The organism is Streptomyces poriferorum, from assembly GCF_019399235.1.
GTDB lineage: Bacteria > Actinomycetota > Actinomycetes > Streptomycetales > Streptomycetaceae > Streptomyces > Streptomyces poriferorum.
In genome coordinates this window covers 1-56,939 of record NZ_JAELVH010000004.1, presented here as the reverse complement: position 1 = coordinate 56,939, position 56,939 = coordinate 1, and the positions used below count along the sequence as shown (strand labels likewise).

The window sequence follows — 56,939 nt, the reverse complement described above, 5'->3', positions numbered from 1 at the left end:
GGGCGCCTGCCGGGACCGGGCCGCCGCCGCTTCCGTCAGTGGGTCTCCACCGTGACCGAGAAGGAGAACCGGTCGCCCCGGTAGCGGATCTGCGCCACATCGACCACCCGGCCGCTCTCGTCGTACGCCACGCCCGTGTAGTACAGGATCGGGCTGAGCAGCGGGACCCGGAGCAGTCCGGCGGTGGCCGGGTCGGCGAGCCGGGCCTCGACCGTGTCGGTGATCCGGGCGATCGGGACGCCGGCACGGTCGCGCAGCACCTTGGTCATCGGCCAGCGTTCGAGGTCGGCGGGGTCGATTCCGGCCGCCGCCTCCGGATGGACCCAGTTCTGCGCCCAGTTGGTCGGCTCGCCGGTGTCCTCCTCGCACCGCAGGCGCCGGTAGCCGATGACTTCGGGGCAGCCGGGGAAGTACTCCGCGACATCGCCCGGCACCGGGGACGGGCCGTGTTCGAGCAGGGTGGTGCGCTCGCCCGACTGCTGGGCGACGATCGCGTCGATCGAACCCATCAGCCGCACCGGCGACACCCTGCGTGCGCGGGGCTCGATGAAGGTGCCGCGCCGCCGGTGCCGGCTGATCAGCCCCTCCGTCTCCAGCTCCTTGAGTGCCTGCCGCATCGTGAGGACGCTGACGCCGTAGTGCGCGGCGAGCTGTTCCTCGGTCGGCAGCCGCAGGGTGGCGTCCGCGGTGCGGCCCAGTATCGAGGCCCGCAACGACTGTGAGACCTGGTACCACAGCGGGAGCTTGCGGTTCAGGACCAGCGAGTCGGGCGCGAAGGCGGCTCCCGGGGCCGCGGGGGGTGTCGGAGAGGGCTGCGGCACCTGGGTCACCTGCATTCGTCGTCGCTGCGGCACGTGGCCCTTGCGGCCTGGAGTGGCACGGGGGCCCTTACGGCCTGAAGTTGCGGCTCAGACCCTGCCACACGTCGTCGTAGCCGTGCTGGAGGTGTCCGGCCGTCGCCGCCTGCCCGGTCGCGGTGACCGGCCAGCGGGTCTCGAACATGAAGGCCAGACCGTCGTCGATCTTCTGCGGCTTCAGCTCCGCCGTGCTCGCCCGTTCGAAGGTCTCCCGGTCCGGTCCGTGCGCCGACATCATGTTGTGCAGGGAGCCGCCGCCGGGTACGAAGCCGCCCTTTCCGGCCGTCTTCGCGTCGTACGCGCCCTCGATCAGGCCCATGTACTCGCTCATGACGTTGCGGTGGAAGTACGGCGGCCGGAAGGTGTCCTCGCCCACCAGCCAGCGCGGCGCGAACACCACGAAGTCGACCCCGGCCAGGCCGGGGGTGTCCGAGGGCGAGGTCAGCACCGTGAAGATCGACGGGTCCGGGTGGTCGTAGCTGATCGAGCCGATGACGTTGAACCGGCGCAGGTCGTAGACGTACGGGGTGTGGTTGCCGTGCCAGGCGACCACATCCAGCGGCGAGTGGTCGTACGTCGCCGACCAGAGGTTGCCGCAGTACTTGTTGACCACCTCGACCGGGCGCTCCACGTCCTCGTACGCGGCGACCGGGGCGAGGAAGTCCCGGGCGTTCGCCAGGCCGTTGGCGCCGATCGGGCCGAGGTCGGGGAGGACGAAGGGACTGCCGTAGTTCTCGCAGACGTAGCCGCGGGCGGTGGCGTCGAGCAGTTCGACCCGGAAGCGGACACCGCGCGGGATCAGTGCCACATGGCCCGGTTCGGCGCGCAGCAGGCCCAGCTCGGTGCGCAGCAGGAGACCGCCGTGCTCGGGGACGATGAGGAGCTCGCCGTCGCTGTCGCTGAACACCCGGTCGGTCATGGCGGTGTTGGCGGCGTAGAGGTGCACGGCCATTCCGCTGCGCTCGGCGGCGTTGCCGTTCCCGCCCAGCGTCCACAGACCGGAAAGGAAGTCCGTGCCGGGCGCGGGCTCCGGGAGCGGGTCCCAGCGCAGCCGGTTGGGGTCGGGGACGCTCTCGGTGAACGGGGCGGTGCGCAGGGTGCCGTTGTCGGTCCGGGTGAACGGCGGGTGGGCCGCCGAGGGCCGGATCCGGTAGAGCCAGGAGCGGCGGTTGCTGACGCGCGGCTCGGTGAAGGCCGAACCGCTGAGCTGCTCCGCGTAGAGCCCCAGCGGGGCGCGCTGGGGCGAGTTGCGGCCGTGCGGCAGCGCTCCCGGCACCGCTTCCGAGCTGTGCTGATTGCCGAATCCGGCGGAGTGCGCGAGCCCTTCCGCCGTCTTCCGCGCCTGCTCGATGCCGCTCATATGTGCTCCCGGTGCATGAGAATCCTGGAATCCTATGCTTAACCGTAGGAATCGAAGCGCCGGGAGTCAACGGCATTCGTGCGGCACAGGGGGGTTCCAAAAGATGAACAATGCTCTACTCTCCGGCTCATGTCGTGGACACGAAGACTTCTGGTGGTTCTGGCGGCGCTCGCGGCCGCCCTGCTCGCGGCCCCGGCCGCCCAGGCGCACGAGGAACGGCCGGTCACCTTGCCCGACGGCACCGGCAGCGTTCCCACGTACCGCACGGGCGAACCCGATCTCCTGGTCTGCAAGAGCGACCGGGCCGACTTCGAGCGCCGGATATCCGGTTTCCCGGACGCCCTGCGGGCCAGGAACCTGACGCTCTTCGACCGGTGCCGGAAGTCCGGCTACCGCCATCTCCAGCAGGCCGTCGACGCCGTCACCGGGCCCGGGAAGAACATCGCGATCCTGCCCGGCCTCTACGAGGAGGAGCCCTCGCTCCCGGCGCCGAAGGGGGAGTGCGCCCGGCTGAAGGCCCCCAACTCGCAGCTCGGCTATCAGATCCTGAGCTACGAACAGCAGGCGAAGTGCCCGCACAACCAGAACCTGGTGGCGATCCTCGGCAAGAAGGACCTCCAGATCGAGGGCACCGGCGCCGCGCGCACGGACGTCGTCATCGACGCCAAGTACCAGAAGCTCAACGCGGTCCGCGCGGACGGCTCCGACGGCGTCTACTTCAAGAACTTCACCGCCCAGCGCACCACGTTCAACTCGCTGTACATCCTGGCCCAGGACGGCTTCGTCATCGACGACGTCCTGACCCGGTGGAACGACGAGTACGGCTTCCTGACCTTCGCCAGCGACCACGGCCTGTACAAGAACTGCGAGTCCTACGGCAACGGCGACTCCGGCATCTACCCGGGCAGCGCGTCGGACATCAACGACGGCTACGGCTACGAGGTGCCGCGCTACTCGATCGAGATCACCGGCTGCCGCAGCCACCACAACATGGTCGGCTACTCGGGCACGGCGGGCGACTCCGTCTACGTCCACGACAACGAGTTCGACCACAACATGGGCGGCGCCTCGATGGACAGCGCCTTCCCCGGCCACCCCGGGCTGCCGCAGAACCACGCCCGCTTCGAGCGCAACCTGATCCACGACAACAACGCCGACTACTACCCGTACGTCGCCGACGGCACCTGCGCCAAGCCGCCCGTCGAGCGCGGTTACGAGGACGGGGTGGTCTGCCCGCAGATCTCCATGCCCCCCGGCACCGGCATCATCACCGCGGGCGGCAACTGGAACCTCTACGAGAACAACTGGGTCTACGGGCAGAAGCGCGCCGCCTTCTTCCTGAGCGCCGTGCCCGCCTTCATCCGCGGCGAGGACGCCCTCGGCAAGCAGACCGACACCTCGCACCACAACCGGTACGCGGACAACCACCTCGGCACCGACAAGCAGGGCCGCTCGCGCCCCAACGGCGCCGACGTGTGGTGGGACGGCCAGGGAGCGGGCAACTGCTGGCAGTCCGACGCGGGCGCGTCCACCCCGCGCTCCCTGCCCTCGTGCGGGTCCGGGCGGGGCTCCGTCACCGGCGGCACCGACCGGCTGGTGGGGGAGCCCGTCAAGCTCGCCCAGTTGCTTGTCTGCGCCGACTACAACGTGCAGGCGCGCCGGCTGCCGGCCGGCTGCGACTGGTACGGGGCGCGCGGCATCGAGCGCGTCGAGGTACAGGCGTCCCTCGGCATCGCGGTGGTGCTGGTGCTGGTCGGCGGGGTGCTGTGGTGGCGTCGGCTGCGGGCCGACCGGCTCGCCACGGCCGCCACGGTCCTCGGACTCATCGGCCTCGTACTGGACGTGGCCGGGTCGACCATGGGTCTGGCCTCCGGCTATGTGCCCGCCCTCGCGCTGCTGCTGACGGGGCTCTGGTGGACGGGCATCGGGCTGGTGCTGCGCCGGGAGCGTCCGGGGCTGGGCTGGACCACGGTGGCGCTGGGCGGGCTGACGCTGCTCGACGCGCTGGACAAGGGTGTCTTCATGATCCCGTGGATCCCGCTGAGCCCGGCCTGGGTACGGGGACTGCTCGGCCTGGTCTGGGTGGTGTGGGCCGTCGTGGCCGCTGCCCGACACGGTGAGCGCGCGGAGGCGGCGTCGGACGCGGAGACGGCGGCGGCAGACGCGGGAAGGAGCGAGGAGGCCGCTGCGGATCCGGTCACCGGTGCTGACGGCGCGTCGGTTCCGAAGGAACCTGTCCGGCCTGCCTCGTCCACCCCACCGTCCGCGGAACCGAACGGGGAACCATCGTGAACCGACACCCGAACCGGGCATGGACGCCGCCCCGTGGACGCGGGTACGCAGCCGTCCTGCTCGCCGCCGCCCTCCTGCTGGGCGCGAGCGCCTGCGGGGGGCGGGCCACCACCCACCACAAGCCGGGCACCAGCCATGAGCAGGCCACCGGCAGCAACGGCCGGCTCCTGAGCGCGGACGACGGCTCCGGCAACCGGCTGCGCCAGGTCGACGCCCAGGGCGCCCCCGAAGTCGCCGTCACTGCCCGGCCCGACTCGGAGGACGGCTGGAACGTCCACCTCTCCGTACGCAACTTCCGGTTCACCCCGGACAGCGTCGGCGGCGCCGCACTCCTGGGACGCGGCCACGCCCGGCTCTTCCTCGACGGCCACCCCCTCGCCCGCGTCTACGGCACCTGGTTCCACCTCCCCAAGTCGCTCCTGCGCGCCGCCGGAGGCGGCACCCGGCTCACCGCCCGCCTCTACGCCGACGACCACACCGCCTGGGCGGTCGGCTCCGCCCCGGTCCAGGCCGCCACCACGCTGGGCGGCGCCACCTCGGCACCCGCACCCGCGCCCGCCTCCACCCCCGACGCCACCGCGGAGATATCGATCCGCGACGGCAAGGTCGACCCCGCCCCGGGGCGCACCGAGGTCAGGAAGGGCCGGACCGTGCGCCTCCTCGTGCGCAGCGACCGCGACGACACCCTGCACGTCCACGGCTACGACAAGGAGGCGCGGCTGCCCGCCGGCCGGACCGTCACCCTCACCTTCACCGCCGACCGCACCGGGCTCTTCGAGGTCGAGACGCACGAGACCGACCTGCTCCTGACCCAACTCGTCGTACGGTGACGGCCCTCGACGATTCCGGTGCCGTGAGCGTCCTCGCCCACGGCATCGGAGCCCAGCACGACCTGCCCCTCTCGCCCTTCTACGCCTTCGCGGGAGCCTTCGCCGCGCTCTTCGTCTCCTTCCTCGCGCTCGGCCTGCTCTGGTCCGCCTCCCGGTTCCGCGGCGACCGGGCGGGCCGCCCCCTGCCGGTGGCCGTCCAGCGCGCGGCCGACGCCCGCTCCACCCGCATCGCGGTCCGCGCGCTCGGCCTGGCCGCCGCGCTCCTGGTCGTGCTGTACCTCGTCCTCGGCCCGGCCGACCCGGACCGCAACCCGGCCCCGGGCGCCGTCTACGTACTCCTGTGGGTCGGGCTCGTCCCCGCATCGCTGCTGTTCGGCCCCGTCTGGCAGCTGCTCAACCCGCTGCGCACCCTTCACCTCCTCGGCTGCCGCGTGCTCCGACGCGACCCGGCCGCGGGCCGGCCCCTGCCCCCGCGCGTCGGGATGTGGCCCGCGGCGGCGGGGCTCCTCGCCTTCACCTGGCTCGAACTCGTCGCCCCCGACCCCGCCTCACCCACCGCCCTGCTCCTCTTCCTCGGCCTCTTCTCCGCCGCCCAGTTCACGGGCGCCGCCCTGTACGGCGCCCGCTGGTTCGGCCGGGCCGATGCCTTCGAGGTCTACTCGGGCCTCCTCGCCCGGCTCTCGCCGCTCGGCCGCCGCCCCGCCGACCGCCGCCTCGTCCTGCGCTCCCCGTTCAACGGACTTGACGCCACGCCCCAGCTCCCCGGGCTCGTCGCCACCGTCTGCGTGATGCTCGGCTCCACGGCCTACGACGGCTTCTCCGACGCGCCCTCCTGGATCACCACCGTCCAGACCTCGGCCCTGGGCCGTACCACCACCGCCACCCTCGGACTCCTCGGCGCCGTCGCCCTCGTCGCCGCCCTCTACGCCCTGTGCGCCGGGGCCACCCGGCTTCTGTCCGGCCAACTGGCGCATCCCCTCACCGCCTTCGCGCACTCCCTCGTGCCGATCGCCCTCGGCTATCTGGTGGCCCACTACTTCACACTGTTCGTCACCGAAGGGCCACGTACCGTCATGGTGGCACTCGGCGCCGACAATCCCGCACCGCCCGAACCACCCCTGGGCCCGGGCGGCGTCGCCACGCTCCAGGTCCTCGCGATCGTCCTCGGCCATGTCCTCGGTGTCGTCGCCGCCCACGACCGCTCCGTCCGGCTGTTCCCGCCCGGCCGCGCCGTAGCCGGCCAGCTGCCGCTCCTGGTCCTGATGGTCGCGTACACGATCGGCGGACTGGCCCTGCTGATCGCCTGAGCCGGGCCGCCCTCGCCCCGGCCGAGCCCGAGTCCGGGGCCGCACCCCCGCCCCCGGCCGAGGAGGCCCACGGCATCATGGAACCCGTGCCCCATGCGAACACGAACCTCCGCCGAGCCCCCGTTCAGCAGCGCAGCGCCGAGCGTCTCGCCCGGATACTCGACGCCTGCGCCGAACTCCTCGACGAAACCGGCTACGAGCAGCTCTCCACCCGGGCCGTGGCCGTGCGCGCCGGAGTTCCCATCGGCTCCGTCTACCGGTTCTTCTCCAACAAGCGGGCCCTGGCCGACGCGCTGGCCCGCCGCAACCTGGACAGCTACGCCGAGCGGATCACCGCCCGGCTGGTCACCATCCCGGCCGGCGACTGGCGGCGCGCCATCGACGCCGTGCTCGACGAGTACCTGGCGATGAAGAGCGCGGTCCCCGGCTTCTCCCTCATCGACTTCGGAGCCCCCGCACCCGACGGCGACCCGGCCGACGACGCCAACCAGCGCGTCGCGGGCCGGCTCACCGAACTGCTCGCCGGACATCTGGACCGCGAGCCCGACGACGATCTCCTGCGGTCCATCCTGGTCTGCGTGGAGGCCGCCGACGCCCTGCTCCAACTCGCCTTCCGTGCCGACCCGTCCGGCGACCGGGCCATCGTCGCCGAGACCCGGGTGCTGCTCCAGGCCTACCTCGCGCGCGTACTGGACTGAGCCGGACCGGCCCCGCGGCAACCATCTCGTCCGCACACCTCCCCAGCATGCGTACCGGTCGGTATGCTCGGCCGTGCTTGCTCATGTCCGCGCGCCACCGCTGCCGCCGCCCGGGAGGGCCCATGCCGCACGACCCCAGCAGCTCCCGTACCGCCCTGCGCATCTGCCCCCTCTGCGAGGCCACCTGCGGGCTCACCCTCACCATCGAGGGGACCAGGGTCACCGGCGCCCGCGGCGACCGGGAGGACGTGTTCAGCAAGGGGTTCATCTGCCCCAAGGGCGCCTCGATCGGCGGCCTCGACGAGGACCCCGACCGGCTGCGCACCCCTCTCGTCCGCAAGGACGGCGTGCTGACCGGGGCGAGCTGGAGCGAGGCCTTCGATGCGATCGCCCGCGCCTTGCCGGCTCTCGCGCAGGAGCACGGGCCACAGGCCGTCGGCGTCGTCCTCGGCAACCCCAACGTGCACACCATGGCCGGTGCGCTCTACCCGCCCGCCCTGCTCGCCGCCCTGCGCACCCGGGCGCTGTTCACCGCGAGCACCCTGGACCAGATGCCCAAGCACGTCTCCAGCGGGCTGCTCTTCGGCGACCCGAACAGCATCCCGGTGCCGGACCTGGACCGCACCGACCACCTGCTGATGCTGGGTGCCAACCCCCTCGAATCCAACGGCAGCCTGTGCACCGCCCCCGACTTCCCCGGCAGGCTCAAGGCGCTGCGCCGCCGCGGCGGCAGCCTCACCGTCATCGACCCGCGCCGCACCCGCACCGCGCGCCTCGCCGACCGGCACGTGGCCATCCGCCCGGGCACCGACGCCCTCCTGCTCGCCGCGATGGCGCACGTCCTGTTCGAGGAGAAGCTCACCGACCCCGGCGCGCTCGCGGACCATGTCGAGGGGATCGACGAAGTGGCCGAAGCGGTGCGTGACTTCACCCTGGAGGCCGTCGCCGCGGCCTGCGACGTGGACGCCGCGACCATCCGTACCCTCGCCCGGGAGCTGGCCGCCGCCCGCACCGCCGCCGTGTACGGCCGGATCGGCAGCTGCACCGTCGAGCACGGCACCCTCGCCAGCTGGCTCGTCGACGTGCTCAACGTCCTCACCGGCAACCTCGACCGCCCCGGCGGCGCCCTCTTCCCGCTTTCCGCGACCGCCCGGTCCCCGCGCCCCGCCGCCCCCGGCAAGGGGTTCGCCCTCGGGCGGTGGGCGAGCCGGGTCTCCGGGCACCCCGAGGCCAAGGGCGAACTGCCCATGTCCGCACTGGCCGAGGAGATCGGCACACCGGGCGAGGGGCGGATCCGCGCGCTGATCGTCCTGGCTGCGAACCCCGTGCTCTCCGCGCCCGACGGTGACCGGCTCGACGCCGCACTGGCCGACGGGCTCGACTTCATGGTGAGCGTGGACCCCTATCTCAACGAGACGTCCCGCCACGCGGACGTGGTGCTGCCCCCGCCGCCGCCCTCGCAGAGCGCCCACTTCGACTTCGCGTTCAACACCCTGGCCGTGCGCAACCAGGTCCGCTACACCCGCCCCGCCCTGCCGCTGGGAGAAGGCCTGATGGACGAGGCCGAGATCCTCGCCCGGCTCGTCCTCGCCGTCTCCGGGACGCACGGCGCCGAGCCGGACGCCGTGGACACCGGGATCATCGACCGGGCCCTCGGCAAGGCGGTCGCGGACCCGCTCTCACCCGTCCACGGCCGGGACCCCGCCGGTGTCTCCGCCGAACTCACCGGCCGTACCGGGGCGGAGCGGCGCCTCGACCTGATGCTCCGCCTCGGCCCGTACGGCGAGGGCTTCGGTGCCGACCCCGACGGGCTGAGCCTGGAGCGGCTGCTCGCCCACCCGCACGGCATCGACCTCGGCCCCCTCGCTCCCCGCGTCCCGGAGGTCCTGACCACCCGCAGCGGGCGCGTCGAACTGTTCCCCGCCCCGATAGCGGCCGATCTGCCGAGGCTGCGCCGCGCCCTCGACGGACGTACCGACCCCGAAGCGCTCGTCCTCGTCGGCCGCCGCCACCTGCGCTCCAACAACAGCTGGCTGCACAACGTCGCCGCGCTGCGCGGCGGATCGAACGTCTGCACCCTCCAGATCCACCCCGAGGACGCGGCACGGCTCGGACTGAGCGACGGCGCACCCGCCACGGTCACCGCGGACGGCGGCGAGCTCACGGTCCCGGTCGAGATCACCGACGGCGTGCGGACCGGTGTGGTGAGCCTCCCGCACGGCTGGGGACACAACCGCCCGGGCACCCGGATGTCCGTCGCCTCCGCGCAGCCCGGCGTCAACGTCAACCAGCTCCTCGACGGCAGCCGCCTCGACCCGCTCTCCGGCACCGCCGTGCTCAACGCCATCCCCGTCACGGTGACACCCTCGCGTTGACCTGGGGTTTTGCTCGTATTGCTCGCATGTCAACGTCTTGTTAACGCCATATGGCGCGCCCTAACGTCATCCGCACCGCCGGCTCCGGTGGGAGTTCAAAGGTGAACGATAGGTGTCCATATGCTGACCATCCTCGGCTTTGCCATGATTGCGACCTTTCTGGTCCTGATCATGATGAAGAAGATGTCGCCGATCGCGGCGCTCGTGCTGATCCCCGCCCTCTTCTGCGTAGCCGTGGGGAAGGGCGCGCATCTCGGTGACTACGTCATCGAGGGCGTCGGCAATCTGGCGCCGACCGCCGCCATGCTGATGTTCGCGATCGTCTACTTCGGCGTGATGATCGACGTCGGGCTCTTCGACCCGATCGTCCGGGGCATCCTGCGCTTCTGCAAGGCCGACCCCATGCGGATCGTCGTGGGTACGGCGGTGCTCGCCGCGATCGTCTCGCTGGACGGTGACGGCTCCACCACCTTCATGATCACCGTCTCGGCGATGTATCCGCTCTACAAGCGCCTGAAGATGAGCCTGGTCGTGATGACCGGAGTCGCCGCCACGGCGAACGGCGTCATGAACACCCTTCCCTGGGGCGGTCCCACGGCCCGCGCCGCCACCGCCCTGAAGCTGGACGCGGGCGACATCTTCGTCCCCATGATCCCGGCGCTCGGCGTCGGACTGCTGGCCGTGATCCTGCTCGCCGTGGTCCTCGGCCGGCGCGAGCGCAAGCGGCTCGGCACGCTCACCCTGGACGGGACCCGGGCGACCGTCTCCGTCACGGAATCCGAGCCGGTTCTCGTCGCCGCCGGCGGCGGCGACCGCCTGCGCAAGGGCACAGGCTCCGCCGGTGCGGGCGGCGCGGCACCCGACGAGGAGGCGGAGGAAGGGACCGACGAGGGCTTCAAGGGTCTCGACCCCCACCGCGCCACCCTGCGGCCGAAGCTCTACTGGTTCAACGCCGGTCTCACCATCGCCCTGCTCACCGCGATGATCATGGAACTGATGCCGATCCCGGTGCTCTTCCTCCTCGGCGCGGCCCTCGCCCTCACCGTCAACTTCCCCCACATGCCAGACCAGCGGGCCCGGATCGCGGCCCACGCCGACAACGTCCTCAACGTCTCCGGCATGGTCTTCGCCGCCGCCGTCTTCACCGGCGTGCTCACCGGCACCGGCATGGTCGACCACATGGCCGACTGGCTGGTCGGCGCGATCCCGGAGGGCATGGGACCGCACATGGCCCTCGTCACCGGCGTGCTGAGCATCCCGCTGACGTACTTCATGTCCAACGACGGCTTCTACTTCGGCGTCGTGCCCGTACTCGCCGAGGCCGGAGCCGCCCACGGCGTCTCCCCCCTGGAGATCGCCCGCGCCTCCCTGGTCGGCCAGCCCCTGCACATGTCGTCCCCGCTGGTCCCCGCCGTCTACGTCCTCGTCGGCATGGCCAAGGTCGAGTTCGGCGACCACACCCGCTTCACCGTCAAGTGGGCCGCGCTCACCTCCCTGGTGGTGCTCGGCGCCGGACTCCTGTTCGGGATCATCTAGAACCATGACCGACACCACCGGGCCCGGCCGGAGCTGGCTGCTGCGCCTCGTCATCGCCTTCGCCTTCGCGCAGGGGGCGGTGTCGATGGCGCGGCCCGCCGTCTCCTACCGGGCCCTGGCGCTGGGCGCCGACGAGCGGGCGATCGGCGTGATCACCGGGGTGTACGCGCTCCTCCCGCTCTTCGCCGCCGTACCGCTGGGACGCCGGACGGACCACGGCAGATGCGCACCGCTGCTGCCGCTCGGCGTCGTCCTGATCGCGGGAGGATGCGCCCTCAGCGGCCGCGCGGACACCCTGACCGCGATGGCGGCCTGGAGCGGAGTCATGGGTCTCGGCCACCTCTGCTTCGTGATCGGTGCCCAGTCGATCGTCGCCCGCCAGTCCGCCCCGGCCGAACAGGACCGCAACTTCGGCCACTTCACCATCGGCGCCTCCCTCGGCCAGCTCATCGGGCCGATCGCCGCCGGGTACCTGATCTCCGAACGTGACGGCGCCATGGGCCGCACCAGCGCGCTCGCCCTGATGGTCTCGGCAGCCGTCGCCGCCGTCTCCTTCGCCTCGCTCTGGCGCATCGAGCACCGGACGGCCCCCGCACGCCGCGGCAGGACCCCGTCGGCCAAGGTGCCCGTGGGCAGCATTCTGCGGGCCCGCGGAGTCCCCGCCGGGATCTTCATCAGCCTCGCCGTGCTCTCCGCGACCGACATCCTCACCGCGTATCTGCCCGTCGTCGGCGAACACCGGGGCATCGCCCCCGCCACGGTCGGCCTGCTGCTGAGCCTGCGCGCCGCCGCCACCATCGCCTGCCGGCTGGTGATGACCCCGATGCTCCGCATGCTGGGCCGGGCGGGCCTGCTCGCCTCCACCTGTCTGCTGGCCGGACTGCTCTGCGCCGCCATCGCCCTCCCCGTCCCCGTCCCGGTGCTGGCCCTGATGCTCGCCGTCCTCGGCTTCTGTCTCGGAGCCGGGCAGCCCCTGTCGATGACCACCGTGGTCCAGGCCGCCCCGGCGGCCGCGCGCTCCACCGCGCTCGCCCTGCGGCTGACCGGCAACCGGCTCGGCCAGGTGGCGACGCCCGCTGCCGCGGGACTCGTCGCCGGAGTCGCGGGCACCGCGGCCCCGTTCGTCATGCTCGGCGCGCTGCTGATCGTGGCGGCCGGCCTCGGAGCGCGCGGCAGGGACGGCCGTGCGCCGCGCCGGAGCGGGGTCCCGGAACCGGATCCGGCCGTTCCCGAGGGCGGCCCGGCGCGGGCGGGCCTCAACCGGAATCCCACCTGACACTTACGCCTCCGCAGTCCCAGTACGGCGCAACCTTTGCGCGAGTCATTCCCTCACCCTGCGCAGTGGGTTAATTTCAGGCCACTGCTGCCGCTCCCCACCGCTCCACCTTCATCCTCCCGGGCGGAACCACATGACTCGCGCCATCATCCTGAACAACGTAAGCAAGGCCTACGGACGCTCCTCGCGCGCCGTGGACCGCCTCTCGCTCTCCATCGACCCGGGCGAGTTCGTCGTCCTGCTGGGCCCTTCGGGGTGCGGCAAATCCACCGTGCTCCGCATGATCGCCGGCCTGGAGGACGTCACCGAGGGCGAGATCCTGCTCGACGGTGAACCGGCCAATCACCTGACCCCCCGCGAACGCGGCATGGCCATGGTCTTCCAGAACTTCGCGCTCTACCCGACCATGACCAACCGGGCCAACATCGGTTTCCCGCTGAAGCTGGAGAACCCCCGCCAGGACCACAACGAGCGCGTCGAGAACACGGCCAGGATGCTCGGCATCGAGAGCGTCCTGGACCGTCTGCCCGGCCAGCTCTCCGGTGGCGAGCGTCAGCGGGTCGCCATGGGACGGGCGATCTCGCGTCAGCCCTCGGCCTTCCTCATGGACGAACCGCTCTCCAACCTCGACGCGAAGCTCCGCAACCACCTGCGGGCCGAGATAGCCCTGCTCACCAAGGAGCTCGGCGTCACCACGGTCTACGTGACGCACGACCAGGCCGAGGCGATGTCGCTGGGCCACCGGGTCGCCGTGATGCGCGGGGGAGTGCTCCAGCAGGTGAGCCCGCCGCGCGAGGTGTACTCGCTGCCGGAGAACGTCTTCGTCGCCGCGTTCATCGGCACCCCGCGGATCAACCTGCTGCAGGCCGTCGTGCACGCGCCGCTGGAGGGCCGGATGTCGATCGACCTCGGCCGCCAGCGCCTCCCGCTGCCCGAGCCCCTGAGCCCCGACCACCAGCTGCTGCGGATCCAGCAGGGCCGGCGCATCATCGTCGGACTGCGCTCCGAGGCGGTCCGGATCGCCCCGCCCAGCCAGGCCCGCCCCGGCGAGGTCGCGCTCAGCGGCATCGTCGAGCACGTCGAGTACCAGGGGCACGAGGCGCTCGTCCACCTCAACACCGGTTCGCAGCCCGCGGTGGTGCCGGACCTGGAGTCGGCCCGCCCGGACCGCGGCACCGTACGCAGACGCCGTGGCGGCCAGGGCGGGGCCGGCGTCCTGGAGCGCCTCAAGGAACGCGCCACCGGGCTGACGGGGTCGCCCGTCGCCGTCCTCGACGACCCCGGAACCGAGCCGCTTCCGCCGGGCGTGCACAGCCCCGACCGCCCCGCGGTCACCGCCAGCGACCTCGTCGTCCGCACCGGTCCGGACATGCGGCTGCGCACCGGGGGCCAGGTCCCGCTCCTGGTCGACCTGGCGCACCTGTACGTCTTCGACCACCAGGGCCGCCGGATCTGCCCGCTGCCGAAGGACGTTCCGGGCCTGGAGGTGTAGGGCGACGGCATACCGGGCCCGCCCGCCGCTCGCCTCCCCCGGGCGACGGGCGGGCCCCGGCACGTGACGGACGTCTCTGGCGCCAGAAAACTAACGGCGCTAGTTTAGGGCGCGGACGACCTCGTCCGTCACCGCGTCCGGGAGGAACAGCCATGAAGGCCCATGACGGTATGTACATCGGCGGCGCATGGCGGCCCGCCGCCGGCAAGGACACCGTCGCGGTGGTGAACCCGGCGGACGAACAGGTCATCGCGCACGTCCCGGCGGGCACCGCCGAGGACGTCGACGCCGCGGTACGTGCCGCCCGCGCCGCGTTCCCCGGCTGGGCCGCGACTCCGCCCGCCGAGCGGGCCGCCCTGATCGGCGCGCTGCGCGATGTGCTGGCCGCCCGCAAGGACGAGATCGCCGGGACGGTGACCGCCGAACTGGGCTCGCCGCTGCCGATGTCGCAGATGGTGCACGCGGGCGTGCCGGTCCTGGTCGCCGGTTCGTACGCCGAACTGGCCGCGACGTACGCCTTCGAGCAGCGGCACGGCAACTCCACCGTGTTCCTGGAGCCCGTCGGCGTGGTCGGCGCGATCACCCCGTGGAACTACCCGCTGCACCAGATCGTCGCCAAGGTGGCCCCCGCGCTCGCCGCCGGCTGCACCGTCGTCCTCAAGCCGGCCGAGGACACCCCGCTCACCGCGCAGCTCTTCGCCGAGGCCACCGAGGAGGCCGGTCTGCCCGCCGGCGTCTTCAACCTGGTCACCGGCCTCGGCCCGGTCGCCGGACAGGCGCTCGCCGAGCACGAGGACGTCGACCTCGTCTCCTTCACCGGCTCCACGGCCGTCGGCCGGCAGATCGGCGCCACGGCGGGCGGCGCGATCAAGCGCGTCGCGCTGGAGCTCGGCGGCAAGTCCGCCAACGTCATCCTGCCCTCGGCGGACCTGGCCAAGGCGGTCAACGTCGGCATCGCCAACGTGATGTCCAACTCGGGCCAGACGTGCAGCGCCTGGACCCGGATGCTGGTGGACGCCGAACGGTACGAGGAGGCCGTCACCCTCGCCGCCGCGGCCGTCGCCAAGTACGTACCCGGCGAGCGCGTCGGACCGCTCGTCAACGCCAAGCAGCAGGCACGGGTGCGCGGTTACATCGAGAAGGGCATCGAGGAGGGCGCCCGCGTCGTGGCCGGCGGCCCCGAGGCGCCGCTCTCCACCGGGTACTACGTCAGCCCCACCGTGTTCGCCGACGTCACTCCGGAGATGACCATCGCACAGGAGGAGATCTTCGGCCCGGTCGTCTCGATCCTGAAGTACGAGGACGAGGCGGACGCGCTGCGCATCGCCAACGGCACCGTGTACGGGCTCGCGGGCGCCGTCTGGGCCGCCGACGACGCGGAGGCCGTCGCCTTCGCCCGCCGGATGGACACCGGCCAGGTCGACATCAACGGCGGCCGCTTCAACCCGCTCGCCCCCTTCGGCGGCTACAAGCAGTCCGGCGTCGGCCGCGAACTCGGCGAGCACGGTCTCGCCGAGTACCTCCAGACCAAGTCCCTCCAGTTCTGAACCGCCCCCTGGGTCCGCAGAGTCCGCGCCCCCGATCAGCAAGGAGCCAGTCCGTGGTCCGCGCCGCCGTACTGTCCGCCGTCGGAGCTCCGCTGGAGATCACCGACATCACCCTGCCCGAGCCCGGCCCCGGCCAGGTGCGCATCCGTCTCGCCGCCGCCGGGGTCTGCCACTCCGACCTCTCGCTGTCCGACGGCACCATGCGGCTGCCCGTCCCGGCCGTCCTCGGCCACGAGGGCGCGGGCACCGTCGTCTCGGTGGGCGAGGGCGTCGGCCATCTCGCCCCGGGCGACGGCGTCGTCCTCAACTGGGCACCGTCCTGCGGCAGCTGCCACCACTGCGGCATCGGCGAGGTCTGGCTCTGCACCAACGCCCTGGCCGGTGCGGCCAACATCCACGCCCGCACCGCGGACGGCACCGAACTGCACCCCGGACTGAACGTCGCCGCCTTCGCGCAGGAGACCGTGGTCGCCGCCAACTGCGTGCTGCCCGCCCCGGACGGCATCCCGCTCACCGACGCGGCCCTGCTCGGCTGCGCGGTGCTGACCGGGTACGGCGCGGTCCACCACAGCGCCCAGGTCCGCGCCGGCGAGTCCGTCGTCGTGTTCGGCATCGGCGGCGTCGGCCTCGCCGTGCTCCAGGCCGCCCGGATCGCCGGCGCCTCGAAGATCATCGCGGTGGACGTCTCCCCGGAGAAGGAGGACCTCGCGCGCCGGGCCGGTGCCACGGACTACGTGATCGCCTCCGCGACCACGCCCCGCGAGATCCGGAAGCTCACCGGCGGACAGGGCGCGGACGTGGCCGTCGAGTGCGTGGGCCGGGCCACCACCATCCGCGCCGCCTGGGAGTCCACCCGCCGGGGCGGCCGCGCCACGGTCGTCGGCATCGGCGGCAAGGACCAGCAGGTGACGTTCAACGCCCTGGAGATCTTCCACTGGGGCAGGTCCCTGACCGGCTGCGTGTACGGCAACAGCGACCCGGCCCGCGATCTGCCGGTGCTGGCCGACCACATCAGGGCGGGCCGCTTCGACCTCTCGATGATGGTCACCGAACGGATCGGCCTGGACGGCATCCCGGCGGCCTTCGACAACATGATCGCCGGCAAAGGCGGCCGCGCCCTGGTGGTCTTCTAGGGCTTCTTCGGAGTGGGCTTCACGGGCGCGGCTTCGTGCTCGCCCTGCTCGAAGATCCGGGAGGCCGGGCCCACGATCAGCGGGTCCGGCTCCCCGGCCACCGACGCGTCCTTGTCCGGGTAGTCGAAGCGGTGCAGGACATGGCGGATGGCCTCCAGCCGGGCCCGCTTCTTGTCGTTGCTCTTCACCACGGTCCACGGGGCGTCCGCCGTGTCCGTGTGGAAGAGCATCAGCTCCTTGGCCTCGGTGTACGCGTCCCACTTGTCGAGCGACGCGAGGTCGACCGGGCTCAGCTTCCACTGCCGCACCGGGTCGGTCTGCCGGCTCATGAACCGCTTGCGCTGCTCGTGGCGCGAGACGGAGAACCAGAACTTCACCAGATGGATGCCGTCGCGGACGAGCATCCGCTCGAACCCCGGTGTCTGGTGCATGAATTCGAGGTACTCGGACGTCGAGCAGAAGTCCATCACCCGCTCCACACCGGCCCGGTTGTACCAGGACCGGTCGAACATCACGATCTCCCCGGCGGTCGGCAGATGCGCCACGTACCGCTGGAAGTACCACTGCGAGCGTTCGCGTTCGGTCGGCTTCTCCAGCGCCACCACGCGCGCACCACGGGGGTTGAGATGCTCGGTGAACCGTTTGATGGTGCCGCCCTTGCCGGCGGCGTCGCGTCCCTCGAAGAGGATGACGAGCCGCTCGTCGTGCTCCTTGATCCAGTGCTGGAGCTTGAGCAGTTCTATCTGCAGGGCACGCTTGGACAGGTCGTACGCCTTGCGGCCGAGCTTGGAGTCGTACGGATAGTCCTCGCGCCAGGCGTCACAGCCCTCGGGGGCCGCAGGCTCGGCGGCCCCCTTCGCCTTCCTACGGCCGGTCCGCTGCTTGGCACTCGGCGTCATGAGGGGGTCCTTCCACCGGCTGGGCGGGATTCTTCCGCGTCGCACCAGTCTGCGGACGCATCCGGGAGACCGCCACCCCGGCCAGACAGAGCAGCCCGCCGGTGACGGTGAGCAGTGCGGGCACCTCGTCCAGCAGCAGCCACGACATCAGCACCACGAGCGCCGGCACCGCGTAGGTGGTGGCGCCCATCCGGCCCGCCGTGGTGCGCGCGAGCGCGTAGGCCCAGGTGGTGAAGGCCAGCGCGGTCGGGAAGATACCCAGGTAGACCATGTTCAGGGTCGCCGACAGGGGCGCGTCGGCCGCGTCGGAGATCAGCGCACCGGCGAACGGCAGGCACGCCACCGTGCCGACCAGGCAGCCGAACGTGGTGATCTGGAGCGCCGAGCCGTGCCGCAGCGCGGGCTTCTGGCCGACGACTCCGCCCGCGTACGCGACCGCCGCCAGCAGGCAGAGCAGCACGCCCAGCACCGAGGAACTCCCGTGACCCGACATGGAGAGCCCCACCACCGCGGCGCCCGCGAAGGACACGCCCATGCCCAGCAGCAGCCGGCGCGGCAGCCCCTCGCCGAGCAGCCGGGAGCCGAGGAGGGCGATCAGCAGGGGGCCGATGTTCACGACCATCGCGGCGGTCCCGGCGTCCACCTGCTGCTCGCCCCAGTTGAGCACCACCATGTACAGGCCGAACCACAGCAGCCCCGACCAGAGGATGCCCGGCCAGGCCGCCCGTGGGGGCAGCCCCTCCCGCCGCAGCAGCAGGAGGGCGCCGAGCGCCAGGGAGCCGGCCAGCAGCCGCCCGAGGGCCAGTGCGCCGGGGGAGTAGGCCTCGCCCGCGCTGCGGATGGAGACGAAGGCGGAGGCCCACAGGACCACGGTGGTGCAGGCGGCTGCCGTGGCCCGCCGGTCACGGTGTCCGGGAGGCGCGGCGGAGGAGGGGAGCGTCGTCATGGACCTGACCGTAGAGCCAGGACGGTTCGGTGCCCACCGAATAGTCGCGGGCCCGGCGCAGCTCTCTACCGCACCTGCCCCGCGGGCGGGGCGTACTGCAGGGCGAGCCCGTCGATCAGCGCCCGCAGTCCTGTCTCGAAAGCCCCCTCGTCGACCTGCTGGCGGCGCTCCGCGAGCAGGTGGGCCTGGCCCAGGTGCGGGTAGTCGGCCGGGTCGTACGCCGTCTCGTCGTCCACGAAGCCCCGGGCGAACGAGCCGAGGGCCGAGCCGGTGATGAAGTAGCGCATGAGGGCGCCGATGTACGTGGCCTGGGCCGGCGGCCAGCCGGCGCGGACCATGGCGCCGAACACCGCGTCGGCGACCCGCAGGCCGGCCGGGCGGCGGCCGGGGCCCTGGGCGAGCACCGGAACGATGTGCGGGTGCGCGCTGAGCGCCGCACGGTAGGAGACGGCCCAGTCGTGCAGTGCGGCCCGCCAGTCGCGGGTGTCGGACTCGTCGAACATCGACAGATCGACCTGCGCGGAGACGGAGTCGGCGACCGCGTCCAGGATCTCGTCCTTGTTGCGGAAGTGGTTGTAGAGCGACGGCCCGCTGACCCCGAGCTCGGCCGCGAGGCGGCGGGTCGAGACGGCGTCGAGCCCCTCGGCGTCCACGAGGGCGCTCGCCGTCTCGACGATGCGGTCTCTGCTGAGAAGGGGCTTGCGCGGGCGGGCCATGCGGCACATAGTAGGCCCTGCATCCCTAAAACTAGCAGTGCTAATTAAAGTGAGGGTCGAAGGATGAACCTGGAGCTCAGCGAGGAGCAGGAAGCCGTCCGGCAGCTCGCCAAGGACTTCGTGGCCCGGGACATCGCCCCGCACGTCGTCGAGTGGGACCGGGCCGAGAACGTCGACAAGTCGATCGTGAAGAAGCTGGGCTCACTCGGCTTCCTCGGACTGACGGTCCCCGAGGAGTACGGCGGTTCGGGCGGCGACCATCTGACGTACTGCCTGGTCACCGAGGAGCTCGGCCGCGGGGACTCCTCGGTCCGCGGCATCGTCTCGGTCTCGCTCGGCCTGGTCGCCAAGACCGTCGCCGCGTGGGGCGACGAGGAGCAGAAGCGGCAGTGGCTGCCCGGGCTGACCTCCGGCGACGCCGTCGGCTGCTTCGGCCTCACGGAACCGGGCACGGGATCGGACGCCGGGAACCTGACGACGAGGGCCGTCCGGGACGGCGGTGACTACGTCATCAACGGCAGCAAGATGTTCATCACCAACGGCACCTGGGCCGATGTGGTGCTGCTCTTCGCCCGCACCAACGACACCCCCGGGCACAAGGGCGTGTCCGCCTTCCTGGTGCCCGCGGACACCCCCGGCCTTACCCGGCGCACCATCCACGGCAAGCTCGGTCTGCGCGGCCAGGCGACCGCCGAACTGGTCCTGGAGGACGTCCGCGTACCCGCCGGCGCCCTCATGGGCCCGGAGGGCAAGGGCTTCTCCATAGCCATGTCGGCGCTGGCCAAGGGGCGGATGTCGGTCGCGGCGGGCTGTGTCGGCATCGCGCAGGCGGCCCTGGACGCGGCCGTGGGGTACGCGGGGGAGCGCGAGCAGTTCGGCAAGTCCATCGCGAGCTACCAGCTCGTCCAGGAGCTCATCAGCGACATCTCCGTGGACGTCGACGCCGCCCGTCTGCTGACCTGGCGGGTGGCCGACCTGATCGACCGCGGCGAGAACTTCGCGACCGCCGCGTCCCAGGCGAAGCTCTTCGCCTCCGAGGCCGCCGTCCGCGCCGCGAACAACGCCGTCCAGGTCTTCGGCGGCTACGGCTACATCGACGAGTACCCCGTCGGCAAACTGCTGCGCGACGCCCGGGTGATGACGCTCTACGAGGGCACCAGTCAGATCCAGAAGCTGATCATCGGCCGCGCCCTGACGGGGGTGTCCGCCTTCTGATCCCCGCGTGACCGGGCGGGAGTCTGAGTACCGCGTGAGTACGGCGGCGGATGTGGCGCACGCCATGCCGTCCGATGCTGGGCGGCATGAGTGAGACGACCACGGTCAAGCAGCAGAACACCGCCGCCTACTTCGGCCAGGCCGTCGCGTCCTTCGGGATCGCGATGGGGGCGGTGACGCTCGGAATCTACTTCCTCGACGCCGACGTGTGGGTGCGCGCCTTCCTCGCCATCGGCGTCCTCTACCTCGTCACCTCCGCCTTCACGCTGGCGAAGGTCATCCGGGACCGGCAGGAGGCGGGGCAGATCATCAGCCGGGTCGACCAGGCCCGGCTGGAGAAGATCCTCGCCGAGCACGACCCCTTCCGGAAGCTCTGATGATCTCCCCACACCCTTACCTCTAAGCGCTTGCTCAGGATCGGGGTATGGTGTTCGTCCTGCTGACTGAGAGGGGCGACCGACGATGAGCACGGCGGAGGAGACCGACGGCGAGAACACGCCGTGGTCCGAAGTGACGCCCGAGGCCGCCCGACGGCTTCTCGTGGCGGCCGTCGACGCCTTCGCCGAGCGCGGCTACCACGCGACCACCACACGGGACATCGCGGGCCGTGCCGGGATGAGCCCCGCGGCGCTCTACATCCACTTCAAGACGAAGGAAGAGCTGCTCCACCGGATCAGCAGGATCGGGCACGACCGTGCCCTGACCCTGCTGGAGTCGGCGGCCGACGGCGAGGGCTCGGCCACCGAGCGGCTGGACGGCGCAGTGCGGGCCTTCGTCCGCTGGCACGCCGAGCGGCACACCACCGCACGTGTGGTCCAGTACGAGCTCGACGCGCTCGCCGAGGAGCACCGCACCGAGATCGTCGAGCTGCGCCGCAGGAGCGACGCGGCGGTGCGCCGGATCATCGGTGAGGGCGTGGCGGCGGGGGAGTTCGACGTGTCCGACGTTCCCGGCACCGCACTCGCCGTGCTCTCGCTCTGCATCGACGTCGCGCGGTGGTTCAACGCGCAGGGCAGCCGTACGCCGGACGAGGTGGGCGAGCTGTACGCCGGGCTCGTACTGCGGATGGTCGCGGCCGGGCGCTGACGGCGCCCGGACCGCCACGAGGGCGTCGGCCCCGGCCCCCGCGGGGGCCGGGGCCGACGCCCTCGTACGGCTCAGAAGTAGAAGCGCGACACCGACTCGGCGACGCACGCGGGCTTCTCGCCGCCCTCGCGCTCGACCGTGACGACGGCGGTGACCTGCACGCCGCCACCCGCCTCCTCGACGCTCTTCAGGACGGCCGTCGCCCGCAGCCGGGAACCCACGGGCACGGTGGAGGGGAAGCGGACCTTGTTGGTCCCGTAGTTGATGCCCATCTTCGTGTTCTCGACCCGCATGACCTGCGGTACGAGCGCCGGCAGCAGCGAGAGCGTGAGGTAGCCGTGCGCGATCGTCGTCCCGAACGGCCCGGCCGCGGCCCGCTCCGGGTCCACGTGGATCCACTGGTGGTCGCCGGTGGCGTCGGCGAAGAGGTCGATCCTCTTCTGGTCGACCTCCAGCCAGTCACTGTGTCCCAGCTGCTCGCCCACGCCGTCACGCAGCTCCTGCGCGGACGTGAAGATCCTCGGCTCTGCCATGTCCCTGCCTTCCCGCTCTCGACCATCCATCGGGTGCCTGTCTAAGCGCTTGCTCAGCATGGTTGGCGGGTGCGTTCCTGTCAACGACGGACCGGGCGGGAACGGGCCACGTAGGGTTCGATGAGTGCCCCAGATCCCACAGACACTCCATGAACTCACGGTCGGCCAGCTCTCCGCGCGCAGCGGCGCCGCGGTTTCGGCCCTGCACTTCTACGAGGCCAAGGGCCTGATCACCAGCAGCCGCACCAGCGGCAACCAGCGCCGCTACACCAGGGACGCGCTGCGCCGGGTGGCCTTCGTCCGGGCGGCGCAGCGGGTCGGCATCCCGCTCGCCACCATCCGGGAAGCCCTGGCCGAGCTCCCGGAGGAGCGCACCCCGAACCGGGACGACTGGGCCCGGCTCTCCGAGGCCTGGCGCTCCGAGCTGGACGAGCGGATCCGGCAGCTGGCCAGGCTGCGCGACCACCTCACGGACTGCATCGGCTGCGGCTGCCTGTCGTTGGAGACCTGTGTGCTCTCCAACCCGGACGACATCTCCGGTGAGCGGATCAGCGGCTCGCGCCTGATGCCGGAGGGCAGGGCCGCGGGCAAGGCGTGAGCGGCCGGGTGCGGCCCCGTCCGGCGGCCGCGGGCGCCGGACGGGCTGCTCCGTTCCTCAGGCGATCCTCGCCAGGTCGCCCAGCCGGGTCCGCCTGGCCCTCGCCAGCGCGTCCGGGGTGAGTACGGGCTGCGGCACCACGATGCCGCAGCCGGTGCAGACCGGGCCGGACCACGGCTCGCTGTCCAGGTCCTGCCGCCACGTGATGCGCGCCTGTGCGCACACCGGGCAGCCGGCGCCGGGCTCCGACTCCAGGGCCGAGATCAGCCGGGCCAGGACCTCGGCGAGCGGTGCCGCCGGGTGGACCGCCGGGTCCTCGCACCGTGCGACCCCGTTGCCGCCCCAGGTGCGCCGGTGCCAGTCGTCGAAGGCGGCCGGCCGGCGCAGTCCCTCGTGCTTCTCCCGCTTGCGGCGCTCGGCGAACCCCGCCTCGTAACCGAGCCAGACCGCCCGCGCGGTCTCCAGCTCTTCCAGCGCGCGCATCAGCCGCGCCGGGTCGGGCGCCCGGTCCTCGGGGCCCATCCCGTGCCGGGCGCACAGATGGTCCCAGGTCGCCCGGTGCCCGTACGGTGCGAAGCGTTCCAGGCATTTGCGCAGCGAGTACCGCCGCAGTGCCAGATCGCTCCGCGGATCGCGGACCTGTCTCGCCAGACTCCGGAAACCGGCCATGGCGCCGCCACCTCCGTCGCTCGTACTCCGTTGCCCGTACTTCGGCGTCATCGAGTGGACGTACGCCTGCCCGGATCGGCTCCATCCAAAGGCCGTTCCGTCCACGGAATGAGATGACGGCTCGTCATGCGCCGGGATGTGGTGATTCGGAAAAGGTGACCGATGTTCACCTTACCGGCGGGTCATACCGTCGGTAACCTCCGGCGAACGGTCTCTCCGAGGAGCACGCATGCCCCCACGCACCCGCATGTCCGTACGCACCGGCAGGACAAGAGCCGCCACCGTCGCGGCCGTTCTCGCCCTCGGCGCGTCCCTGCTGGCCTCCGCACCCCACGCCGGCGCCGCCGAGCCGGATCCCGCCCCGGTCGTCGACTACTGCCAGGGGCAGTGCGACGACATCCTGCCGCCCGGCGAGAACGGCAACGCCACCCTGGTCGAGATCCTCGGCAACAAGGCCTTCGGCACCCATCCCGCGCACAGCGACGACCAGCTCGACCGCTACGACGGTCTGGTGGCCGGGCACACGGGCCTCACCGACCAGAAGCTGAACGACTTCTTCAACGACGCCTCGTTCGGCGTCGCGAAGGACCAGGTCGAGTCCGTCACCTCGCCCCGCGCGGACGTCACCATCACCCGCGACAAGGTCTCGGGCGTCCCGCACATCAAGGGCACCACCCGCTACGGGACCGAGTTCGGCGCCGGCTTCGCGGCCGGGCAGGACCGGCTCTGGCTCATGGACCTCTTCCGCCACATCGGGCGCGGCGAGCTGACCTCCTTCGCCGGCGGCGCGCTGGCCAACCAGGGCCTGGAGCAGCAGTTCTGGCCGCAGGCCCCGTACACCGAGGCCGACCTGGAGGCCCAGGTCGACTCCATCAGGACCCGTGAGGGCGCCCGCGGCGAACAGGCCATGGCGGACGCCCAGGCCTATGTGGACGGCATCAACTCCTACCGGGAGAAGTCGAAGAAGGGCCGCTACTTCCCGGGCGAGTACGTTCTCACCGGCAAGATCGACGCGATCACCAACATCGGCGAGATCCAGCCGTTCAAGCTCACCGACCTGATCTCGATCGCCTCGGTCGTCGGCGGCCAGTTCGGCGGCGGTGGCGGCGGTGAGGTGCAGGCGGCGCTCTCCCTGCTGTCGGCCCAGCAGAAGTACGGCGTCCAGGAGGGCACGAAGGTCTGGGAGTCGTTCCGGCAGCGCAACGACCCCGAGGCCGTGCTGACCGTGCACGACGGCACCGCTTTCCCGTACGCGAACAAACCCGGCAAGGCAGTGGGCACGGCGCTCCCGGACCCCGGCTCCGTCACCACCGAGCCGCTCATCCACGACCGCACCGGCTCCGCGGGCACCGGCGTCAAGGCGCCCGTCAAGACCCCGGCCGCCCTCGAGAAGGCCCAGGGCATCTACGACGACGGGGTCATCCCCGAGGGATCGCTCCCCGGTTCCGGCTCCGGCGCCCAGAAGCGCGGCATGTCCAACGCCCTGCTGGTCTCGGGCAAGCACACGGCGAGCGGCAACCCGGTCGCCGTGTTCGGCCCGCAGACCGGCTACTTCGCCCCGCAGCTGATGATGCTCCAGGAACTCCAGGGACCCGGCATCAGCGCCCGCGGCGTCTCCTTCGCCGGTGTCGGCATGTACATCCAGATGGGCCGCGGCCAGGACTACGCCTGGAGCGCCACCTCGGCGGGCCAGGACATCACCGACACGTACGCCGTCGACCTGTGCGAACCCGACGGCTCCACGCCCACCAAGGACTCCACCCACTACCTCTACCGCGGCGCCTGCACCGCCATGGAGAAGCTGGAGCGCACCAACTCCTGGAAGCCGACCGTCGCCGACTCCACGGCGAAGGGCTCCTACCGGATGCAGGTGTGGCGCACCGGCTACGGCATCGTCACCCACCGCGCCACCGTGGGCGGCAAGCCCGTCGCGTACACCACGCTGCGCACCACCTACCGGCACGAGGCCGACTCGATCATCGGCTTCCAGATGCTCAACGACCCCTCGTACGTCACCGACGCCGCCTCCTTCCAGCAGGCGGCGAGCAACATCGACTACGCCTTCAACTGGTTCTACGCGGACTCCCGCACCGCCGCCTACTACAACAGCGGCATGAACCCGGTGCGGGCGGCGGGCGTCGACCCGGCGCTGCCCGTCCGGGCCGGGAAGGCGTACGAGTGGCAGGGCTACGACCCGGCGGCCAACACCGCCGCCTACACCCCCTTCGCCGAGCACCCGCACTCCAGCGGCCAGGACTACTACGTCTCCTGGAACAACAAGCAGGCCGAGGGGTACGCCTCCGCGGGCTTCGGGCTCAGCGCCGTGCACCGCGCCGACCTGCTCGACGACCGGGTGGCGAAGCTGGTCGAGGAGGGCGGCGTGACCCGCGCCTCCCTCACCCGGGCGATGGCGGACGCCGCGCTCACCGATCTGCGCGGCGAGCAGCTGCTCCCCGAACTGCTCAAGGTGATCCGCTCCCAGCCGGTCACCGACCCGGACCTCGACGCGGTGGTCCAGCGGCTGGACTCCTGGCGGGCGGCGGGAGCCCAGCGCAAGGAGAGCAGCCCGGGCTCGCACACGTACACCTACGCCGATGCCGTACGCGTCATGGACGCCTGGTGGCCGAAGCTGATCGAGGCGGAGTTCAAGCCGGGGCTCGGTGACGACCTCTACGGAGCGCTCACCGCGAACCTCGCCACGGACGAGTCCCCGGCGGCCAGCCACGGGCCGAGCGGCGCCCACAGCGGTTCGGCGTTCCAGTACGGCTGGTGGGGCTTCGCCGACAAGGATCTGCGTCAGGTGCTGGGGCAGCCGGTCAAGGGACCGCTGGCCAGGCCCTACTGCGGCAACGGCGATCTGAGCAGCTGCCGGGCGGCGCTGCTGTCCACGCTGAAGCAGGCGGCGGCGGTGCCGGCGGCCGAGGTCTACCCGGCTGACGACAACTGCAAGGCCGGCGACCAGTGGTGCACGGACTCGATCATCCACCGGGCGCTGGGCGGGATCGCGCAGAAGGCGATCCACTGGCAGAACCGCCCGACGTACCAGCAGGTGGTGGAGTTCCCGGCACACCGCTGAATGCCGCGCCCGGTTCCAGCCCCTCCGGCGGGCAATTCCAGCCCGTCCGGCGATTGAGGACGGAACCGGTTCGCCGGGCGGGCCCGCACTCAGCGGGCCCGCCCGCCAGGCTCACCGGTACTGCAAGTACCGCTTCCGGACCGCCCGGAACGCGGCAAGGTCATCCGCCCACGCACCCACCACCTCGTCCGTGTCCGCGCCCGCGTCGATCATCGTGCGGACCCGGGTGTTGCCGGTGAGCTTGTCGATCCAGTTGTCGGGCCGCCAGGCGAACCCGCTCCAGGACTGCTTCGCCGTGACGAGCAGCGCGATGCCGGTGCGCACCGGGTCGAAGACCTCGCGGTCCTGGACGTGCACCTGCACCCCGCCCACGGTCTTGCCCTGGAACTTGGAGAACGTCGGCGCGAAGTACGCCTCGCGGAAAGCCACTCCGGGCAGGTCCAGCGCGTTCGCCGCCGCCGCCCATGTGTGGTCGACGCCCTCGGCCCCCAGCAGTTCGAACGGCCGGGTCGTGCCGCGTCCCTCGGAGAGGTTGGTGCCTTCGAAGAGACAGGTGCCCGAGTAGACCAGCGCGGTCTCGGGCGTCGGCATGTTGGGGCTCGGCGGCACCCACGGCAGCCCGGTCCCGTCGAAGAAGTCCGAGCGCGACCACCCCGACATCTTCACGATCTCCAGGTCGGCCGGACGGTCCGCGAGGAACTCCCCGTTGAACAGCAGCGCCAGTTCGGTGACCGTCATGCCGTGCGCCTGTGAGATCTCCCGCCGCCCCACGAAGGTGCCGAACGCGGGATCGAGCACGGGGCCGAGCGCCGCCCGTCCCGTCACCGGGTTCGGCCGGTCCAGCACCACGAACTTCTTCCCCGCGAGGGCGGCCGCCTCCAGGCAGTCGTACAGCGTCCAGATGTACGTGTAGAAGCGGGCTCCCGCGTCCTGGATGTCGAAGACGATGGTGTCCACGCCGGACGCGGTGAAGACGTCGGCGAGCGCCTGCCCGCTCTTCAGATAGGTGTCGTAGACCGGCAGCCCGGTCGCCGGGTCGTCGTACCGGCCCTCCGAGCCGCCCGCCTGCGCGGTGCCGCGGAAACCGTGCTCGGGGCCGAAGACCGCGGTCAGGTCCACCCGGTCGTCCGGGTGCATCACATCGACGATGTGGCGCACATCGGACGTGATCCCGGTGGGGTTGGTGACCACACCGACACGCTGCCCCTTCAGCAGGGCGTAGCCGTCCGCCGCGAGCCGGTCGAAGCCGGTGCGGACCCGGCCGTGTCCACCGTCGTGCCCCTTGCCATGAGCGGGGCGGGCAGCCGCGGGTCCGGCGGACGCGGCAGTCGCCGCGAGCGCTCCCACCGCACCGCCGGCGGCCAGCAATCCACGTCTGGACAGGCTCATTCAGCTACCTCCATGATCGCGACGTCTGTCATGGTCACGCACGCTAGCGCGCGTGACGGCCGCAGGGAACGAGCCGGACGGGGCGGCTGTGGTTCCAGGGGCGGATGACTCGCCCGCACCCCTTCCCCGACGACATACCGACCGGTTAGTCTGCCGGTGCAGTCGGCTGAGAGAGGCGGGACCGATGAGTACGGTGCAGGGCGCGGGCGTAGTGGTCACGGGAGCCGGAGGCGGCATCGGAGCCGCCCTGGCCCGCAGATTCGCCGCCGAGGGCGCACGGGTCGTGGTCAACGACCTCGACGAGGACCGGATCAAGGCGCTCGCCGAGGAGATCGGCGGCACCGCGGTCGCCGGCGACGCCTCGCAGATCGTCGAGGCCGCACGGGACGCGCTGGACGGCACCGTGGACGTCTACTGCGCCAACGCCGGCCTCGCCTCGCCCGGTGACGTCCTCGCCGACGAGGAGGTCTGGGCCGCCGCCTGGGACGTCAACGTGATGGCCCATGTCCGCGCCGCCAAGGTGCTGGTCCCCCACTGGCTGGAGCGCGGCAGCGGCAGGTTCGTCTCCACGGCCTCGGCCGCCGGACTGCTGACGATGATCGGCGCGGCGCCTTACAGCGTCACCAAGCACGGCGCGGTCGCCTTCGCCGAGTGGCTCTCGCTCACCTACGGCCACCGCGGCATCAAGGTCCACGCGATCTGCCCGCAGGGCGTGCGTACGGACATGCTCACCGGCGCCGGATCGGCCGGGAAGCTCGTCCTCGCCCCCGGCGCGATCGAGCCCGAGGACGTCGCCGACGCCCTCTTCGACGCCATGGACAAGGACCGTTTCCTCGTGCTGCCGCACCCCGAGGTCGCCGACTACTACGGCGCCAGGGCAGAGGACACCGATCGCTGGCTCCGCGGCATGAACCGCCTCCAGCGCAAGTGGGAGGAGACCGGCGCATGAGCGAGTCGATCTACGCGGCGAAGCCCTGGCTCCCGCTGCTCAGCGAGGCCCAGCGGGCCCCCGTCCACCCCGCCGAGACACTGGTGCACGCCTTCCGCGACTCCGTCGCCCGGGCGCCCGGCCATCCGGCGCTCGCCTACTTCGACGGACGCCTCACCTACCGCGAGGCCGACGAGCTCTCCGACTCCGTGGCCGGGCACCTCGCCGCCCGGGGCCTGGAGCGCGGCGACCGGGTCGCGATCATGCTGCAGAACTCCCCGCAGTTCGTGCTCGCGCTGCTCGGTGCCTGGAAGGCCGGGGCGACGGTCGTCCCGCTCAACCCGATGTACAAGTCCGCCGAGGTCGGTCACGTACTGAAGGATGCCGAGGTCACGGCACTGATCTGTTCGGACCGGGCCTGGGAGGCGTATCTGCGGGACACCGCAGCCGGCGCCCTGTCCGTCCGGATCGCCGTCACCGCGTGCGAGCTGGACCTCCAGACTTCGAGCGACGAGCGGGTACTGAACTTCGAGCGGCTGCCGGCCGCCTACGACGCCGACGACCTGGTGGCCGTCGCCAGGCAGGGCCTCGCGGCCCCCGCCGGCCGGGAGCTCGCCGCCACCGACGTGGCGCTGATCAGCTACACCTCCGGGACCAGCGGCACCCCCAAGGGCGCCATGAACTCCCACGGCAACATCATGGTCAACGCCGAGCGCCAGCGCACCGGCCACCCGATCGCCGAAGGCTCCGCCTACTTCGCCCTCGCCCCGCTCTTCCACATCACCGGCATGGTCTGCCAGCTGGCCGCCTGCCTCACCAACGCGGGCACCCTGGTCCTGGCGTACCGCTTCCACCCCGGCGTCGTCCTCGACGCCTTCACCGAGCACCGGCCCGCCTACACCGTCGGCCCGTCGACCGCCTTCATGGCGCTCGCCGCGACCCCGGGTGTCACGCCCGAGCACTTCTCCTCCTTCCAGGTGATCTCCTCCGGCGGCGCACCCCTGCCGCCCGCGCTCGTCGAGAAGTTCCGGTCGGGCTTCGGCCCGTACATCCGCAACGGCTACGGCCTCACCGAGTGCACCGCCCCCTGCGCCTCGGTGCCGCCCGAGCGCGAGGCGCCCGTCGACCCGGTCTCCGGCACCCTCTCGGTCGGCGTGCCCGGCCCGGACACGGTCGTGCGGATCATCGACGAGAACGGGGCCGAGGTCCCGTTCGGCGAGCAGGGCGAGATCGCGGTGCGCGGCCCCCAGGTCGTCACCGGCTACTGGCGGCTGCCCGAGGCGACCACCGCCGCCTTCCCGGACGGCGAGCTGCGCACCGGCGACATCGGCTTCATGGACCGTGCGGGCTGGCTCTACGTCGTCGACCGCAAGAAGGACATGATCAACGCCTCCGGCTTCAAGGTCTGGCCGCGCGAGGTCGAAGACGTCCTCTACACCCACCCCGCCGTGCGCGAGGCCGCCGTCGTCGGTGTCCCCGACGCCTACCGCGGCGAGACGGTCCGCGCCTACGTAAGCCTGCGGCCCGGAGCCTCGGTCGAACCCGGTGAATTGGGTGCGTACTGCAAGGAACGGCTTGCCGCGTACAAGTATCCGCGCGAAGTCGAGATCCTGACGGAACTTCCCAAGACCGCAAGTGGGAAGATCCTCAGGCGGGAACTGCGTTCACCCCGCTAGGACCGGTTCACGCGAACTCACGGAAGGAAGGTGGCGGCTATGGCCAAGGCGACGGACGGGAGCGGTACCCCCGTCCCCCAGCGGCTGCTGGCCGCCGCCACCCGGCTCTTCGCCGAGCAGGGGTACGACCGCACCTCGGTCCAGGAGATCGTCGAGGCGGCCGGCGTCACCAAGGGCGCGCTCTACCACTACTTCGGCTCCAAGGAGGACCTCCTCCAGGAGGTCTACGCCCGGGTCCTGCGGCTTCAGCAGGAGCGCCTCGACGCCTTCGCGGAGGCCGACGCCCCCGTCGAGCAGCGGCTGCGCGAAGCCGCCGCCGACGTCGTCGTCACCACCATCGAGAACCTCGACGACGCCTCGATCTTCTTCCGCTCCATGCACCACCTGAGCCCCGAGAAGAACAAGCAGGTACGGGTGGAGCGGCGCCGCTACCACGAGCGCTTCCGGGCCCTCGTGGAGGAGGGACAGCGCAGCGGGGTGTTCTCCACGGCCACCCCGGCGGACCTGATCGTCGACTACCACTTCGGCTCGGTCCACCACCTGTCGACCTGGTACCGGCCGGACGGCCCGCTGTCCCAGCAGGAGGTCGCCGACCACCTCGCCGACCTGCTGCTGCGCGCCCTGCGGCCGTAGGGCGCTGCCCGGGCAGGGCGCCGCTCAGGCGCCGCGGCCGGCCAGCCGGCCCAGCAGCGCCTCCGCCGCCGGATTGCGCGGCCGGGGCGCCCGGCCCACCAGCACCACGGTCCGGCCCGGTTCCGGCTGCCGGATGCTCACACACGGCAGCCCGGCGTCCTCGCCGATGCGGCGGGGCACGATCGCGACGCCGATGCCCGCCCGTACGAGGTCGACGAGCAGCCGGATCTGCGTCACGTCACAGGTGATCCGGCGCTCCAGGCCGCAGTGCGCGGCCAGCCGCCGTACCGCCGTCTCCAGGCCGGTGCCCGCCCGGAAGTCCACGAACGGCTCGTCGGCCAGGTCCTTGATCAGGGTGCGCCCGGCCGTCGCGAGCCGGTGGCCCGGCGCTGTGATGAGCACGAGGTCCTCCTGCCAGGACGCGAACGCCGTGATGCCTTCCGGGAGTTCGGCCGCGTCCGGCGCGAGATAGGCGAGGTCCAGCTCGCCGGCGCGGACCCCCGCGACCAGTTCCGGGGTCGTCGCCTCGCGCAGCGAGATCTGCACCCCGGGCCACAGCCGGTGGAACGCGGCGAGCTCGGCGGCCAGGTCCACGCAGGTCAGCGTCTGGATCGTACCGATCCGCACCCGCCCGGTGGCCAGCCCCGACACGGCGGCCACCGCGTCGCGTGCCGCGTCCGTCCCGGCCAGCACCGTACGGGCGGAGGGCAGCAGTGCACGGCCGGCCTCGGTGAGGACCACCCGGCGGCCGGTCCGATCGAACAGATCGGCGCCCAGCTCCCGTTCGAGGTTGCGGACGGACGTGCTCAGCGCCGACTGCACGATCAGTTCGGCGCGGGCGGCGGCGGTGAAGCTGCCGTGCGTGATCACCGCCATGAAGTGGCGGAGCTGGCGAATCTCCATCCATCTACGGTAGCGATCACAGGCAGCGAATCCATCTGTTGGACCGAATCGGTCCGCGGGGTGAAGCTGGATACATGGCACACATCCAGGTTTCGACGCGCGTTCCCCCTCTGTGGAAGGTGGCCTACGGGCCGCACCGCCCGATGGCCGTCCGGATGCTCGCCCGCTGCCTGCTGCGGGTGCGGGCCTTCGCCCGCGAACTGGCGCTCGCCGACCACGTGCCGTACGGCGGCTACTGACGAAGGCCGGAAAAGGCGTTGGTGGAGCCTCGGCGCCCCCGGTTAGCATCCGACGATGCGGACACCGGCCGACGACGAGTTCCACGCCCTGGGCCGACTGCTCGGGCACCCGGACCCCGTGCAGCGCCACGCCGGCCTGGTCCGGCTGGCCGAGCGCGTCACCGCATGTCCGCCGTCCGACGACGAGGCGATGGACGTACTCGCCGGACTGCTGCCCACGACGCTCACCGGCCCTCCGGAGGCCGACCTCCTGCTGGCCGGGCTGTACGAGCGACTGGGCCACCGCCCTACCGGCCGCCCCCGGCCGCCGTGGCGCACGGCCGGTCAACTGCCCGCGCAGGTACGGATCGCGTGGCTGCGCGCGGATGTGCTGCACGATCCCGGAGTGCTCCGCGACGAGGTCCCGGGCGAACTCCTCTACCAGGCCGTGCGGGGGGCGGATATCACCGCCACGCACCGGCCGGCGCGGCTCGTGGACGAGCTGGCGGGCAGCGGCGATCCGGTGCTCCGGGCCGAGGCGCTGCGGCTGGCCCGGGAGGGGCTGCACGCCGGACTCCTGGCCCCGGGGCCGGTCCGGGAGAAGCTGATCGCTCTGCTGGGGGCCTCCGGAACCCCGGCGGTCGTCGCGGGCGCGCTGGGCGCACTCGCAGAACCGTGGGCGGCCACCGACCCGCTGCCGCCCGGCCTCTTCGCCCCGTTCCTCCATTCCGATCCGGAGCCGGGGCGGCCCGAAGTGGCCGAGGCCGCCCTCGTGGCTGCCGCGTGCCACAGTCACCGGGACCTGCTGCGACGGGCCGCCGGGGACCCCGGCCTCGCTCCGGGCCTCCGCCGGCGTGCGATGGAACTGCTCGGCGGGCTCGCGGACCGCGACGACATCGGCGAGCTCACGGCCACCGCCGCCCGCGACCCGCTGCTGCTCGGCGGCCCGGCCGTGGTGTGCCTGCGCGGCCTCCACCGCCGCGGGCACTTCCCGGACGGCCCGGCTGTCCGCACCGTCATCGAACTGGCCCTGGCCGATCACTCGATCCCGCCCCGTGACGTGGCGACGATCCTCTACACCTCCCGCACGGAGATGCTCCGGGTCCTGACGGACGCGCCGGCCGGCGATCCGGGCTGGCCACGACGGCTGGACCTGCTCGTCGCCCTGGCCGGGCAGGGCGCGGGGGACCTCCCGATCGGGGAAGCCGTCGCCCGCGCACTCCCCGCGGCCCCGGCTCCCGCGCCCTTCCTCGACGCGATCCGCGCACTGCGCCACACCGGCGCGGAAGAAGCCGTGATCGCCCTGCTGCCCTCGGCACCGGCCGCGGCCCTGGACGCGCTGGAGGCGATCGGCGGGGACCTGACGGTACGGGCCCTGCACGACGGCCTGGCCCCCGCCGCCGGCGGGACGGCGCCCCACCTGCGCCCTGTACGCAACCGGGCCCTCGAACTGCTGTGGCTGCTGAACCGCGATCCGGTGCGGCGCGGCGACCTCCTCGCCCGGCTCGACCCCGTCGATCTGCCGTCGCGCATCGCGGCGGACCTCGGCCGGCCGGATGCGCGGGAACTGGCCCTGCTGAGTTCCCACCTGGACCCGGAAGCACCCGTGGCGGCGCTGCGCCGGCTGGCGGCCCACGGCGACGCGGGCACCCTCCCGGTCATCGCCGATCTGCTGCTGCGCATCGTGGCCGGGCAGGCCGCGGCGAGGAGCCCAGACGCGGCCCCCCGGACGTGGGAGCACGGAAAGCCGGCCGGTGAGCCCGTCGTGCCGCAGGAGGTCCCGGAGGCCATCAGCGCCCTGGGCCGCCGGCTCCACGGGCGCGGCGCGATCCGGCCCGTCTGCCTGCTCGGCGCCAAGGACGCGCGGGAGGCCGGAAACGCGCTGGTCGCCACCGTGGCGCTGGACCTGCTGGACCGACCCGGACTCTCCGACGACGAGCAGGTGGTCCTGCTCGAACTGCTGCTCAGCGCCCCCTGGAAGGGAACCCGGGCGCGGGTGCACCGGCTGCTGCGCCACCACGACCGGCACGTACGCAAGCACGTCATCGCCCTGCTCGCCCACGACGCCACGGGCGAGGACGCCCAGGCCCTCTCGGCGACGCTGATCACGCTGACGCGCGCCCAGGACGTCCAGACCGTCCGGCAGGCCCTGCTCGCCCTGGGCCACGCCCGGGCCCACTGGGCGAGCGCCGCGATCGCCGCCTGCCTGGACCATCCGAACATGAACATCCGGAAGACGGCGGCCGAGGCGCTGGTCCGGGCAGGCGCACCGGAGGCGCTCCCGAAGCTTCTCGCCCGGCTCGGCCGGGACAGCAACCCCGGTCTGCGCGACACCCTCGTCGCGGCCCTGCGCGCCGTCCTCGGCGACGCCTACACGGCCACCCTCGTCGCCGCCGCCGAGCACAGCCGCGACGACGCCGCCCGGCGCCTGCTGCTGGAGGGCCTCGACGGCGTCCTCGCCGCACGTTCGGTCCTCACGCTGGACGAACAGAGGTCACCGGTGGCCCCAGCTCTCCTTGCTCTGGTGGCGTCCCGCCGGGTCGCACCGGCCTCCGGCACCGTGGAGGATCTGGCACCGGCCATGGCCCGGCACGGGATCACCGCACCGGCCGCCACGTCAGCGGCGTCCGGTGCCGCGGACCATGACATCGAGGCACTGGTGACCGGGGGCTGGGACCCCGGGGCCGCGCGGCGCCTCGCCGAGCGGGACGAGCCGCTCGGCCCCGCCCGGGCGCAACAGCTGCGGCCGATGGCGGGCGACTGGCTCGCGATGGCGGGCTCCCTGCCGGGCCCCCGGGACAAGGCCCTCCGGAACAAGGTGCTGAGGTTCGCGCTGGGACTCTGCCCCGGGCCCCGGAGCCACGGGGAACTCACGGTGTTCTCCCGGTCCGCCCCGCTCCTGCTGGACGCGCTGGCGGATGCCCGGGGCAAGGACCGGCACGATCTGATCGCCGTACTCGAAGGCATCGCGCCACTGCTGACGGCCACCGAGAAACCGGCCGCCGTCGCCGCGGTACGAGCCCTTGGCCCCGCACCGGCGACGCCGAACCGCTCCACGCTGACCCTGCTGCGCCGCCTCGGCGCGGTACCGGTCCGCGCCGATCTCGACCGGGCCCTGGCGGACGCCCGGCTCGGCGCCGACCCCTGGCAGGCCCTGACGGCCGTGCTCCGGGAGGCCTTCGCCGTACCGGAGCCCGACGACGCCGCACCCGTGTCCGCCGGGGCCCGGGCCTGGCGGTCCGCCTTGGCCGAGGCGGTCCGGGCACCTGACACCCTGGCCGGGTTCCGCCGCGCGGACGACGGCACGCTCCCCTCGCGGGACCGGCTGGCCGCGCTGATCGAGGCCCACAGCAGCGCCGCTCCCGGCGTCCGCCCCGCCCTCGTCGACTGGATGACGTGGCTCCAGCCCGTCGACGCGCCCCCCTGGAACCTCGCGGAGAGCGCCCGCGCCTCGGAGCCGCCCCGGCGCCGGGTCCGCGCCGACGACCTGGACCAGCCGCGTTCGGCGGCACTGCGGGAGCGGCTGCTCGCCATGCTGGGATCGGCCGGGGCGGAGGGCAGACGGACCGCTGCCGAGGCGCTGGCGCGGTGGCCCGAGCCGGAGGCCCGCCTGGCCGTGCTTCGCGCGTACCTCCGCGGCCGGGTCACCCTGCCCGCAGGAGCCGGGACCGCCCGCGTGCTCGGGGCCCTCGGTGCTCTCGCCGGGACGGAGCTGCGCGCCGACGGGATCCTGCGCGACCGGGTGGCACGTGCCGCCGCGGGGCTCGGCCCGTGGGAGCTGGAGCGGCTGGTGCCGCTGCTGCTGGAGTGGTGGGAGCACGCACCGCCCGTCGTGGCCCGGGCCGCCGGGGACGCGCTCCGCGCGTATCCCGCCGACGCGCTGGCCGAGGTGCTCGGCGACCGCCTCGACGCCGGGGCCTGGGGATACCTGGACCTGCTCGCCGGACGCCCGCTTCTGCGTACCCCGGCCCTGACACGGACCCGCAGCCGCCTGCGTACGGAAGGGCGCACCGAACTCGCCGACCGGCTGCGCCTCGTGGAGGGCCCACTGCGGGGCCCGGAGGCCGGGCAGCAGGACGCCGCGGCACTGGCAGCCCTTCGCGACCGCACCGCCGCCGGTCCCACCGCGACGGGACACCGCCCGGCCCGGCGTGAACTGCTGGACCTCGCCGCAACCGGCACACCGGAGCAGATCTGCCGGGCCCTCACGGAACTGGCAGCCGCTCACCCGGGCCCCGAACCGGACCGGGACCCGCAACTCATGGACCTGCTGGGCGGGTTGCTCATGCACCCCAGACCCAGGGTCCGGCTGCGCGCCCACCGGACCTCACGGGCGATGCTCGGCCGGAGCGCCCATCTGCGCCACACCGAACTCCTGCTGGACGACCCCCGGCCGGACGTCGTCCGCATGGCGGTCCTGACGCTCTGCCGGGCCGGCTGGGAGCCGGCGGTCCCCGCGGTGACGGCTCTGCTCGGGCACCCGCACGCCGTCGTCCGCGATGCCGCGGCCGAGGGGCTCGTCGGGCTGGGCGGCGCGGCGGTCCCGGCGCTCCGCCACGCCACCGCCCGTGCCCGGCCCGACCGGCGCTCCCGTTACACGGAGGTCCTGGACCGGATCGGGGGCGGCGAACACTGACGTGATCCGCCGCCCCGTCCGGCCGCCTGCCGTCCTCCCCGGCCCACCGCCTACAGGTACTTCTTGATCTCCCGCCGGGCCAGCGACCGCTGGTGCACCTCGTCCGGACCGTCGGCAAGCCGCAGCGTCCGCGCCGCCGCCCACAGTTCGGCCAGCGGGAAGTCCTGGCTGACCCCGCCCGCGCCGTGCAGCTGCACCGCCTGGTCGAGGATGGTGACGACCGCGCGCGGGGTGGCGATCTTGATGGACTGGATCTCGGTGTGCGCACCGCGGTTGCCGACCGTGTCCATCAGCCAGGCCGTCTTCAGCACCAGCAGCCGCAGCTGCTCCACCGTGACCCGGGCGTCGGCGATCCAGTTCTGCACGACGCCTTGCTGGGCGAGCGGCTTGCCGAAGGCCGTACGGGCAACCGCGCGCCGGCACATCAGCTCGATGGCGCGCTCGGCCATGCCGATCAGCCGCATGCAGTGGTGGATCCGGCCCGGACCCAGCCGCGCCTGGGCGATGGCGAACCCGCCGCCCTCCTCGCCGATCAGGTTCGTGACGGGCACCCGCACGTTGTCGAAGACCACCTCGGCGTGACCGCCGTGGGAGTGGTCCTCGTATCCGTACACCTGCATGGCGCGCTTCACCGTCAGACCCGGGGTGTCGCGCGGGACCAGGATCTGCGACTGCTGGCGGCGGATGTCATCGCCGTCCGGGTCGGTCTTGCCCATCACGATGAAGATCGCGCAGTCCGGGTTCATCGCCCCGGAGATGTACCACTTGCGCCCGTTGATGACGTAGTCACCGCCGTCCCGGGTGATCCGGGTCTCGATGTTCGTGGCGTCCGACGAGGCGACCTCCGGCTCCGTCATCGCGAACGCGGACCGGATCTCCCCGGCCAGCAGCGGCTGAAGCCACTGCTTCTTCTGCTCCTCGGTGCCGAACTGGGTGAGCACCTCCATGTTCCCGGTGTCCGGCGCCGCACAGTTCAGCGCGGTCGGTGCCAGGTGCGGGGAGCGGCCCAGGATCTCCGCCAGCGGCGCGTACTGGAGATTGGTCAGCCCACCGCCGTACTCGGCGTCCGGCAGGAAGAGGTTCCACAGTCCCTGACTGCGGGCCTCGGCCTTGAGGTCCTCCACCACCTGCGGGGTGTCCCACGGCGACGCCAGCAGCGCGCGCTGCTCCTCCGCGGTCTGCTCCGCCGGGTAGACGTGCTCGTCCATGAAGGTGAGCAGCTTGGCGCGCAGCTCTTCGGTACGGGCGTCGAATGCGAAGTCCATGAGGTGGGTCAGCCTTCCTGGAGGGTGGTGAGGCCGTGCTCGATGAAGACGGGGACGAGGTCGCCGATGCGGTCGAAGCCGCCGCCGACCGTCTGGCCCAGGGTGTAGCGGTAGTGGATGCCCTCCAGGATCACGGCGAGCTTGAACCAGGCGAACGCCGTGTACCAGGAGATGCCGGAGGTGTCCCGGCCGGAGCGTTCGGCATAGCGCTCGATGAGCTCGGCGGGGGAGGGGTGGCCGGCCGCCCCGCTGGTGGTGGAGACCGGCGAGTCGGGCAGATCCAGATCGGAGCTGTACATGACCAGCAGACCGAGGTCGGTCAGCGGGTCGCCGAGCGTCGACATCTCCCAGTCGAGGACGGCCTTGATCTCGTCGTCCGCCCCGATCAGCACGTTGTCCAGGCGGAAGTCGCCGTGGACGACCGTGGGGGCGGGGGACTCGGGCAGCTGCCGGCCGAGCGCCGCGTGCAGCTCGTCGATGCCGGGAAGTTCGCGGTTGCGGGAGGCGTCCAGCTGCTTGCCCCAGCGGCGCAGCTGCCGGTCCAGGAACCCCTCGGGGCGTCCGAAGTCCCCGAGGCCGACGGCCTGCGGGTCGACGGCGTGCAGCTCCACGAGGGTGTCGACCAGACCCAGCACCGCCTTGCGGGTGCGCTCGGGGCCCAGCGGGGCGAGCTGCTCCGCCGTGCGGTACGGGGTTCCCTCGACGTACTCCATGACGTAGAACGGCGAGCCGATGACCGAGTCGTCCTCGCAGAGCAGCACCGGTTCGGGGACCGGGACGGCCGTCGGGTGCAGCCCGCTGATCACGCGGTGCTCGCGCTTCATGTCGTGCGCGGTGGCCAGCACATGACCCAGCGGCGGCCGCCGGACGACCCATCGGCCGGTGCCGTCCGTCTCCGTGACGAAGTAGGTCAGGTTCGAACGGCCGCCCTCGATGAGCCGGGCCTCGAGCGGTCCGTTCACCAGCCCCGGCCGCTCGCGGTCGAGATGTCCGCGCAAGCGGTCGAGGTCGAGACCTGGCGGGTGGACTGGGCTCATCGTGCGCACCTCCGGGGTGAGTGGATCGTCGGTGTTCATGATGCCGACCAGTCGGTATGTCGTCCAGTGAACTTCCGCAACGGAATGTGTGACTCCGGCCCGAATGGTGGGCGGACCCTGGCATTCAGTCGCATGGCTGAATAGAGTTCACGTATGAATACAGACTGGTTGATCGACGAAGTCCGGCTGACCCCGATCCTCATCGCCGACCCGCCGCTCCTCAACACCCAGGGCGTTCACCAGCCCTACACCCCCCGGCTCATCGTGGAGGTCGTCACCCGGGGCGGAGTGACCGGCATCGGGGAGACCTACGGCGACGGGAAGTACCTCGAACTGGCCGAACCCCTGGCCGCGGCCCTGCCCGGACGCCCGGTCAGCGATGTGAACGGCCTCTTCGCCCTTGCCGACGAGGTGTGCGGCGATTCACGCGCGGCCGACGAGCGCGTCGACGCGGGCGGACTGCGCGGCGTCCAGACCGCCGACAAGCTGCGGCTCTCGGTGGTCTCCGGCTTCGAGGTGGCCTGCCTGGACGCCCTGGGCAAGACCCTCGGCCTGCCCGTGCACGCGCTGCTCGGCGGCAAGGTCCGCGACAGCGTCGAGTACAGCGCCTACCTCTTCTACCGCTGGGCCCAGCACCCGGAAGCCGGGGAACGCGACGACTGGGGCGCGGCCGTAGACCCCGCCGGAGTGGTCGCCCAGGCGCGGCGCTTCGCCCGGGAGTACGGCTTCTCCTCCTTCAAGCTGAAGGGCGGCGTCTTCCCGCCCGACGAGGAGATCGCCGCGGTCCGCGCACTGGCCGAGGCGTTCCCCGGGCAGCCGTTGCGCCTGGACCCCAACGGGGCCTGGTCCGTCGAGACCTCGCTGTACGTCGCCGAGCAGTTGAAGGACGTACTCGAATACCTGGAGGACCCGGCGAGCGGCACGGAACTGATGGCCGCCGTCGCGGCCGGCACCGACGTACCGCTGGCCACTAACATGTGCGTCACCACGCTCGCCGAGGTCCCGGAGGCCTTCGCCCGGGGCGCTGTCCAGGTCGTCCTCTCCGACCACCACTACTGGGGCGGGCTGCACCGCACCCGTGAACTGGCCGGCATCTGCCGCACCTTCGGCGTCGGCCTCTCCATGCACTCCAACACCCACCTCGGGATCAGCCTCGCCGCCATGACGCACGTCGCGGCCACCGTCCCCAACCTCGACTACGCCTGCGACAGCCACTACCCCTGGCAGACCGAGGACGTCATCACCACCCGTCATGTCTTCGCCGACGGCCGGCTGGCCGTCTCCGACGCCCCGGGCCTCGGCGTCGAACTCGACCGGGAACGCCTCGCCGTGCTGCACCGCCGCTGGCTCGACGACGACGGCACGATGCGCGAGCGCGACGACGCCGCCGCGATGCGCAAGGCCGAGCCGGGCTGGTCGACGCCCGCGATCCCGCGCTGGTGACGGCGCGCGCCGCATCCGCCTGAGTTGCGGGCACGCCGGGTCGCCCCGAGGGTCGAGTACATGAAGGCGATCAGCTACAGCAGGTTCGGCGGGGCCGACGTCCTGGAGTACGGGGAGCGCCCCGATCCCAAGGTCGGCCCCGACACCGTCCTGGTGAAGGTACGGGCCGCGGCGGTCAACCCGGTCGACCGCGTCGCCCGGGAGGGACACCTGGACGCCGCGATGGACACGGTGTTCCCGGTGATTCCCGGCTGGGACGTGTCAGGGGTCGTCGTCCAGCCCGGCATCGCCGTCCACGAGTTCGCCGTCGGCGACGAGGTCATCGGATACGTGCGGGAGGACTTCCTCAGCCGCGGCACCTTCGCCGAGTACGTGGCCGCGCCGGTGCGCACCCTGGCCCGCAAGCCACTGAGCCTGAGCTTCGAGGAGGCGGCGGGCCTGCCCCTGGCCGGTCTCACCGCCTACCAGGTGCTGTACCGCTCGCTGCGCATCCGCGACGGCGACACCGTCCTCGTCCACGCGGCGGCCGGCGGCGTCGGCTCGCTGGCCGTGCAGATCGCCCGCCACGCCGGATGCCGGGTCATCGGCACCGCGAGCGAACGCAACCACGACCATCTGCGACAGCTGGGTGCGGAACCCGTGGAGTACGGGGACGGCCTCGCGGACCGGCTGCGGGCGCTGGCCCCGGACGGGATCGACGCCGCCTTCGACACCGTGGGCGGCGAGGCCCTGCGGGTGTCCGCCGAGACGCTCGCGCCGGACGGTCGCCTGGCCTCCATCGTGGACAGCGAGGTGTTCTCGTACGGCGGCACGTACGCGTTCGTGCGGCCCGACGCGAAGGACCTGGCCCATCTGGCGGAGCTGGCCGAGCGCGGCATCGTCTCGGTCCATGTGGACCGGGTCTTCCCGCTGGCCGAGACCGCGGAGGCCCATCGGCTCAACGCCGAGGGCCGCACCCGCGGGAAGATCGTCGTCACCGTGGACTGGGAGAGCTGACCACCGGCGGGCCGCTCAGGACGCCGTGGCCGCGGCGAGTACCGCCGCTCAGGACGGCGTGGCTGCGGCGAGCACTGGGGGGCTGACCACCGGCGGGCCGCTCAGGGCGGCGTGGCCGCGGCGAACACAACCGTTCAGAACAGCATCGCCGCGGCGAACACCGCCAGCGCGACGGTGAACGCCGCGGCCAGCAGCGCCGCGCGGACCTCCATCGGCTGCGGGCGCGAGGTGCCCATGCCCTGTACCCGGCGGTTCGCCACCCGCAGGAAGCCCAGCCAGGCCAGCACGCTCAGCGACAGGGCGACGACCCCGGCCGGGGTGGCACCGCCGTGCAGGGCCTGCTTCCCGGCCAGCAGCGCCACGACCGTGCAGGACAGCGTCGTACGCCGCCATGCCAGCCTGGTCCGCTCGGGCTGGAGCCCCGGATCGCGTTCCGCCGCGGTCACCGGCCCTCCCAGCCGAACAGGACCACCACCACCATCGCCACGGCCACCACGGCCACCGCCAGACTCAGCAGAGTCGGGAACCGCGACACCGGGAGGTCCTCCCCGCGCCGCATCGCCCGCTCGCACCGCACCCAGTGGTTGACGGCCCGCAGCGCGCACAGCACTCCCGCCGCCAGCAGGGCGAGCGCCAGGCCGGCACGGACGCCCCACACCAGCTCCGGCAGGAACTGGTCGACCGCGAAACCGCCCCCGATCAGTGCGAGAGCCGTTCGGATCCAGGCGAGGAAAGTCCGCTCGTTGGCGAGCGAGAAGCGGTAGTCAGGGGTGTCGCCCTCTTCGCGGATCCGCTGCGGTGCGCACCACAGCCGCAGACTCTGCACAAAATCGTTCACGTACGGACCTTATCTGCTGCTTTGGCGCCTCTTCTCGGCCGCTTCAGGGCGATGCCCGGAACGCCTGGAGCCGCCGGTAGCTTTCCATGCCGTCCGGCACCCACTGCCGGTCGCCGAGCCGCTGCTCCAGCTCCTCATCCGTGAGGAAGGCGTGCCAGGCGACCTCCTCCACCTGCGGCTCCACCGGCAGCACGCACCGTACCCGGTAGACGTACGACCACCAGCTGTGTCCGCCGCCCTCGTAGAGGAACTTGAACAGCGGCTCCGGGCGGGGCAGGCCCGTCACGCCCAGCTCCTCCTCGGCCTCGCGCAGCGCCGCCTCGTCGTAGGACTCACCGGCGCCGACGACCCCGCCGACGAACATGTCGTAGTGGGACGGGAAGACGAGCTTGGTGGCGGTCCTACGGTGCACGAAGATCCTGCCGTCGGCGTCCCGGGCCTCGACGAAGACACAGCGATGGGTCAGGCCCCGCGCGGTCGCCTCGCCGCGCGGGGCCCGGCCCACGACGACATCGTTCTCGTCGACGATGTCCAGGATCTCGTCAGATGGGTTCATGCCCCTCATCCAACATCAGACCCCCGGCGGTGTTCACTGCCCCATGACGTACTTGACGGTCGGGCCCGTGGTCCAGCCGCCGTCCACGGCGAGTTCGGCGCCGGTGACGTACGAGGCGGCGTCCGAGAGCAGGAAGACGATGGCCTCCCCGATCTCACCGGCCTCGCCGACCCGGCCCATCGGGGTGTTGGGGTAGTTGCCCTCGCCCTGCTGGATGCCGACGGAGGCCGTCATCGGGGTGTACACCATGCCGGGGTGCACCGAGTTCACCCGTATCCCGGCAGTGCCGAGCTCCACCGCGCCGACCTTCGTCAGACCGCGCACGCCCCACTTCGACGCGCCGTAGCTGGAGGTCAGGGCGAGGCCCATCAGACCGGCCGCCGAGGAGATGTTGACGATCGAACCGCCACCGTTCTCCTTCATCACCGGGATCACCGTCTTCATGCCGATGAAGACGGCCGTCAGGTTGATGTCGATGACCTTGCGGAAATGCTCGACCGTCTCGGTCTCCAGCGGCTGACCGGTCGAGACCCCCGCGTTGTTGACGAGGCCGTCGATCCGTCCGGACTCGGCGAGGGCGAACGCGGCGACGCGCTGCCAGTCCTCCTGCGAGGTCACGTCGTGGTGGAGGAAGCGGGCCTTCGGCCCGAGTCCGGCCGCGGTGGCCTCGCCCTCCTCGTCCAGTACGTCGGTGATCACCACGTCGGCGCCGCGGGCCACGGCAAGGCGTGCGGCCTCGGCACCGAGGCCGCGGGCGGCGCCGGTGATGATGACGGTGCGGCCGGTGAGGCTGTTCTTGTCGGTCATGACATGTCCTTCTTGTGGTGCGGGTGGTTCACGCGCCGTGCGGCGCGGGGGCTTGCAGAAACGCGGTGGTGGTGCCGACGAGGTCGGCTAGGAAGAGCTCCTGTCCGGTCAGTGGTTCCGTGCCGTCGAGCCCTTGGCGGGCCCGGTCGGCCAGCGCCGCGCCGATCAGGGTGAGCGCCAGGTCGAGGCGCTCCAGGCGTACGGGCCGCGGCAGCGCGCCCAGGCGGTCCCCGATCCGGCCGATCAGCCGCCCGTAGGCGGTGCCGTCCAGCGCGGGGTGCGGCCGGCCGGTCCGGAGCCCGGTCTCATGGCTGAGCTGCGCGGAGATCCGCAGACAGCGGCGGCCCCGGTCGTCGGTGAGCAGGCTCGCCTCCGCCGTCACCAGCGCGGTGAGCAGGTCCCGTACGCCGCAGTCCCCGGGGAGCCCGTCGAGCAGCGGCGCGACGACCCGTTCGGTGCGTTCCTGGCGGCCCGCCATCACTGCATCGAGCAGCCCGGCACGGGAGCCGAAGTGGTACTGCACCGCGGAAGGGTTGCTCTGGCCCGCCAGGGCGACGATGTCGCGCAGCTGGGCGCCGTCCGTGCCCTGTGCGGCGAAGATCTCCTCGGCCGCGCGGATCAGCTTGTCCCTGGTCTGTTGTCCCGACTGTCCCGACGTTCTCGCCATGAGCCCAATGTAATGCTGGCCATTATTAATTACCAGGCCGGCCCCGGCGACTGTGAGGGACCGGACATCACCGGGACGCCCGGACCCTCAGTGCGGCTGGAGGCTCTGCGTACGGCGTCCGCCCACCGGTCCCTCCGGCATGGCCGGGTGCAGCCCCAGCAGCACGATCCCGGCCACGATCGCCGCGAGTCCCGCCGCCTGCCAGGCCAGCGCGCCCGTGTCGGTACGGACCTGGTCGCCCAGGAAGCCGATCCCGCAGGCGATCCCGGCCAGCGGCTGGGCCGCGGTCAGCGCCGGCAGGGACATCCGCAGCGGGCCCGTCTCGAACGCGCTCTGCACGAGGATCAGCCCCGTCACCCCCAGCACCAGCACCGCGTACGGCTGCCAGCCGGTGACGAGCGCCGCCCAGCCGCCGTCCGAGAGGCGCTGCCCGCTGACCCGGGTCAGGGCGTCCTGGAGGCCGTACAGGAGTCCCGCCGCCACCGCGAGCAGTGCGGGCGACACCCCCGACCGCGAGCGCTTGGCGAACGCGGTCAGCAGCAGGGCCAGGCCCACCACCACGCCGATCACCAGCCAGTGCCGCAGCGGACTCGACACCGCCTGACCGCCCTTCGGCTCGCCCGCTACCAGGAACGCGGCGACCCCGCCGGCCAGCAGCCAGAGCCCCGCCCAGCCCTGCCGGCCCAGCCGCTGACCGGTGCGGTGACGGGACAGGGCCATCGCGAAGAGCAGATTGGTGGCCAGGAGCGGTTCGACGACGGAGACCTCGCCCTTGCCCAGGGCCAGCGCGCCCAGCACCATGCCGCAGACCATGAGTCCGATACCGGCCAGCCAACTGCGCACCCGCATCAGGTCCAGTAGCAGCCGGGGCGAGAGGTAGTCGCTCTTCGGGGCGTGGCGGGCGGCGGCCTGTTGCAGCACGAAGCCGAACCCCAGACAACAGGCGGCGCTCACGGAGAGCACGATGACCAGCACCGACACGCTTCCCCACCCCGAGTCAGGCCGTAAGAGGGTGATTTGTATCGACGATAGCGCCTGGGAACGACACCGGCGGCCGAAGCGCCGCCGACCGGGCGGTTGACGCCGGGACGGCCGGTGCCGAAGATCTGACGCACGAGTAACTTCGCGAGCGGCCGCACGGACGACGTGCGGTCTCCGGCCGGACCGCGGGCCGGCCGCCCCGACAAGGATGGAACCCATGGCGTACGACGCTGATGTGATCGTGATCGGGGCAGGACTCGCGGGGCTCGTCGCCACCGCGGAACTGGTCGACGCGGGCCGTTCGGTCATTCTGCTCGACCAGGAACCCGAACAGTCGCTCGGCGGCCAGGCCCACTGGTCCTTCGGCGGCCTCTTCCTCGTCGACTCGCCCGAACAGCGCCGGATGCGGATCAAGGACAGCCAGGAGCTGGCCCTCCAGGACTGGTTCGGCACGGCCGGCTTCGACCGCAAGGAGGATCACTGGCCGAAGAAGTGGGCCGAGGCGTACGTCGACTTCGCCGCCGGTGAGAAGCGCTCCTGGCTGCACCGGCAGGGCATGCGGTTCTTCCCCGTGGTCGGCTGGGCCGAGCGCGGCGGCTACGACGCGAACGGCCACGGCAACTCCGTCCCCCGCTTCCACATCACCTGGGGCACCGGCCCCGGCGTCGTCGCCCCCTTCGAGCGCCGGGTGCGCGAGGGCGTCGCCAAGGGGCTCGTCACCTTCCGCTTCCGCCACCGCGTCACCGGCCTCGGCCGCACCGGGGGCACCGTCGACACCGTGAGCGGCGAGATCCTGGAGCCCAGCGACGCGGCCCGCGGCACCGCGAGCGGCCGGGAGACGGCCGGCACCTTCGAGCTCAGGGCCCAGGCGGTGATCGTCACCTCCGGCGGCATCGGCGGCAACCACGACCTCGTCCGCAAGCAGTGGCCCGAGCGGCTCGGCACCCCGCCGGAGAAGATGCTCTCCGGGGTGCCCGCCCACGTCGACGGGCTGATGCTCGGCATCACCGAGGAGGCGGGCGCCCACCACATCAACCGCGACCGGATGTGGCACTACACCGAGGGCATCGAGAACTGGAACCCGATCTGGGCCAAGCACGGCATCCGGATCCTGCCCGGTCCGTCCTCGCTCTGGCTGGACGCCCGCGGCAAGCGGCTGCCCGTCCCGCTGTTCCCCGGGTTCGACACGCTCGGCACCCTCGAACACATCATGCGCAGCGGCCACGACTACACCTGGTTCGTCCTGGACCAGAAGATCATCGGAAAGGAGTTCGCGCTCTCCGGCTCCGAGCAGAACCCCGACCTGACCGGCAAGTCCATCCGCGACGTGATCGGCCGGGCCCGCGCGGACGTGCCCGGCCCGGTGAAGGCGTTCATGGACAACGGCGTGGACTTCGTCGTCGAGAAGGACCTCGGCGCCCTGGTCCGCGGCATGAACGCGCTCACCGGCGAAGCGCTCATCGACGAGGACGAGCTGCGCCGCGAGATCACCGCCCGCGACCGGGAGATCGCCAACCCCTTCACCAAGGACCTCCAGATCACCGCGATCAGGGGCGCCCGCACCTACCTCGGCGACAAGCTCATCCGTACGGCCGCACCGCACCGCATCCTCGACCCCAAGGCCGGGCCGCTGATCGCCGTACGGCTCAACATCCTGACCCGCAAGTCGCTCGGCGGACTGGAGACGGACCTGTCCTCCCGGGTCCTCACGGCCGACGGCAGCCCGCTGGCCGGGGTGTACGCGGCCGGTGAGGCGGCCGGGTTCGGTGGCGGCGGAGTGCACGGCTACCGCTCCCTGGAGGGCACCTTCCTCGGCGGCTGCATCTTCTCCGGCCGGGCGGCGGGCCGCGCGGCCGCGGAGGCGGTCGGCTAGGACCCTCCACCCGTGCGTCCGTCCGGTGGGGTTCGGCCGGGACCCTCCGTTCGTGCGTCCGTCCGGAGGCGGTCGGCCAGGACCCTCCATCCGCGCGTCCGTCCGGTGGGGTTCGGGCGGGAATGCGGGCAGGGACGCCGGATCCGGGCACGGTAGGGAGATGCCAGGAGTAGCCGAGCCCGTCATCAAACTCGTCCGGCGCACCACCGAACCCGTGGGGGCCCAGACCCTGCGCTCCACGGGCGCGGCGGTGATCGCCTACGCCGTGGCGACCGCGACGCTGTCCCAGCCCGCGCCCCTGACCGCCCCGCTCACCGCGCTGCTCGTCGTCCAGGTCACCCTCTACGCCACCCTCACCACGGGGATCCGGCGAGTGAACTCCGTGATCGTCGGTGTGCTCATCGCCAGCGGGTTCAGTTCCCTGGTGGGGCTGTCCTGGTGGAGCCTCGGGCTGACGATCTTCACCTCGCTGATCATCGGCCGGCTGGTCAGGGTGAACGAGTTCGTCCCCGAGGTCGCGATCAGCGCCATGCTGGTGCTCGGCGTCGCCCAGGTCGCCGACACCGCCTGGGAACGCATCTTCGAGACACTCATCGGTGCGGGCGTGGGGCTGCTGTTCAACCTGTTGTTCGCCCCGCCCGTGTGGGTGCAGACGGCGGGTGCGTCGATCGACGGGCTGGCCCGCGAGATGGGGGAGCTGTTCCGCGATCTGGGAGGCGACCTGGGCGGCCGCGTCACCGTCGGGCAGGCGGCCGAGCGGCTGCACCGCGCCCGCCGCATCGACCACGACATCGTGGCGGTGGACGCCTCGCTGCGGCAGGCGGAGGAGAGCCTGATGCTCAACCCGCGCGTACGGCAGGGACTGCTCTACCGCGTGGTGCTGCGCACCGGCCTGGACACGCTGGAGATCTGCGCGGTCGTCCTGCGGGTGCTGGCCAGGACGCTGACCGACCTGGCCAAGGAGCGAGTCGACGAGGACCTCTTCCACGCGGACGTGGCCTCCGGGCTCACCGAACTGTTCGGGCAACTGGCGGGCGCCATCGAAAGCTTCTCGGTCCTGATCACGACTCCGGTCGCCGCCAGCGCCGAAGAGGCCGAGGACCGGCTGGCCGTGGCGCTGACCACCAGCCGGGCGACCCGCGACCGGGTGGCGGACATGCTGTTGGCGGGGGTCCAGGAACATCCCAGGAAGTGGCAGTTGCACGGGGCGCTGCTCGCCGAGGTCGACCGCATCCTGGACGAGCTCGACATCGAGAAGCGCACCGAGCGCCTCGGCAACGAGCTGGACCGCCGCTCGGGCGAGATGCACGAACGCCATCCCCGGCTGTACTCGGTCAGGCGGCGCCTGGGGCTCGTCCGGGACGCGGACCAGGGGCGTTGAGAGTGCGGCCGGTCAGGCCGGTCCGAGGACGTCGACGACCCGGAACCGTTCCGCCACGACCAGCGTGTCGTCGTCGACCGTGAACTCCGGGTCGCCGAGTGCCTCCCGCATCTCCTCGCTGTGCCAGAACCGTTCGTGGCCCTCCCGCCACCCGGCCACCGAGGTGTCGCCCTCGCCCTCGTCGAGGACATGCCGCAGATCGACGTCCCCGAGCCGCAGGATCCGCACCTCCGTGATCTCCAGCACCGCGATCTCCCGCCCGTCCGAGTCGATCAGCGCGGACCGCTCGCCCACGGGCGGCGGATCCTCCCTCTCCACCTCGTACTCCACGAACAGTCCGGTCGTCGACACCTTCCGCCCGTCGAGCACCGCGGCGACCAGCCGGTCGCGCAGCGGGCCGGGGAACGCGAGAAGGAAGGGCTTGAGCGCTTCACGGTTCGGCATGGCGCAAGTCTGGCATCCGCTGCCCGCCGCCGGCGGGCAGAATCTGACGTGCCGGTGACGTACCGCCCCCGCCCCTGGCGCCCGGTGGTCCGGAGTGCTCGAATCGAAGGGTGAACAGTTCCTCTTCCGGCGCGGAGCCGGATCCGGCGGCGCAGGGCCCCGATCCGGACGGCACGGGCACTCCCGTGGGCCGTCGGCTCGTCCTGACGATGCTGGGCCTCGGAGCCGCCGGGCTCGTCGCCGCCCCCGTACTGCAAAGGACGCTGGAGTCCGGCCTGGGCGCGCTCTCCGACAAGGACCCCACCGGACTGACCGGGCTGCTGCCCAACGGCGGCGGCTTCCGCTACTACTCGGTCGCCACGTCCGTACCGAAGAAGAGCGCCACCGACTACCGGCTGACCGTCGACGGCCTGGTCGACCGCCCGGCCACGTACACCCTGGACGCCCTGAAACGGATGGAGCAGACCCGCATGGTCCGGGACGTCCAGTGCGTCACCGGCTGGCGGGTGCCCGAGACCCCCTTCGAGGGCGTGCGGCTGTCCGCGCTGCTGGACGCGGCGGGCGTCCGGCCGGGGGCGAAGGCGGTCCGGTTCACCTGCTTCGACGGCACGTACAGCGAGAGCCTCACGCTCGATCAGGCCCGCCGGGCCGATGTGCTGGTCGCGCTGCGGATGCAGGACCGGCCGGTGTCCCACTCGCACGGCGGCCCGGTCCGGCTCTACGTGGCCCCGATGTACTTCTACAAGTCGGCGAAATGGCTCTCCGGGATCACCGTCACGGACTCCGTACGCCCCGGATACTGGGAGAAGCTCGGATATGACGTCGACGCCTGGGTCGGCCGGTCCAACGGCCGCGACGATGCCCCCACCACCTGAAACGGGCGGCCGGGTACGACGTTTCAGCGGCCCGGTGCGCTGGGTGCACCGCACCACGGCCGCGCTGACGCTCCTGTGCGTGGCGACGGCGGCCTGTCTGTACGTACCGCAGCTCGCCGAACTCGTGGGGCGCCGCCATCTCGTGGTCACCCTGCACGAGTGGTCCGGGCTGATGATCCCCGTACCGCTGCTGGCGGGCCTGTTCGCGCGGTCGCTGCGGGCCGATCTGGGCCGGCTCAACCGTTTCGGGCCGCACGACCGGCAGTGGCTGCGGGCGGTGCGCCGGCGGGACCACCGGGCGGAGTCCCGCCCGGCCGGGAAGTTCAACGCCGGGCAGAAGCTGTACGCCGCCTGGATCGCGGGAGCTGTCCTGGTCATGGTGGGCACCGGGCTGCTGATGTGGTTCACCGGGCTCGCCCCGCTGGTGTGGCGGACCGCTGCGACGTTCGTCCACGACTGGCTGGCGCTGGCGATCGGCATCGTGCTGGGCGGGCACATCGCGATGGCGCTCGCCGACCCGGAGGCACGCCGTGGCATGCGTACCGGGTCGGTCGAGCGCCGGTGGGCCCGTCGCGAGCACCCGCTGTGGCGGGAGCCGGGGGAGCGGTCCCTGGAGGATCGGTGACGGGGGAGCGGTCCCTAGAGGATCAGTGACAGGAGCAGGATGAAGGCCAGCGAGACCACGGAGATGATGGTCTCCATCACCGACCAGGTCTTCACCGTCTGGCCGACGTCCATCCCGAAGTACTCCTTCACCAGCCAGAAACCCGCGTCGTTGACGTGGCTGAAGAAGAGCGAGCCCGCACCGACGGCGAGGACCAGCAGGGCGGCGTGCGAGGTCGACATGTCGGCGGCCAGCGGGGCGACCAGACCGGCCGCCGAGATGGTGGCCACGGTCGCCGAGCCGGTCGCGAGCCGGATGCCGACGGCGATCAGCCAGCCGAGCAGCAGCGCGGGGATCGACCAGTTCTCGGAGAACTCCAGGATCATCTGACCCACACCGGCGTCGATCAGCGTCTGCTTGAAACCGCCGCCGGCGCCGACGATGAGCAGCACTCCGGCGATCGGGGCGAGGGACTTCTCCACGGTGGTGGAGAGCCGGGCCTTGGTGAACCCGGCCGCCCGGCCCAGCGTGAACATGCCCACGATGACCGCCGCGAGGAGCGCGATCAGCGGTGAGCCGATCACGTCGGTGACCCGCTGGACACCCTGCTCCGGGTCGTCCACCACGATGTCGACGAGGGCCTTGGCCAGCATCAGGACGACGGGCAGCAGAATCGTCGCCAGGGTGGCGCCGAAGCTCGGCCGGCGGTCCAGTTCCTCGGACGGGCGCTGCGGGATCATGTTCTCCGGCGCCTTGATGTCCACCCAGCGTGCGGCGTACCGGGAGAAGACCGGACCGGCGATGATCACCGTCGGGATCGCGACCAGGACACCGAGGGCCAGGGTGACGCCCAGGTTGGCGTCGAGGGCGTCGATCGCCACCAGCGGGCCGGGGTGCGGGGGTATGAGGCCGTGCATCACGGAGAGGCCGGCCAGGGCCGGGATGCCGATGCGCATCAGGGAGTAGTTGCCGCGCTTGGCGACGAGGAGCACCACCGGGATCATCAGCACGATCCCGACCTCGAAGAACAGTGGCAGACCGATGATCGAGGCGATCAGGACCATCGCCCACGGCATGGCCCGGTTGCTCGTCCTCGCCAGGATCGTGTCGACGATCTGGTCCGCGCCGCCGGAGTCGGCGAGCAGCTTGCCCAGGATCGCGCCGAGCGCGATGAGGACGCCGACACCCGCGACGGTGGAGCCGAGGCCCGCGGTGAAGCTCGCTATCGTCTTCGCCGGCGCGGCGCCGGCGAACGAGCCGAGCGCCAGCGAGCCGATGGTGAGCGCGAGGAACGCGTGCATCTTGAACTTGGTGATGAGCAGAACGATGACGGCGATGCCCGCCAGGACGGCGATGCCCAACTGCGCGTTGCCGGCCGAAGTGATGGGTTCGACGGCGTCCGCTGCCAGCATCTCGACGCTGAGACTGGTCACGGTGATGATCCTCAGTTCTCGAGCCGGCGCAACGCGGCGACGGCTCGCTGGGTGATTTCCTCGGGGGTGCCGGACACGTCCACGGCGACGCCGGCCTCGTCGTCCTCGAGGGGCTGGAGGGTGGCGAACTGCGAGTCGAGGAGTGCGGTCGGCATGAAGTGGCCCTGGCGGCCCGCCATCCGCTCCTCGATGAGCGACCGGTCGCCGCTCAGATGGAGGAAGACGGCACCGGGGGCCTCGCTGCGCAGCCGGTCGCGGTAGGCACGCTTCAGCGCCGAACTGCTGACCACGCCGCCGAGCCCCGCCCGGCCGTGCGCCCACTGCCCGATCGCGTCGAGCCAGGGCCACCGGTCCGCATCGTCCAGCGGGGTACCGGCCGACATCTTGGCGATGTTCGCCGCGGGATGGAAGTCGTCGCCCTCGGCGTACGGAACGCCCAGTTCGGCGGCGAGCAGGGGGCCGATCGTGGTCTTGCCGGTCCCTGCGACGCCCATCACCACGATGACGTGGGGGGTGCTCATTACGGTGCCTCGCTGTCTTCTTCGATGTCGTCGTCGACATCGGGCCGTCGCGCTACTGAAACCTATACGTACGACTTATTCAAGATGCTGTGACATAAACGTCGTACTTTTTGTTCCCGGCGGGGTCTCCCGGAGAGGCCCCCGTACGCTTGGCCCATGACCACACCTGCCCAGGGGCTGCATACGCATGTGCTGGACGCCCTGGGCCTGGAGATCGCCGCGGGTGAGCATCTGCCCGGCCAGGTTCTGCGTACGGACGAGCTGGCCCGGCGCTTCGACGTCTCCCGCACGGTCGTACGGGAGGTGATCCGGGTCCTGGAGTCCATGCACCTGGTCGAGTCCCGGCGCCGAGTCGGCGTGACCGTACGGCCGACCGAGGCGTGGAACGTCTACGATCCGCAGGTCATCCGGTGGCGGCTGGCCGGCGCCGACCGCCCGCGCCAGCTGCGCTCGCTGACCGTCCTGCGCTCGGCGATCGAACCCGTCGCCGCCTCGCTCGCCGCCCGCCACGCCACCCCCGAACAGTGCGCCGAGCTCACCGAACGGGCCCTGGGCATGGTCGCCACCTCCCGCGGCCAGCAGCTGGAGGGGTACCTGGAACACGACATCGCCTTCCACCGGATCGTCCTCAACGCCTCCGGCAACGAGATGTTCGCGCGCCTGGGCGACGTGGTCGCCGAGGTACTCGCGGGACGCACCCACCACCAGGTCATGTTCGAGGACCCCGACCCGGCCGCCGTCACCCTCCACGTCCGGCTCGCCGAAGCGGTGCGCGAGGGGGACGCGGCCGGGGCGGAGCGGCTGACGAAGGAGATCGCGGTGGGCGCCCTGCACGAACTGGACGTGCTCGCGCCCTGATCCGGCCCGCGGGCCGCCATACGTGCCACTGGGTCACCTGGCATGCCGCGTGCCGGCTGCCGCCTACCGCCTGACGTGCTGCAACCGGGCGGCGGCCGCGGCCAGCATCATCTCCAGCGCCGCCGGATACCCGCTGCGGCCCATCTCCGCGACCAGTACGGGCGCGGTCGCCGCGATGTTCGGGTGCGTGTCCGCCGGCTGCCGGGCGTAGATCTCCGGCCAGGCCTGTACCTCCTGCGCCCTGGCCTGTTCCGGAAGCGCCAGCGTGGACGCGTCCAGCGCCGCGAACGACAGTGTCTGGTCGACGAAGACGTGGTAGATCCGCACCGCCTCCGCGTCCGGGAAACCCGCGCCCCGCAGCACCCCGAGGATCACCTCCACCGACCGGATCTCGTGCGTACGGCCGGTCACCCGCGCACACGTCAGCAACGCGGCCTGCGGATGGGTCAGATAGTCCGCGTGCATCCGCAGCCCCAACGACCGCAGATCGGCCCGCCATTCACCCGTCGGCCGCCAGCTGCGCAGCGTCCGCCCGATCAACTCGTCGGCCACCGCCAGCAACAGCTCGTCCGTGTCCCGGAAATAGCGGTAGAGCGCGCTCGGATCGCATCCCAGCGCGGCGCCGAGCCGGCGCACGGTGAGCGCCGCAGCCCCGTGCTCGCCGATCAGCCGCAGCGCCGTCTCCACGATCAGCTGCTCGGACAGCACGACGCCCTGCTTGGTGGGGCGCCTGCGCCGCCGCGCACCCTCCGGCACCACCCGCTCGCTCGCGTTCATGCCCGGACCTTATGACAACACCGTTGACGTGCGGAACCCCCGAGGAGTTCGATGTGCCGCCATCGGGGCCGAACAGCGCCCCTCGGTGAAGGAGCGACCGTGACGTCCTACCGCGAGGAACCAGCCGGACCGGCACAGCCACCCGCAGCCCTGCGCAAGAGCCTCGGCGTGGTCGACGGCTTCGCCATCGCGGCCTCGTCGACCGCGGCCACCACCAGCATCGGCATCGGGCTCGGCGTCACCGCCACCGCCGTCGGCCTGCACCTGCCGATCATCATGCTGCTCGCCTTCCTGCCGATCCTGGGCATAGCGGGCGCCTACTCCCGGCTCAACCGGGTCGAGCCGAACATGGGCAGCGGCTACGTCTGGGTCGGCCGCTCGCTCAGCCCCTGGCTCGGCTTCCTCGTCGGTTGGATCGGCATCGTCTCCACGATCGTGTTCCTGGCCTACACCACGACGGTCACCGGTTCCGCCCTGCTCCAGCTCGCGGGCGAGGCCGGGCTGCACGAGGCGGCCGGGCTCCGGCTCGACCCGGACTCCACCGCCCAGTCGACCGCGCTCGGCATCGTCGTCCTCGTCGCCGTCACCTTCACCGCGGTCACCGGCCTCCGGTCGGCCGCCACCTTCCAGAAGTACCTCCTGGTCTTCGAGTACGCCGTCCTGCTCGGCTTCTGCGGATACGGCCTGTTCGCCGGCTCGCAGCCCTTCAGCCTCGACTGGCTCAACCCCTTCACCATCCCCTCCTTCGAGCAGCTCGCCCAGGGACTGCTGCTCTCCGTGTTCTGCTTCTGGGGATTCGAGTCCACCTTCAGCGTCACCGAGGAGATCCGGGACCCGCAGGACGCCTCCAAGGCCGGGCTCATCACGCTCTTCACGATGCTGGGCCTGTTCCTGCTCGGCTCCTTCGCCTTCCAGCGCGTCCTGTCGCTCGACGAGCTGACCGCCCACGGCGCCCAGGGACTCACCTACTTCGGCAACCAGCTGGCCGGCCAGCCGCTCGCCGCCCTCCCGCTGATCGCCCTCACCCTGTCCGCCGTCGCCTCCCTGCAGTCCGGGGTGATCCCGACGGTGCGCGGCATGTTCGCCATGGGCCGCGACCGCACGCTCGGACCCCTGTGGACCAAGGTCAGCCCGCGGTACGGGACGCCCGCCGCCGGGACCGTCGCGGTCGGCTGCATCGCCGCCGCCATCGCCGTGCTCTCCCTCGTCATCCCGAAGGTCGGAGACCTCATCCTGGCGTCCGTGAACGCGATCGGGGTCGTCGTCTCGATCTACTACGCCCTCACCGCGCTGGCCGCCGCGGCCCGCTTCCGCGGCTCGTTCCGGGAGAGCTGGTCCCTGGCGGTGCGGGCGGTGGTGCTCCCCGTGACCAGCGCCCTCGTCCTGCTCGCGCTCGGCGGGTACCTCTGCTGGACCTTCGCCACCTCCGCCGACCACTTCGAGGTCAGCCCGGACAACGGCTGGTTCATGCTCCTCTGCCCGGCCGTCATCCTGCTGACCGGCTTCGTCGCCGCGGCCTGGGCCAAGTGGGCCAGGCAGTCCCCGTACTTCGTCACCGGCCGGTCCGTCGCCCCGGACGCGCTCGCGGAGCCCGTGCCCGACCCGGTCTGATCCCGCCCGCACCACCCACCGAAGGAAGAAGCATCATGCGCCGCACCCCCGCCGATCTCGTCTTCACCGGCGGCCCCGTCCACACCACCGACGCCGCCCGCACCCGCGCCACCACCGTCGCCGTCACCGGCGGCCGGATCACCGCGGTCGGCCACGACGAGGTACGCGAACTCATCGGCCCGCGCACCGAGGTGGTCGATCTCGCCGGACGCCTCCTGCTCCCCGGCTTCCAGGACGCCCACGTCCACCCGGTCACCGCCGGGCAGGAACTCGCCCAGTGCGACCTCACCGGCGCCGGCGACGCCACCGCCACCGCCACCATCGCCGCCGTACGGGCCTACGCCGACGCGAACCCGGAACGCGACTGGATCACCGGCGGCGGCTGGTCGATGGACGCGTTCGAGGGCGGCGCCCCCACCCGGCAGCAGCTCGACACCGCCGTGCCCGACCGCCCCGCCTGCCTGCTCAACCGCGACCACCACGGCGCCTGGGCCAACAGCAGGGCCCTCGAACTCGCCGGCATCACCGCCCGCACCCCCGACCCGGCCGACGGCCGCATCGAACGCGACGAGCGCGGCGAACCCACCGGACTCCTCCAGGAGGGCGCCATGGACCTGGTCGCCCGCCACGCCCCCCGCTCCACCGCCGCCGACCGGCTCGCCGGCCTCCTGCGCGCCCAGCGCCTGCTCCACGCGTACGGCATCACCGCCTGGCAGGACGCCATCGTCGGCACCTACGGCTCTATGGACGACGTGGCCGACGCCTACCTCGCCGCGGACCGGGACGGCTCGCTCACCGCCCGCGTCACCGGAGCCCTGTGGTGGGACCGCGAGCACGGCAGCGAACAGATTCCCGGACTCGTCGCCAGGCGCGAGGCGCTGACCGGCCGGAACTTCCGCGCCGGAACCGTGAAGATCATGCAGGACGGGGTCGCCGAGACCGGCACCGCCGCCCTCCTCGCCCCGTACCTCGACGCCTGCGGCTGCGCCACCGCCAACAGCGGCACCAGCTTCGTCGACCCCCTCGACCTGCGCCGGTACGTCACCGAGCTGGACGCCCTCGGCTTCCAGACCCATTTCCACGCACTGGGCGACCGGGCGGTGCGCGAGGCCCTGGACGCCGTCGAGGCCGCCCGGTCGCCCAGTGCG

At 72.1% G+C, this 56,939-nt stretch carries 50 protein-coding genes; 29 read left to right on the top strand and 21 right to left on the bottom strand.

Features of this window, described 5'->3' with window-relative positions:
• Positions 1-35 precede the first annotated feature (35 nt).
• Positions 36-836, bottom strand: a complete 801-nt coding sequence (locus JGS39_RS01430; RefSeq protein ID WP_219566711.1) for a GntR family transcriptional regulator — start codon at positions 834-836, stop codon at positions 36-38.
• 52 nt (positions 837-888) lie between these two features.
• Positions 889-2,217, bottom strand: a complete 1,329-nt coding sequence (gene hmgA, locus JGS39_RS01425) for a homogentisate 1,2-dioxygenase (RefSeq protein ID WP_219566710.1) — start codon at positions 2,215-2,217, stop codon at positions 889-891.
• A 129-nt stretch (positions 2,218-2,346) separates the two neighbouring features.
• Between hmgA and JGS39_RS01420 the strand changes: the two genes are divergently transcribed.
• The 10 genes from JGS39_RS01420 to JGS39_RS01375 all read left to right on the top strand — a co-directional run bounded on the left by JGS39_RS01420 (position 2,347) and on the right by JGS39_RS01375 (position 16,703).
• Positions 2,347-4,509 carry a right-handed parallel beta-helix repeat-containing protein gene (locus JGS39_RS01420; protein ID WP_219566709.1) on the top strand — a complete coding sequence of 721 codons (2,163 nt, stop codon included), beginning with the start codon at positions 2,347-2,349 and terminating at the stop codon, positions 4,507-4,509.
• A complete protein-coding gene (locus JGS39_RS01415; protein ID WP_306081607.1) occupies positions 4,506-5,339 on the top strand; it encodes a cupredoxin domain-containing protein in 834 nt (277 codons plus the stop codon). The genes JGS39_RS01420 and JGS39_RS01415 overlap by 4 nt, the downstream gene beginning before the upstream one ends.
• 23 nt (positions 5,340-5,362) lie before the next feature.
• Positions 5,363-6,646, top strand: a complete 1,284-nt coding sequence (locus JGS39_RS01410) for a hypothetical protein (protein WP_306081606.1) — start codon at positions 5,363-5,365, stop codon at positions 6,644-6,646.
• Between the two features lie 77 nt (positions 6,647-6,723).
• A complete protein-coding gene (locus tag JGS39_RS01405; RefSeq protein WP_219566707.1) occupies positions 6,724-7,344 on the top strand; it encodes a TetR/AcrR family transcriptional regulator in 621 nt (206 codons plus the stop codon).
• 122 nt (positions 7,345-7,466) lie between these two features.
• Positions 7,467-9,719 (top strand): molybdopterin-dependent oxidoreductase, encoded by a 2,253-nt coding sequence (locus JGS39_RS01400; RefSeq protein ID WP_219566706.1) that lies wholly within the window; start codon positions 7,467-7,469, stop codon positions 9,717-9,719.
• A 120-nt stretch (positions 9,720-9,839) separates the two neighbouring features.
• Positions 9,840-11,255: a CitMHS family transporter gene (locus JGS39_RS01395; RefSeq protein WP_219566705.1), complete on the top strand. Its 1,416-nt coding sequence runs from the start codon at positions 9,840-9,842 to the stop codon at positions 11,253-11,255.
• A gap of 4 nt (positions 11,256-11,259) precedes the next feature.
• Entirely contained in the window at positions 11,260-12,531 is a 1,272-nt protein-coding gene (locus JGS39_RS01390) for an MFS transporter (RefSeq protein ID WP_219566704.1), read from the top strand.
• A 133-nt stretch (positions 12,532-12,664) separates the two neighbouring features.
• Entirely contained in the window at positions 12,665-14,023 is a 1,359-nt protein-coding gene (locus JGS39_RS01385) for an ABC transporter ATP-binding protein (RefSeq protein ID WP_219566703.1), read from the top strand.
• Between the two features lie 152 nt (positions 14,024-14,175).
• Positions 14,176-15,570 (top strand): aldehyde dehydrogenase family protein, encoded by a 1,395-nt coding sequence (locus JGS39_RS01380; RefSeq protein WP_219566702.1) that lies wholly within the window; start codon positions 14,176-14,178, stop codon positions 15,568-15,570.
• 53 nt (positions 15,571-15,623) lie between these two features.
• Positions 15,624-16,703, top strand: a complete 1,080-nt coding sequence (locus tag JGS39_RS01375; protein WP_219566701.1) for a Zn-dependent alcohol dehydrogenase — start codon at positions 15,624-15,626, stop codon at positions 16,701-16,703.
• Here JGS39_RS01375 and ppk2 read toward each other — a convergent pair.
• The 3 genes from ppk2 to JGS39_RS01360 form a co-directional block, all read right to left on the bottom strand.
• Complete coding sequence (gene ppk2, locus JGS39_RS01370; RefSeq protein WP_219566700.1) at positions 16,700-17,602, bottom strand: polyphosphate kinase 2; 903 nt, start codon at positions 17,600-17,602, stop codon at positions 16,700-16,702. The two genes, JGS39_RS01375 and ppk2, sit on opposite strands and share 4 nt — an antisense overlap.
• Positions 17,568-18,548, bottom strand: a complete 981-nt coding sequence (locus JGS39_RS01365; protein ID WP_219566699.1) for a DMT family transporter — start codon at positions 18,546-18,548, stop codon at positions 17,568-17,570. The genes ppk2 and JGS39_RS01365 overlap by 35 nt, the downstream gene beginning before the upstream one ends.
• 65 nt (positions 18,549-18,613) lie before the next feature.
• On the bottom strand, positions 18,614-19,264 hold the full coding sequence (locus JGS39_RS01360; RefSeq protein ID WP_219566698.1) for a TetR/AcrR family transcriptional regulator: 651 nt from the start codon (positions 19,262-19,264) through the stop codon (positions 18,614-18,616).
• 63 nt (positions 19,265-19,327) lie between these two features.
• Between JGS39_RS01360 and JGS39_RS01355 the strand changes: the two genes are divergently transcribed.
• The 3 genes from JGS39_RS01355 to JGS39_RS01345 all read left to right on the top strand — a co-directional run bounded on the left by JGS39_RS01355 (position 19,328) and on the right by JGS39_RS01345 (position 21,565).
• Positions 19,328-20,479: an acyl-CoA dehydrogenase family protein gene (locus tag JGS39_RS01355; protein WP_219566697.1), complete on the top strand. Its 1,152-nt coding sequence runs from the start codon at positions 19,328-19,330 to the stop codon at positions 20,477-20,479.
• An 86-nt stretch (positions 20,480-20,565) separates the two neighbouring features.
• Positions 20,566-20,856, top strand: a complete 291-nt coding sequence (locus JGS39_RS01350; protein WP_219566696.1) for a YiaA/YiaB family inner membrane protein — start codon at positions 20,566-20,568, stop codon at positions 20,854-20,856.
• An 85-nt stretch (positions 20,857-20,941) separates the two neighbouring features.
• Complete coding sequence (locus JGS39_RS01345) at positions 20,942-21,565, top strand: TetR/AcrR family transcriptional regulator (RefSeq protein WP_219566695.1); 624 nt, start codon at positions 20,942-20,944, stop codon at positions 21,563-21,565.
• A gap of 71 nt (positions 21,566-21,636) precedes the next feature.
• On the opposite strand, the gene JGS39_RS01340 is transcribed toward JGS39_RS01345, so the two are convergent.
• Positions 21,637-22,098 carry a MaoC family dehydratase gene (locus JGS39_RS01340; RefSeq protein ID WP_148016099.1) on the bottom strand — a complete coding sequence of 154 codons (462 nt, stop codon included), beginning with the start codon at positions 22,096-22,098 and terminating at the stop codon, positions 21,637-21,639.
• Positions 22,099-22,222: 124 nt separating this feature from the next.
• On the opposite strand from JGS39_RS01340, the gene soxR reads away from it, so the two are divergent.
• Positions 22,223-22,696 (top strand): redox-sensitive transcriptional activator SoxR, encoded by a 474-nt coding sequence (gene soxR / locus JGS39_RS01335; RefSeq protein ID WP_219566694.1) that lies wholly within the window; start codon positions 22,223-22,225, stop codon positions 22,694-22,696.
• 57 nt (positions 22,697-22,753) lie between these two features.
• Here the strand turns inward: soxR and JGS39_RS01330 are convergent, their stop codons facing one another.
• On the bottom strand, positions 22,754-23,365 hold the full coding sequence (locus JGS39_RS01330) for a hypothetical protein (protein ID WP_219566693.1): 612 nt from the start codon (positions 23,363-23,365) through the stop codon (positions 22,754-22,756).
• Between the two features lie 229 nt (positions 23,366-23,594).
• On the opposite strand from JGS39_RS01330, the gene JGS39_RS01325 reads away from it, so the two are divergent.
• Positions 23,595-26,441 carry a penicillin acylase family protein gene (locus JGS39_RS01325; RefSeq protein ID WP_219566692.1) on the top strand — a complete coding sequence of 949 codons (2,847 nt, stop codon included), beginning with the start codon at positions 23,595-23,597 and terminating at the stop codon, positions 26,439-26,441.
• A 111-nt stretch (positions 26,442-26,552) separates the two neighbouring features.
• Here the strand turns inward: JGS39_RS01325 and JGS39_RS01320 are convergent, their stop codons facing one another.
• Positions 26,553-27,830 carry an exo-beta-N-acetylmuramidase NamZ family protein gene (locus JGS39_RS01320; RefSeq protein ID WP_219566691.1) on the bottom strand — a complete coding sequence of 426 codons (1,278 nt, stop codon included), beginning with the start codon at positions 27,828-27,830 and terminating at the stop codon, positions 26,553-26,555.
• A 184-nt stretch (positions 27,831-28,014) separates the two neighbouring features.
• Between JGS39_RS01320 and JGS39_RS01315 the strand changes: the two genes are divergently transcribed.
• Genes JGS39_RS01315 through JGS39_RS01305 form a run of 3 tightly spaced genes read left to right on the top strand, consistent with a single transcriptional unit; the run spans position 28,015 to position 31,067 of the window.
• The gene (locus JGS39_RS01315; RefSeq protein WP_219566690.1) at positions 28,015-28,779 is read left to right on the top strand and encodes an SDR family oxidoreductase; all 765 of its coding nucleotides are present in this window, start codon (positions 28,015-28,017) and stop codon (positions 28,777-28,779) included.
• Complete coding sequence (locus JGS39_RS01310; protein WP_219566689.1) at positions 28,776-30,434, top strand: class I adenylate-forming enzyme family protein; 1,659 nt, start codon at positions 28,776-28,778, stop codon at positions 30,432-30,434. The genes JGS39_RS01315 and JGS39_RS01310 overlap by 4 nt, the downstream gene beginning before the upstream one ends.
• 39 nt (positions 30,435-30,473) lie before the next feature.
• Positions 30,474-31,067: a TetR/AcrR family transcriptional regulator gene (locus JGS39_RS01305; protein WP_148016106.1), complete on the top strand. Its 594-nt coding sequence runs from the start codon at positions 30,474-30,476 to the stop codon at positions 31,065-31,067.
• Positions 31,068-31,091: 24 nt separating this feature from the next.
• On the opposite strand, the gene JGS39_RS01300 is transcribed toward JGS39_RS01305, so the two are convergent.
• Positions 31,092-31,970 (bottom strand): LysR family transcriptional regulator, encoded by an 879-nt coding sequence (locus JGS39_RS01300; protein WP_219566688.1) that lies wholly within the window; start codon positions 31,968-31,970, stop codon positions 31,092-31,094.
• Between the two features lie 74 nt (positions 31,971-32,044).
• On the opposite strand from JGS39_RS01300, the gene JGS39_RS01295 reads away from it, so the two are divergent.
• Complete coding sequence (locus tag JGS39_RS01295; RefSeq protein WP_219566687.1) at positions 32,045-32,209, top strand: hypothetical protein; 165 nt, start codon at positions 32,045-32,047, stop codon at positions 32,207-32,209.
• Positions 32,210-32,264: 55 nt separating this feature from the next.
• A complete protein-coding gene (locus tag JGS39_RS01290; RefSeq protein WP_219566686.1) occupies positions 32,265-36,824 on the top strand; it encodes a HEAT repeat domain-containing protein in 4,560 nt (1,519 codons plus the stop codon).
• 50 nt (positions 36,825-36,874) lie between these two features.
• Here JGS39_RS01290 and JGS39_RS01285 read toward each other — a convergent pair whose 3' ends face one another.
• Positions 36,875-38,089: an acyl-CoA dehydrogenase family protein gene (locus tag JGS39_RS01285; protein WP_219566685.1), complete on the bottom strand. Its 1,215-nt coding sequence runs from the start codon at positions 38,087-38,089 to the stop codon at positions 36,875-36,877.
• Between the two features lie 8 nt (positions 38,090-38,097).
• Positions 38,098-39,126: a phosphotransferase family protein gene (locus JGS39_RS01280; protein ID WP_219566684.1), complete on the bottom strand. Its 1,029-nt coding sequence runs from the start codon at positions 39,124-39,126 to the stop codon at positions 38,098-38,100.
• A 153-nt stretch (positions 39,127-39,279) separates the two neighbouring features.
• On the opposite strand from JGS39_RS01280, the gene JGS39_RS01275 reads away from it, so the two are divergent.
• Positions 39,280-40,569, top strand: coding sequence for a glucarate dehydratase family protein (locus JGS39_RS01275; RefSeq protein ID WP_219566683.1), 1,290 nt, complete (start codon positions 39,280-39,282; stop codon positions 40,567-40,569).
• A 60-nt stretch (positions 40,570-40,629) separates the two neighbouring features.
• Positions 40,630-41,565, top strand: coding sequence for an NADP-dependent oxidoreductase (locus JGS39_RS01270; RefSeq protein ID WP_219566682.1), 936 nt, complete (start codon positions 40,630-40,632; stop codon positions 41,563-41,565).
• A gap of 134 nt (positions 41,566-41,699) precedes the next feature.
• On the opposite strand, the gene JGS39_RS01265 is transcribed toward JGS39_RS01270, so the two are convergent.
• From JGS39_RS01265 to JGS39_RS01240, 6 genes are all read right to left on the bottom strand, one after another.
• The gene (locus tag JGS39_RS01265; RefSeq protein ID WP_219566681.1) at positions 41,700-42,011 is read right to left on the bottom strand and encodes a DUF202 domain-containing protein; all 312 of its coding nucleotides are present in this window, start codon (positions 42,009-42,011) and stop codon (positions 41,700-41,702) included.
• Positions 42,008-42,403, bottom strand: a complete 396-nt coding sequence (locus JGS39_RS01260) for a YidH family protein (protein ID WP_219566680.1) — start codon at positions 42,401-42,403, stop codon at positions 42,008-42,010. Before JGS39_RS01260 ends, JGS39_RS01265 begins: the two co-directional genes overlap by 4 nt.
• A gap of 43 nt (positions 42,404-42,446) precedes the next feature.
• Positions 42,447-42,959 carry an NUDIX domain-containing protein gene (locus JGS39_RS01255; protein WP_219566679.1) on the bottom strand — a complete coding sequence of 171 codons (513 nt, stop codon included), beginning with the start codon at positions 42,957-42,959 and terminating at the stop codon, positions 42,447-42,449.
• A gap of 33 nt (positions 42,960-42,992) precedes the next feature.
• The gene (locus tag JGS39_RS01250) at positions 42,993-43,766 is read right to left on the bottom strand and encodes a glucose 1-dehydrogenase (protein WP_219566678.1); all 774 of its coding nucleotides are present in this window, start codon (positions 43,764-43,766) and stop codon (positions 42,993-42,995) included.
• Positions 43,767-43,794: 28 nt separating this feature from the next.
• Positions 43,795-44,433 carry a TetR/AcrR family transcriptional regulator gene (locus JGS39_RS01245; RefSeq protein ID WP_219566677.1) on the bottom strand — a complete coding sequence of 213 codons (639 nt, stop codon included), beginning with the start codon at positions 44,431-44,433 and terminating at the stop codon, positions 43,795-43,797.
• Positions 44,434-44,520: 87 nt separating this feature from the next.
• On the bottom strand, positions 44,521-45,414 hold the full coding sequence (locus tag JGS39_RS01240) for a DMT family transporter (RefSeq protein ID WP_219566676.1): 894 nt from the start codon (positions 45,412-45,414) through the stop codon (positions 44,521-44,523).
• Between the two features lie 217 nt (positions 45,415-45,631).
• Here JGS39_RS01240 and JGS39_RS01235 point away from each other — a divergent pair, with 217 nt between their 5' ends.
• Positions 45,632-47,287: an FAD-binding dehydrogenase gene (locus tag JGS39_RS01235; RefSeq protein ID WP_219566675.1), complete on the top strand. Its 1,656-nt coding sequence runs from the start codon at positions 45,632-45,634 to the stop codon at positions 47,285-47,287.
• A 160-nt stretch (positions 47,288-47,447) separates the two neighbouring features.
• Positions 47,448-48,668 (top strand): FUSC family protein, encoded by a 1,221-nt coding sequence (locus JGS39_RS01230; protein ID WP_219566674.1) that lies wholly within the window; start codon positions 47,448-47,450, stop codon positions 48,666-48,668.
• Positions 48,669-48,680: 12 nt separating this feature from the next.
• Here the strand turns inward: JGS39_RS01230 and JGS39_RS01225 are convergent, their stop codons facing one another.
• On the bottom strand, positions 48,681-49,112 hold the full coding sequence (locus JGS39_RS01225) for an ASCH domain-containing protein (protein WP_219566673.1): 432 nt from the start codon (positions 49,110-49,112) through the stop codon (positions 48,681-48,683).
• Positions 49,113-49,321: 209 nt separating this feature from the next.
• Between JGS39_RS01225 and JGS39_RS01220 the strand changes: the two genes are divergently transcribed.
• Together JGS39_RS01220 and JGS39_RS01215 are read left to right on the top strand one after the other, a co-directional pair.
• On the top strand, positions 49,322-49,987 hold the full coding sequence (locus tag JGS39_RS01220; protein ID WP_236063134.1) for a molybdopterin-dependent oxidoreductase: 666 nt from the start codon (positions 49,322-49,324) through the stop codon (positions 49,985-49,987).
• On the top strand, positions 49,971-50,612 hold the full coding sequence (locus JGS39_RS01215) for a cytochrome b/b6 domain-containing protein (protein ID WP_236063130.1): 642 nt from the start codon (positions 49,971-49,973) through the stop codon (positions 50,610-50,612). The genes JGS39_RS01220 and JGS39_RS01215 overlap by 17 nt, the downstream gene beginning before the upstream one ends.
• Before the next feature lie 14 nt (positions 50,613-50,626).
• Here JGS39_RS01215 and JGS39_RS01210 read toward each other — a convergent pair whose 3' ends face one another.
• Both JGS39_RS01210 and JGS39_RS01205 read right to left on the bottom strand, forming a co-directional pair.
• Positions 50,627-52,024, bottom strand: coding sequence for a GntP family permease (locus tag JGS39_RS01210; protein ID WP_219566670.1), 1,398 nt, complete (start codon positions 52,022-52,024; stop codon positions 50,627-50,629).
• Positions 52,025-52,035: 11 nt separating this feature from the next.
• Positions 52,036-52,545 carry a gluconokinase gene (locus tag JGS39_RS01205; RefSeq protein WP_219566669.1) on the bottom strand — a complete coding sequence of 170 codons (510 nt, stop codon included), beginning with the start codon at positions 52,543-52,545 and terminating at the stop codon, positions 52,036-52,038.
• A 156-nt stretch (positions 52,546-52,701) separates the two neighbouring features.
• Here JGS39_RS01205 and JGS39_RS01200 point away from each other — a divergent pair, with 156 nt between their 5' ends.
• Positions 52,702-53,403 carry a FadR/GntR family transcriptional regulator gene (locus JGS39_RS01200; protein ID WP_219566668.1) on the top strand — a complete coding sequence of 234 codons (702 nt, stop codon included), beginning with the start codon at positions 52,702-52,704 and terminating at the stop codon, positions 53,401-53,403.
• Between the two features lie 63 nt (positions 53,404-53,466).
• Here JGS39_RS01200 and JGS39_RS01195 read toward each other — a convergent pair whose 3' ends face one another.
• Entirely contained in the window at positions 53,467-54,180 is a 714-nt protein-coding gene (locus JGS39_RS01195) for a TetR/AcrR family transcriptional regulator (protein WP_219566667.1), read from the bottom strand.
• A gap of 99 nt (positions 54,181-54,279) precedes the next feature.
• Between JGS39_RS01195 and JGS39_RS01190 the strand changes: the two genes are divergently transcribed.
• Both JGS39_RS01190 and JGS39_RS01185 read left to right on the top strand, forming a co-directional pair.
• A complete protein-coding gene (locus JGS39_RS01190) occupies positions 54,280-55,791 on the top strand; it encodes an APC family permease (protein ID WP_371930411.1) in 1,512 nt (503 codons plus the stop codon).
• Positions 55,792-55,826: 35 nt separating this feature from the next.
• The coding region (locus tag JGS39_RS01185; RefSeq protein WP_219566665.1) for an amidohydrolase at positions 55,827-56,939 on the top strand (1,113 nt) is incomplete at its 3' end.

Bases quoted from the DNA above. Each gene is read 5' to 3' on its own strand.
- JGS39_RS01430 (WP_219566711.1), bottom strand. From the start codon at position 836: ATGCAGGTGACCCAGGTGCCGCAGCCCTCTCCGACACCCCCCGCGGCC.
- hmgA (WP_219566710.1), bottom strand. From the start codon at position 2,217: ATGAGCGGCATCGAGCAGGCGCGGAAGACGGCGGAAGGGCTCGCGCAC.
- JGS39_RS01420 (WP_219566709.1), top strand. From the start codon at position 2,347: ATGTCGTGGACACGAAGACTTCTGGTGGTTCTGGCGGCGCTCGCGGCC.
- JGS39_RS01405 (WP_219566707.1), top strand. From the start codon at position 6,724: ATGGAACCCGTGCCCCATGCGAACACGAACCTCCGCCGAGCCCCCGTT.
- JGS39_RS01400 (WP_219566706.1), top strand. From the start codon at position 7,467: ATGCCGCACGACCCCAGCAGCTCCCGTACCGCCCTGCGCATCTGCCCC.
- JGS39_RS01395 (WP_219566705.1), top strand. From the start codon at position 9,840: ATGCTGACCATCCTCGGCTTTGCCATGATTGCGACCTTTCTGGTCCTG.
- JGS39_RS01390 (WP_219566704.1), top strand. From the start codon at position 11,260: ATGACCGACACCACCGGGCCCGGCCGGAGCTGGCTGCTGCGCCTCGTC.
- JGS39_RS01385 (WP_219566703.1), top strand. From the start codon at position 12,665: ATGACTCGCGCCATCATCCTGAACAACGTAAGCAAGGCCTACGGACGC.
- JGS39_RS01380 (WP_219566702.1), top strand. From the start codon at position 14,176: ATGAAGGCCCATGACGGTATGTACATCGGCGGCGCATGGCGGCCCGCC.
- ppk2 (WP_219566700.1), bottom strand. From the start codon at position 17,602: ATGACGCCGAGTGCCAAGCAGCGGACCGGCCGTAGGAAGGCGAAGGGG.
- JGS39_RS01365 (WP_219566699.1), bottom strand. From the start codon at position 18,548: ATGACGACGCTCCCCTCCTCCGCCGCGCCTCCCGGACACCGTGACCGG.
- JGS39_RS01360 (WP_219566698.1), bottom strand. From the start codon at position 19,264: ATGGCCCGCCCGCGCAAGCCCCTTCTCAGCAGAGACCGCATCGTCGAG.
- JGS39_RS01355 (WP_219566697.1), top strand. From the start codon at position 19,328: ATGAACCTGGAGCTCAGCGAGGAGCAGGAAGCCGTCCGGCAGCTCGCC.
- JGS39_RS01350 (WP_219566696.1), top strand. From the start codon at position 20,566: ATGAGTGAGACGACCACGGTCAAGCAGCAGAACACCGCCGCCTACTTC.
- JGS39_RS01345 (WP_219566695.1), top strand. From the start codon at position 20,942: ATGAGCACGGCGGAGGAGACCGACGGCGAGAACACGCCGTGGTCCGAA.
- JGS39_RS01340 (WP_148016099.1), bottom strand. From the start codon at position 22,098: ATGGCAGAGCCGAGGATCTTCACGTCCGCGCAGGAGCTGCGTGACGGC.
- JGS39_RS01330 (WP_219566693.1), bottom strand. From the start codon at position 23,365: ATGGCCGGTTTCCGGAGTCTGGCGAGACAGGTCCGCGATCCGCGGAGC.
- JGS39_RS01325 (WP_219566692.1), top strand. From the start codon at position 23,595: ATGCCCCCACGCACCCGCATGTCCGTACGCACCGGCAGGACAAGAGCC.
- JGS39_RS01320 (WP_219566691.1), bottom strand. From the start codon at position 27,830: ATGAGCCTGTCCAGACGTGGATTGCTGGCCGCCGGCGGTGCGGTGGGA.
- JGS39_RS01315 (WP_219566690.1), top strand. From the start codon at position 28,015: ATGAGTACGGTGCAGGGCGCGGGCGTAGTGGTCACGGGAGCCGGAGGC.
- JGS39_RS01310 (WP_219566689.1), top strand. From the start codon at position 28,776: ATGAGCGAGTCGATCTACGCGGCGAAGCCCTGGCTCCCGCTGCTCAGC.
- JGS39_RS01305 (WP_148016106.1), top strand. From the start codon at position 30,474: ATGGCCAAGGCGACGGACGGGAGCGGTACCCCCGTCCCCCAGCGGCTG.
- JGS39_RS01300 (WP_219566688.1), bottom strand. From the start codon at position 31,970: ATGGAGATTCGCCAGCTCCGCCACTTCATGGCGGTGATCACGCACGGC.
- JGS39_RS01295 (WP_219566687.1), top strand. From the start codon at position 32,045: ATGGCACACATCCAGGTTTCGACGCGCGTTCCCCCTCTGTGGAAGGTG.
- JGS39_RS01290 (WP_219566686.1), top strand. From the start codon at position 32,265: ATGCGGACACCGGCCGACGACGAGTTCCACGCCCTGGGCCGACTGCTC.
- JGS39_RS01285 (WP_219566685.1), bottom strand. From the start codon at position 38,089: ATGGACTTCGCATTCGACGCCCGTACCGAAGAGCTGCGCGCCAAGCTG.
- JGS39_RS01280 (WP_219566684.1), bottom strand. From the start codon at position 39,126: ATGAGCCCAGTCCACCCGCCAGGTCTCGACCTCGACCGCTTGCGCGGA.
- JGS39_RS01275 (WP_219566683.1), top strand. From the start codon at position 39,280: ATGAATACAGACTGGTTGATCGACGAAGTCCGGCTGACCCCGATCCTC.
- JGS39_RS01270 (WP_219566682.1), top strand. From the start codon at position 40,630: ATGAAGGCGATCAGCTACAGCAGGTTCGGCGGGGCCGACGTCCTGGAG.
- JGS39_RS01255 (WP_219566679.1), bottom strand. From the start codon at position 42,959: ATGAACCCATCTGACGAGATCCTGGACATCGTCGACGAGAACGATGTC.
- JGS39_RS01250 (WP_219566678.1), bottom strand. From the start codon at position 43,766: ATGACCGACAAGAACAGCCTCACCGGCCGCACCGTCATCATCACCGGC.
- JGS39_RS01245 (WP_219566677.1), bottom strand. From the start codon at position 44,433: ATGGCGAGAACGTCGGGACAGTCGGGACAACAGACCAGGGACAAGCTG.
- JGS39_RS01235 (WP_219566675.1), top strand. From the start codon at position 45,632: ATGGCGTACGACGCTGATGTGATCGTGATCGGGGCAGGACTCGCGGGG.
- JGS39_RS01230 (WP_219566674.1), top strand. From the start codon at position 47,448: ATGCCAGGAGTAGCCGAGCCCGTCATCAAACTCGTCCGGCGCACCACC.
- JGS39_RS01225 (WP_219566673.1), bottom strand. From the start codon at position 49,112: ATGCCGAACCGTGAAGCGCTCAAGCCCTTCCTTCTCGCGTTCCCCGGC.
- JGS39_RS01220 (WP_236063134.1), top strand. From the start codon at position 49,322: ATGCTGGGCCTCGGAGCCGCCGGGCTCGTCGCCGCCCCCGTACTGCAA.
- JGS39_RS01215 (WP_236063130.1), top strand. From the start codon at position 49,971: ATGCCCCCACCACCTGAAACGGGCGGCCGGGTACGACGTTTCAGCGGC.
- JGS39_RS01205 (WP_219566669.1), bottom strand. From the start codon at position 52,545: ATGAGCACCCCCCACGTCATCGTGGTGATGGGCGTCGCAGGGACCGGC.
- JGS39_RS01200 (WP_219566668.1), top strand. From the start codon at position 52,702: ATGACCACACCTGCCCAGGGGCTGCATACGCATGTGCTGGACGCCCTG.
- JGS39_RS01195 (WP_219566667.1), bottom strand. From the start codon at position 54,180: ATGAACGCGAGCGAGCGGGTGGTGCCGGAGGGTGCGCGGCGGCGCAGG.